General features: G+C 61.4%; 40 protein-coding genes and 2 pseudogenes. 28 read left to right on the top strand and 14 right to left on the bottom strand.

All coding sequences use genetic code 11. The features are described from left to right. Window positions 1-26 precede the first annotated feature (26 nt). The 5 genes and pseudogenes from AC6LJW_RS22710 to AC6LJW_RS22690 all read left to right on the top strand — a co-directional run. Entirely contained in the window at window positions 27-10,454 is a 10,428-nt protein-coding gene (locus AC6LJW_RS22710) for a hemagglutinin repeat-containing protein (RefSeq protein ID WP_498088310.1), read from the top strand. After that, on the top strand, window positions 10,451-10,888 hold the full coding sequence (locus tag AC6LJW_RS22705) for a hypothetical protein (protein ID WP_498088309.1): 438 nt from the start codon (window positions 10,451-10,453) through the stop codon (window positions 10,886-10,888). Before AC6LJW_RS22710 ends, AC6LJW_RS22705 begins: the two co-directional genes overlap by 4 nt. A 637-nt stretch (window positions 10,889-11,525) precedes the next feature. Beyond that, the gene (locus AC6LJW_RS22700) at window positions 11,526-11,981 is read left to right on the top strand and encodes a DUF4279 domain-containing protein (protein WP_498088308.1); all 456 of its coding nucleotides are present in this window, start codon (window positions 11,526-11,528) and stop codon (window positions 11,979-11,981) included. Between the two features lie 250 nt (window positions 11,982-12,231). Further along, window positions 12,232-12,435, top strand: coding sequence for a hypothetical protein (locus AC6LJW_RS22695; RefSeq protein ID WP_498088307.1), 204 nt, complete (start codon window positions 12,232-12,234; stop codon window positions 12,433-12,435). A 35-nt stretch (window positions 12,436-12,470) separates the two neighbouring features. Beyond that, window positions 12,471-12,622 (top strand): annotated as a pseudogene (locus tag AC6LJW_RS22690) (IS5/IS1182 family transposase); the annotation flags it as partial. 89 nt (window positions 12,623-12,711) lie between these two features. Here the strand turns inward: AC6LJW_RS22690 and AC6LJW_RS22685 are convergent. Further along, window positions 12,712-13,389, bottom strand: a pseudogene (locus tag AC6LJW_RS22685) (alpha-ketoglutarate-dependent dioxygenase AlkB). Between the two features lie 253 nt (window positions 13,390-13,642). On the opposite strand from AC6LJW_RS22685, the gene AC6LJW_RS22680 reads away from it, so the two are divergent. From AC6LJW_RS22680 to AC6LJW_RS22630, 11 genes are all read left to right on the top strand, one after another. Beyond that, on the top strand, window positions 13,643-14,143 hold the full coding sequence (locus AC6LJW_RS22680; protein WP_498088306.1) for a hypothetical protein: 501 nt from the start codon (window positions 13,643-13,645) through the stop codon (window positions 14,141-14,143). A gap of 27 nt (window positions 14,144-14,170) precedes the next feature. Continuing rightward, window positions 14,171-14,545, top strand: coding sequence for a hypothetical protein (locus AC6LJW_RS22675; RefSeq protein WP_156395117.1), 375 nt, complete (start codon window positions 14,171-14,173; stop codon window positions 14,543-14,545). Between the two features lie 464 nt (window positions 14,546-15,009). Continuing rightward, a complete protein-coding gene (locus tag AC6LJW_RS22670; protein WP_498088305.1) occupies window positions 15,010-15,687 on the top strand; it encodes a hypothetical protein in 678 nt (225 codons plus the stop codon). Between the two features lie 8 nt (window positions 15,688-15,695). Continuing rightward, a complete protein-coding gene (locus tag AC6LJW_RS22665) occupies window positions 15,696-16,064 on the top strand; it encodes a hypothetical protein (RefSeq protein WP_082578852.1) in 369 nt (122 codons plus the stop codon). Window positions 16,065-16,105: 41 nt separating this feature from the next. Further along, on the top strand, window positions 16,106-19,324 hold the full coding sequence (locus AC6LJW_RS22660; RefSeq protein ID WP_498088304.1) for a hemagglutinin repeat-containing protein: 3,219 nt from the start codon (window positions 16,106-16,108) through the stop codon (window positions 19,322-19,324). Continuing rightward, window positions 19,321-19,761: a hypothetical protein gene (locus AC6LJW_RS22655; RefSeq protein WP_156395113.1), complete on the top strand. Its 441-nt coding sequence runs from the start codon at window positions 19,321-19,323 to the stop codon at window positions 19,759-19,761. Before AC6LJW_RS22660 ends, AC6LJW_RS22655 begins: the two co-directional genes overlap by 4 nt. A 132-nt stretch (window positions 19,762-19,893) precedes the next feature. Next, window positions 19,894-20,340 (top strand): hypothetical protein, encoded by a 447-nt coding sequence (locus AC6LJW_RS22650; RefSeq protein ID WP_498088303.1) that lies wholly within the window; start codon window positions 19,894-19,896, stop codon window positions 20,338-20,340. Between the two features lie 253 nt (window positions 20,341-20,593). Then, the gene (locus tag AC6LJW_RS22645; RefSeq protein WP_498088302.1) at window positions 20,594-21,061 is read left to right on the top strand and encodes a hemagglutinin repeat-containing protein; all 468 of its coding nucleotides are present in this window, start codon (window positions 20,594-20,596) and stop codon (window positions 21,059-21,061) included. Window positions 21,062-22,136: 1,075 nt separating this feature from the next. Then, window positions 22,137-22,262 carry a MafI2 family immunity protein gene (locus AC6LJW_RS22640; protein ID WP_498088301.1) on the top strand — a complete coding sequence of 42 codons (126 nt, stop codon included), beginning with the start codon at window positions 22,137-22,139 and terminating at the stop codon, window positions 22,260-22,262. Between the two features lie 198 nt (window positions 22,263-22,460). Beyond that, complete coding sequence (locus AC6LJW_RS22635) at window positions 22,461-22,940, top strand: pentapeptide repeat-containing protein (RefSeq protein WP_498088300.1); 480 nt, start codon at window positions 22,461-22,463, stop codon at window positions 22,938-22,940. A gap of 500 nt (window positions 22,941-23,440) precedes the next feature. Continuing rightward, a complete protein-coding gene (locus AC6LJW_RS22630; protein WP_427986554.1) occupies window positions 23,441-23,722 on the top strand; it encodes a hypothetical protein in 282 nt (93 codons plus the stop codon). Between the two features lie 154 nt (window positions 23,723-23,876). Here the strand turns inward: AC6LJW_RS22630 and AC6LJW_RS22625 are convergent, their stop codons facing one another. Beyond that, window positions 23,877-25,538, bottom strand: a complete 1,662-nt coding sequence (locus tag AC6LJW_RS22625; RefSeq protein WP_498088299.1) for an ABC-F family ATP-binding cassette domain-containing protein — start codon at window positions 25,536-25,538, stop codon at window positions 23,877-23,879. 326 nt (window positions 25,539-25,864) lie between these two features. Continuing rightward, the gene (locus AC6LJW_RS22620; RefSeq protein ID WP_234015665.1) at window positions 25,865-26,338 is read right to left on the bottom strand and encodes an Lrp/AsnC family transcriptional regulator; all 474 of its coding nucleotides are present in this window, start codon (window positions 26,336-26,338) and stop codon (window positions 25,865-25,867) included. Window positions 26,339-26,446: 108 nt separating this feature from the next. On the opposite strand from AC6LJW_RS22620, the gene AC6LJW_RS22615 reads away from it, so the two are divergent. Further along, complete coding sequence (locus tag AC6LJW_RS22615; RefSeq protein ID WP_056562843.1) at window positions 26,447-27,937, top strand: aminotransferase class V-fold PLP-dependent enzyme; 1,491 nt, start codon at window positions 26,447-26,449, stop codon at window positions 27,935-27,937. A 77-nt stretch (window positions 27,938-28,014) separates the two neighbouring features. On the opposite strand, the gene AC6LJW_RS22610 is transcribed toward AC6LJW_RS22615, so the two are convergent. After that, complete coding sequence (locus AC6LJW_RS22610; protein WP_498088298.1) at window positions 28,015-28,383, bottom strand: hypothetical protein; 369 nt, start codon at window positions 28,381-28,383, stop codon at window positions 28,015-28,017. Between the two features lie 33 nt (window positions 28,384-28,416). Here AC6LJW_RS22610 and AC6LJW_RS22605 point away from each other — a divergent pair, with 33 nt between their 5' ends. The 3 genes from AC6LJW_RS22605 (at window position 28,417) to AC6LJW_RS22595 (ending at window position 30,781) form a co-directional block, all read left to right on the top strand. After that, window positions 28,417-28,953, top strand: coding sequence for a hypothetical protein (locus AC6LJW_RS22605; protein ID WP_498088297.1), 537 nt, complete (start codon window positions 28,417-28,419; stop codon window positions 28,951-28,953). 256 nt (window positions 28,954-29,209) lie between these two features. Further along, window positions 29,210-30,439, top strand: coding sequence for a formamidase (gene fmdA / locus AC6LJW_RS22600; RefSeq protein WP_056562834.1), 1,230 nt, complete (start codon window positions 29,210-29,212; stop codon window positions 30,437-30,439). Between the two features lie 9 nt (window positions 30,440-30,448). Then, window positions 30,449-30,781 carry an FmdB family zinc ribbon protein gene (locus AC6LJW_RS22595; protein ID WP_498088296.1) on the top strand — a complete coding sequence of 111 codons (333 nt, stop codon included), beginning with the start codon at window positions 30,449-30,451 and terminating at the stop codon, window positions 30,779-30,781. 60 nt (window positions 30,782-30,841) lie between these two features. Here AC6LJW_RS22595 and AC6LJW_RS22590 read toward each other — a convergent pair whose 3' ends face one another. Continuing rightward, window positions 30,842-31,591, bottom strand: coding sequence for an ABC transporter substrate-binding protein (locus AC6LJW_RS22590; RefSeq protein ID WP_427986559.1), 750 nt, complete (start codon window positions 31,589-31,591; stop codon window positions 30,842-30,844). A gap of 81 nt (window positions 31,592-31,672) precedes the next feature. Next, window positions 31,673-32,098, bottom strand: coding sequence for a copper resistance protein NlpE (locus AC6LJW_RS22585; RefSeq protein ID WP_056566734.1), 426 nt, complete (start codon window positions 32,096-32,098; stop codon window positions 31,673-31,675). A gap of 255 nt (window positions 32,099-32,353) precedes the next feature. Between AC6LJW_RS22585 and AC6LJW_RS22580 the strand changes: the two genes are divergently transcribed. The 7 genes from AC6LJW_RS22580 to AC6LJW_RS22550 all read left to right on the top strand — a co-directional run bounded on the left by AC6LJW_RS22580 (window position 32,354) and on the right by AC6LJW_RS22550 (window position 36,433). Then, entirely contained in the window at window positions 32,354-32,833 is a 480-nt protein-coding gene (locus AC6LJW_RS22580; RefSeq protein WP_056562825.1) for an OsmC family protein, read from the top strand. Window positions 32,834-32,842: 9 nt separating this feature from the next. After that, the gene (locus AC6LJW_RS22575) at window positions 32,843-33,388 is read left to right on the top strand and encodes a cysteine hydrolase family protein (protein ID WP_498088295.1); all 546 of its coding nucleotides are present in this window, start codon (window positions 32,843-32,845) and stop codon (window positions 33,386-33,388) included. 8 nt (window positions 33,389-33,396) lie between these two features. Continuing rightward, the gene (locus AC6LJW_RS22570; RefSeq protein WP_056566731.1) at window positions 33,397-33,621 is read left to right on the top strand and encodes a DUF3820 family protein; all 225 of its coding nucleotides are present in this window, start codon (window positions 33,397-33,399) and stop codon (window positions 33,619-33,621) included. 139 nt (window positions 33,622-33,760) lie between these two features. After that, window positions 33,761-34,084, top strand: coding sequence for a hypothetical protein (locus AC6LJW_RS22565; RefSeq protein WP_498088294.1), 324 nt, complete (start codon window positions 33,761-33,763; stop codon window positions 34,082-34,084). Between the two features lie 72 nt (window positions 34,085-34,156). Further along, window positions 34,157-35,410, top strand: a complete 1,254-nt coding sequence (locus tag AC6LJW_RS22560; protein WP_105239547.1) for an Hsp70 family protein — start codon at window positions 34,157-34,159, stop codon at window positions 35,408-35,410. Between the two features lie 85 nt (window positions 35,411-35,495). After that, window positions 35,496-36,083 carry an NUDIX domain-containing protein gene (locus AC6LJW_RS22555; protein ID WP_056562813.1) on the top strand — a complete coding sequence of 196 codons (588 nt, stop codon included), beginning with the start codon at window positions 35,496-35,498 and terminating at the stop codon, window positions 36,081-36,083. 17 nt (window positions 36,084-36,100) lie between these two features. Then, window positions 36,101-36,433 carry a 2Fe-2S iron-sulfur cluster-binding protein gene (locus AC6LJW_RS22550; RefSeq protein ID WP_498088293.1) on the top strand — a complete coding sequence of 111 codons (333 nt, stop codon included), beginning with the start codon at window positions 36,101-36,103 and terminating at the stop codon, window positions 36,431-36,433. On the opposite strand, the gene AC6LJW_RS22545 is transcribed toward AC6LJW_RS22550, so the two are convergent. The 7 genes from AC6LJW_RS22545 to AC6LJW_RS22515 all read right to left on the bottom strand — a co-directional run bounded on the left by AC6LJW_RS22545 (window position 36,414) and on the right by AC6LJW_RS22515 (window position 40,918). Further along, a complete protein-coding gene (locus tag AC6LJW_RS22545) occupies window positions 36,414-36,878 on the bottom strand; it encodes a hypothetical protein (RefSeq protein ID WP_498088292.1) in 465 nt (154 codons plus the stop codon). The genes AC6LJW_RS22550 and AC6LJW_RS22545 overlap by 20 nt on opposite strands. Next, the gene (locus AC6LJW_RS22540; protein ID WP_498088291.1) at window positions 36,835-37,530 is read right to left on the bottom strand and encodes a DUF899 domain-containing protein; all 696 of its coding nucleotides are present in this window, start codon (window positions 37,528-37,530) and stop codon (window positions 36,835-36,837) included. The genes AC6LJW_RS22545 and AC6LJW_RS22540 overlap by 44 nt, the downstream gene beginning before the upstream one ends. 79 nt (window positions 37,531-37,609) lie before the next feature. Continuing rightward, a complete protein-coding gene (locus AC6LJW_RS22535) occupies window positions 37,610-38,059 on the bottom strand; it encodes an SRPBCC family protein (RefSeq protein WP_427986563.1) in 450 nt (149 codons plus the stop codon). Next, window positions 37,960-38,397: an ArsR/SmtB family transcription factor gene (locus AC6LJW_RS22530; protein WP_498088290.1), complete on the bottom strand. Its 438-nt coding sequence runs from the start codon at window positions 38,395-38,397 to the stop codon at window positions 37,960-37,962. The genes AC6LJW_RS22535 and AC6LJW_RS22530 overlap by 100 nt, the downstream gene beginning before the upstream one ends. A gap of 76 nt (window positions 38,398-38,473) precedes the next feature. Next, window positions 38,474-39,643, bottom strand: a complete 1,170-nt coding sequence (locus AC6LJW_RS22525; protein ID WP_498088289.1) for a hypothetical protein — start codon at window positions 39,641-39,643, stop codon at window positions 38,474-38,476. Window positions 39,644-39,657: 14 nt separating this feature from the next. Beyond that, window positions 39,658-40,386, bottom strand: coding sequence for a fumarate/nitrate reduction transcriptional regulator Fnr (gene fnr, locus AC6LJW_RS22520; RefSeq protein WP_056324138.1), 729 nt, complete (start codon window positions 40,384-40,386; stop codon window positions 39,658-39,660). Window positions 40,387-40,483: 97 nt separating this feature from the next. After that, the gene (locus AC6LJW_RS22515; protein ID WP_056562795.1) at window positions 40,484-40,918 is read right to left on the bottom strand and encodes a gamma-glutamylcyclotransferase family protein; all 435 of its coding nucleotides are present in this window, start codon (window positions 40,916-40,918) and stop codon (window positions 40,484-40,486) included. A 138-nt stretch (window positions 40,919-41,056) separates the two neighbouring features. On the opposite strand from AC6LJW_RS22515, the gene clpB reads away from it, so the two are divergent. Beyond that, entirely contained in the window at window positions 41,057-43,663 is a 2,607-nt protein-coding gene (gene clpB, locus AC6LJW_RS22510) for an ATP-dependent chaperone ClpB (protein ID WP_056562793.1), read from the top strand. A gap of 101 nt (window positions 43,664-43,764) precedes the next feature. On the opposite strand, the gene AC6LJW_RS22505 is transcribed toward clpB, so the two are convergent. Beyond that, on the bottom strand, window positions 43,765-45,315 hold a 1,551-nt coding region (locus AC6LJW_RS22505; protein WP_498088287.1), incomplete at its 5' end, for a CehA/McbA family metallohydrolase domain-containing protein.

The raw sequence follows: 45,315 nt of genomic DNA, 5'->3' as shown, positions 1-45,315 counted from the left end.
CGGTTGATGTGAATGCGGCGGGCGACGTGAAGGTGGCCGCGCAAGGGGCATTGCAGACGCAGGGTGCGCTGCGTGTCGCGGCGGGGCAGGATCTGTCGCTGGGCGGTTCGCTGCTGATGGGCGGGCAGGACGTGGGGGTTGAGTCCGGGCGCACCATGCGGATCGGTGGTGAGGCGCCTGCGGCCGGGGGCGGAGCTGGCACGGGCGGCTCCACCGGTTCGGCTTCGGGCGGCGCCGGCGCGGGGTCGTCGGCGGGCGGTTCAAACGCTGGCAACGGCGGCGCAGCGGGCGCGGCAGGCGGGGCATCCAATGCCACCGGCCCGGCGCAGGCCGGCTCGGCATCCAGCGGTCTGGTCACCGCCAAGGGCGCCATTGCATTGAAGGCAGGCCGCGATGTCGTGCTGCCCGGCCAGGTCACCGCCGCGGGCGCGTTGCACGCGCAGGCAGCCGGCGATCTGACCGCCGGCGCGACCGCGCAACTGCAATCGGGCGGAGCCGCCCAAATCCGTGCGGGAGCGGATCTGAACCTGGGCGGCCTCGTCGGCGCACGCGGCGACGTGTCGCTGATGGCAGGGCGCGACGCACGCGTGACGGGCAAGGGATCGTCTACTGGTCGCATCGCCATCGACGCCGCGCGCGACCTGCGCATGGAAGCGCCCGCACAGTGGGACGCCGAAGGCTCGGTTGGCGCGAAGGCGGGCGGAGACCTCGCGCTGGCCGGCACGCTGCGCGCCAACGGCGACACCACGCTCACGGCGGGCAAGAAGTTGGCCGTGGACGGCACGGTCTCGGCCGCGTCCGGCGGCATGAAACTCTCCGCGGGCGGCGACGTATCCATCGGTTCGAAGGCCCAGGTGGCGGCGGCCGGCAACGTTGGCCTGACCGCCGGCGGCGACCTGCAAAGCATGGGCAAGGTCACGTCCCTGAAAGACTTGTCGCTGCAGGCGGCACGCAATATCCAGCTCGACGGCGCAACCCTCGCCACCGGCAATCTGCAGGTGCAGGCGGGCGAAACCCTGACGGCGACTTCCGCTTCGCGCATTCAAGCAGACGGGTCGGCCACAATCGCTGCCGGCGACGCATCGCTCGCCGGCGCCGTCATCGCAGGGCAGTCCGCGCAGATCAATTCCCAAGGCAACCTGCGCGTGGACGGCACCGTGCTGGCCGACGCCGGTACATTGAAAGCCGTCAGTGGCGGCGACATGACGCTCGGCAAGGACAGCGTCCTGCAGTCCGCGCAGCAACTCCACGGACAGGCTGGCGGCAAGCTGATCGCAAACGGCACCGTGTCTGGAGAAACCGACATCCAGCTTTCCGCTGGAACCGACGCCCAACTGAACGGCAAGACGGTCGCCAACGGCACGCTTCGCGCCGACGCGGGCGGCGACCTGACGGTGGGTCAGGACGGACTGGCGCAGGGCAGCGCGAATCTGCATCTGGGCGCGGGCCAGGACCTGCGCGTCGCGGGCACGGCCGGCACCGCGCAATCCGCGGCGGGCGCAGGCGGCTTGCTGCGGGCCGAGGCGGGCCGCGATCTCGTTGTGACCGGTATCGTCACGGCGGGGACCCCCGCTAGTCTCGCGGCCATGCGCGACCTGGGCGTTGACGGCACCGTCGCGGCGCTGGCGGGTAGCCTGACGGCCGACGCGGGCAAGCAGTTGCGCGTCGGCACAAGTGGCCGCATGCAGGCCGCGCAGGACTTGACTGCTCAATCTGGCGGCGACCTCGTGTCCGACGGCGCCATCGTCGCGGGCGGCGGCCTGACGCTCGCGGCGACCGGCGATGCGCGCCTGGGCGGCACCGCCGCCGCGCTGGGCGAGGCCGGCGCGGGAAACCTGCTGCTCACCGGCCGCGATGTGACCGTCAAGCAAGGCGGGCAGGTGCAGGCCGCAGGAACCTTCACAGCGCAAGCCCAACGTGACCTCGCCGCTGCGGGCGCACTGGCTTCGGTCGGCGACATGATGCTGGCCGCCGCGCGCGATTCGCGCGTGGACGGTACGGCCGCCAGCGACGCGAACCTCACGCTCACCGGCCGCAACGTCGCCGTCGGCGCGGCAGGCTTGGCGCAAGCCGCCGGCACGCTCACGTCCACCGCCCAAGGCACATTGCTTGCCGCCGGCAGCATGCTGGCCGGCGTCGCGCAGACGCTCACCGCCGGCGACGACATGACCATCAACGGCACCGTCGCCGCCTTGCAAGGCGACCTGACACTCAACACACTGCGCGGCGACCTCGTGATGGGGACCGCGTCGAACCAACAGGCAGGCGCAGCATTGAGCGCCACCGCGGGCGGCGCCTTGAAGGCGATGGGTTCCGCAGCCGCCGGCCAGGGAATGACGCTGCGCGCAGGCACCGACGCCACGCTCGGCGGCATCGCCGCCACCCAGGCCGGCAACGTCACCGTCGACGCCAACGGCGCGCTGGCCACAACGGCCGACGGCCGCATCCAGTCCGCCGCCAACATCGACCTTCAATCCAGAGGCCTGCTGCACAACGCAGGCGTCGTGTCGGCGGCGGGCGCCGCCAACCTGGTGTCAGACACCGGCCTGAACAACGCCGGCTCCATTCTCGCGGGTGGCGACGTCAACGCCACGGCGCTCGGCGCGCTCACCAACACCGGCCGCGTCATCGCTGGCGTCGGCGAAGACGGCACGCTCAGCCTGCCCGGCAGCGTCAAACTCACTGCCGCCTTCATCACCCACCCCGGCATCAGCGCGGCCGGCAAGGACCTGACGCTGACGGCAGGCGGCATGGACCTGTCCAGCGGCAACCTGTCATCCATCGGCAAGCTCGCGCTCACCTCGCCGGGAGACATCACCACGCGCAACGCGGTGCTGCACGGCGGCAGCCTCGACATCGACGCCGTCAACCTGCGCAACCAAGGCGGCAAGCTGACGTCCGCGGGCGACGCCACCCTGAAACTCGGCGGTGAACTCGACAACACCAACGGACTGATCGCCGCTGCCGGTGACACCCGCATCGACGCCGCGCGTATCGGCAATGCCCGCGGAACGCTGGCAGGTTCGGACGTGACACTGGTTGCCAGCGGCGCCGTCAACAATCAAGGCGGCCTGATCCAGGCCGACGACACCCTGACCCTGAACGCCGCCAGCCTGGACAACAGCGCCACGCTGACCGCAACCGGAGCGCCGCCCAAAGGCGTGCTCGCCAAAACGGCCACCATCGTGGCCGGCGGCATCAACAACCAGGCCGGCTCCATCAGCGCCAGCCAGGACCTGACCCTCGACACCGGCGAACTCGACAACACCGGCGGCGAAATCGCCGCCCAGCGTTACGCGACGGTCAAGGCAGCGGTGCTGAAGAACGCCCAGGGCAAGGTGTTGGCGGGCGAACGCCTTGCCGTCACGATCCAGGCGCTGCAAGGCCTGGGCCTGCTGCAATCCGCGCAGGATCTCTCGTTCACCTACGCCGGTTCGCTCAACCAGACCGGCGACATCGCCGCGGGTCGCGACCTGACGATGTCGGTGGGCGGCAACATGGACAACAGCGCCACCGTCAGTGCAGGGCGCGACCTGTCCATCACGGCCAACTCGCTCAACAACCAGGCCAGCGGCGAACTGCTGGCCGGGCGCAACAACACCATCAATGTCACCAACGGCCTGATCAACTCGGGCCTCATCGACGGCGGCGCGACCAACATCAACGCGGGTCGCGTAGACAACTTCGGCCGCATTTATGGCAACACCATCGCCATCCGCGCGGGGGAACTGGTCAATGGATCGGGGCCGAGCGGCGGCGCGGTGATCGCGTCGCGTGGTGATCTGGATATCGGCGTCGGGTCGCTGGTGAACCGCGAGCATGGGTTGATCTATGCCGGCGCGGATCTGCGCATCGGCAGCGCGCTGGATGCGAATGGCAAGGCGGTCGGACAGGCTGCGTCGCTCGTGAATGCGTCGGCCACGATTGAGGCGGCGGGCAATGCCGTGATTTCCGCGGCTTCGCTGCAGAACATCAACACGAATTACGCCAGCGAAGTGGTGCCGGTGTTGACTGTGCCGAAGTTGTACGTGACGCCTGCAGGCTCCACGGAAATGTACGACATGGAATCCAACTGGTTCTGCGTCAAAGACCGCCCAAGGTGCGAAAAGGGCATCGACCTTCTGGAAAACGACTCCCAGCACGGGTTCTTGCTTCCGTCCGACACTTATCCCGCGTCTCGATACGGGCCTCCCTTCGATTACGCGCCTTGGTACACGGGCATTACGGATGATGAGGGCCCCATCGCACGGGCGGAGGTACCGCGCAGAATTCTTTGTTCGATTACGAATGACATCGAACTTTGTACGCCCGAAACTCGGTTTGGGGACAATTGGGTGTACCCGCCGGTAACACACCCGTACGGTACCAATGAGCGAGTCTGGGCCGTTTTCGGTGTGACGCCGCCCGTTGGCCCGGAGCCACAGTGGGTGCCGCGAGACCCTCCATGTCGCGCGAACGATGGCGCATGCAATGCCTCGGAAAGAGTTCGCCGGCAGGCCTACGAAGAAGCGCACTACGCTTATAAGGTGCCGTTCGACGAGCTGGATGCTCGTATAGCGGCGTTCAATCTGGATTTCCAGAATCGCATGAGGTACACCCTCACGATCTACGACGTCCAGGAAACCGTCACCGAAACCCGCACCATCTCATCGGATCCTGGAAAGATCCTGTCCGGCGGCGCCATGACGCTCGTCGGGACCGTCACCAACGATAAGAGCCAGATCGCGGCTGGCGGCACGCTGTCTGTAAGCGGGCCGGCCATCAACAACATCGGAGCGGGAGGCGAGCGCGTGGTGACGCGTGTTGGCCGCGCCATCTTGTCCCAGCCGAGCGGCAGAAAGCGCAAGGAACACATTGAGGACTACAACCGCACCCTTGCCGCCGAATCTATCGAGATGCCTGTCGGCACCTCCGGCGGAAATGCGTCGGTCTCACTTAGCGGCGCGGCGCCCGGCGCCAACGGCGCCACCGCAACCGGCCCGGTCCTGATCGCCAGCCTCGGCTTGCCCGGCGGCAACGTCGTGCGCACCGTCTCCAACCCGGCCACGATCCCCGACAGCCAACTCTTCGCCGTCAACGGCACGCCCGACGCACCCTACGTCGTCGCCACCGACCCGCGCTTCATCGGCAATCGCGAGTCCGTCTCCAGCGATTACCTGTTCGGTATTCTGCAACAGCCCGGCGCACCCGTCGGCAACGCGGGCGCATCCGGCGCCATTAAAACGGGCCTGGGCAACACCCCCGGCGGCCTGAACGCTCTGATCCCCGCCGGTGCCAAATTCCTGACCCCGTCCGGTCAACCCCGCCGCCTGGGCGACGGCTTCTACGAACAAAAACTCGTCGCCGACCAGATCCTGGCCACCACCGGCCAACGCTTCCTCGAAGGCTTCGGCGACAACGACAGCCAGTACAAGCAACTGCTCGCCAACGGCGCGCAATTCGCTTTGGATAACGGCCTCAAACTCGGCGCCACGCTCACCGAAGCCCAGCAACGCCAGCTCACCACCGACCTCGTCTGGCTGGTCGAACAGACCGTAACGCTGCCCGACGGCACCACCGAGACCGTGCTGGTCCCGCAGGTTTACCTCCTGGTGCGCGAAGGCGATCTGAAGGGCGACGGCACCCTCATGGCCGGCCGCGACGTCAAACTCGCCGCCGACGGCGACATCACCAACAGCGGCACCATCGGCTCCCGCGACGCCACCGTCATGACTGCGGCCAACATCGTCAACCAGGCTGGCGGCCTGATCCAGGGCGGCATCGTTGATCTGGCTGCACGCGAGGACTTGATCAATCTGGTGTCGCTGATCAAGGGCGACAACGTGGCATTGTCAGCCGGCCGCGACATCGCGCTCACTTCCACCTCTGGGTCGGAAAACAATGGCGCCACCTGGGGCTCGTACGTCTCCGGGGTGTCCCGAGTGGACGCCGGCAACCTCAGCATGCAGGCCGGTCGTGACATCGACCTCACGGCGGCTCAAGTCACGGCCACGGAAGACGCGCGCCTGCAAGCAGGCCGCGACATCAACCTGGCCACGCTGCAGGAAAGCCATGGTGAATCCCTCGTCCGCAACAAGAAGAACCGGCACGACCTGAGCACCAGTTCGGAAGTCGGTTCGTCCATTGCGGCGGATGGAAATCTTACGTTGGTCGCGGGGCGGGACGTGAACGCGCGTGCGGCAGACGTCGCAGCGGGTGAGCAGTTGGCCGTCGCCGCAGGCCGCGATATCAACGTCGGTGCGGGAGAGGCCTCGGCCTCCGCACGTGATGAGATGTATTACAAGACCCGGGGCTTTCTCTCCAGCAAGAGCACACACACGGTAGATTCGCAGGCGTGGACACAGGCGCAGGGATCAACGTTCAGCGGCGACTCGGCGGTGTTTCAGGCGGGCAGGGACTTTTCGCTTAATGCCTCGCAAGTCCTCACCAGTAATGACCTGGTCGTCGACGCCGGCCGCGATCTGTCGGTAACGGCTGGGACGAACACCTATGGGGAGAGCCATTACGAGCGGGTAAAGAAAAGCGGCTTCTCAACCGGTGGACTCGGTATTTCGTACAAGAGCAGTGACGCCAAATCCCTGCAGACCGTGGACGGGATGACGCAAAGCGACGCGCGGAGTCTATTGGGCGCGACGGGCGGCAACGTCATCATCACCGGAGGGCGGGATGTCCTGATCGCAGGCAGCGATGTGGTAGCGGGCAAGGCCGCAGGCGACACCAAGGGCAACACCGGCAACATCGATATCCAGGGAGGAAACGTCGCCATCGTCGCGGGGCGCGACGTCGAGAAGACTCACAGCGAATACTCCCTCAAGGAAAGCGGCTTTGGCGTGGCCGTCGTCGGGACGGTGGTGGACACCGTCAAGAATCTATCCAACGCCGGCTCCGTCAAATCCAAAGGTCACGAGCTTGCTCACAGCGGGGCCACGACGCCCGGCGTGTCGTTCTCGTACAGCAGCAGCAAGAGCAGTGGATCATTCGACTCGCATAGCCAGGTCAGCAGCGGCTCGTCCTTGAGCGCAGCCGGCGACATCGTGGTGCGCGCGACCGGCAGCGGCGTACGCGACGCCTCCGGACGAGCGCAGGATGGCGACGTCGTGATCTCCGGGTCTAGCCTGCGCGCCCAGGGCGGTGTCGTACTCGATGCCCAACGCGACATCGCCGTTGTTGGCTCAGACAACCGCCAGACCCAGACCAGCGAAGAGTCCAGTAAGAGCACCAGCTTCTCGTTTGGAAGCATGAGCCTGGGAGACATCGGTCGGGCTGTTGACGGTGGTCCCAACGCCAGCGGCGTCAAGATGTTCCCCTACGGCAGTCAATCGGCGCAATCCGATGAGCTGTCTTCGGGCACGTGGCAAACGTCGTCGCTCATCACGGGCAACACAGTCCACCTGAACAGCCGTGACGGCGACATACGCATCGCCGGATCCGCCATCGACGCCATTAACAACGTGGGCCTTTTGGCTAATCGCGGATCGATCGTCATCGACACGGGCAGCGCGACGCGCGACCACAGCAGCAGCTACAGCAATAAGACGGTGGGTGATCTGGGGCGTGAGGGCAGCGGCTTTTCCGTGGGGGTACGCAGCAGTAGCGGCAGCCTGAATGAGCGCAGCAGCACGCCGAGCGCAGCCGGCAGCACCGTCACCAGCCATCTGGGTGATGTCTCGATTGTCGCCATGGACGACGTACTGGTGCGTGGAAGCGATATCCGTGCAGGCCGCGACCTCCTCATGGCCGGCCAGTCAGTCGCCATCGAAGGCAGTTACGACACCAGCGTCTATCGCCAGTTCCAGGAGACCAGCCAGATCGGCGTAACGATCAGCGCTAGCAACCCTGTTGTCAGCGCCGTGCAAAGCACCAACCGCATGCGCGAGGCGGCCCAGGAGACCAACAATGGCCGCCTGCAGGCCATCGCAGCCGTGGCGGCCGGTTTGGCCGCCAAGAATGCCTATGACGCGGTGGCGAAAGATCCCGCCAAGGTCGGCGGGATCAACATCAACGTCGACTTCGGTGCCAGCAGCGCCAGCCAGACCAGCAGCGGCCAAAGCAGTACCGCAAGCGGCGCGGCCATTTCCGCTGGCCGCGACATGACGATCATCGCCGCCGGCAAGGGCGATCAGTCTGACATCATCGTGTCCGGGTCTGACCTTGCCGCGGGCCGCAATATGGTGCTGGATGCGCAAGGCGACATCCTGCTTACCGCTCAACAGAACACCGCCAGCCAAAGGACCGACGGCAAAAGCACAAGCGCCAGCATTGGTGTGGGCTTTTCGATCGGGGGAACCCAAAACGGCGTCAGCATCAACCTGGGCGCGGGTGGCAGCAAGAACAAGAGCAATGGCGAGGATGTGACGTGGAACAACACGCACGTGCAGGCCGGCAACGTACTGACCATGAACTCCGGCGGCGACACGGTTCTGCGCGGCGCGCAAGCGACCGGCGACCGGATTCTGGCCACGGTGGGCGGTGACCTCGTTATCGAAAGCCTGCAGGACATCAGCAACTACACGGCGCGCGACCGCAGCGTGGGCGTGCAGGTAAGCCTGTGCATCCCTCCCATCTGCTACGGCGCCAGCTCGGTCAGCGGCAACTATGGCAACACCAAGATCAACAGCGAATACGCCAGCGTCACGGAGCAGTCAGGTCTGTGGGCGGGCGACGGCGGCTTCCAGCTCGATGTCGCCGAAAATACCGGCCTGATTGGTGGCGTCATTGCCAGCAGCGACAAAGCGGTCGCTGATGGCAAGAACGTCCTGATCACCGGCACCCTCACCAGCCGCGATGTTGAAAACCGCGCCAGCTACGAAGGCCAGTCCATTCAGCTGGGCGGCGGCGTGAGCTTTGGCGGCGACAAGGAAGGTGGCAAAGACAAGAGCAACATCGGCACCGATGGCAAGGGCGAGGTCGCTGGCGGAACCAAGGCCACGCCGAATTCAAACCTGCCCAGTTCGAACGGCGTGAGCATGGGTGTGCCGGTGGTGGCGGGAGCCAGCGGAGAAGCTAGTTCCACCACGCTCAGTGGGATCAGCGGCGGCACGATTGTCATCCGAGACGAAGCTGGGCAGAAAGCGCTGACGGGGCAGACGGTGGCCGAAGTGATCGCGGGGTTGAACCGAGACACCAAGGACACGCTGAACAGTCTGGATCCGATATTTGATGAGAAGGAGATTCGGGCGGGGTTTGAGATCGTTGGGGAAGCTAGCCGGCAGGTTGGGCAGTTCTTGGCGAATCGGGCGGCTGAAAAGCAGGCAGCCGAGAAGGCCATCTCCGAAGCAATGAAGAGCGGCAAGGCAAACGACGCTGCCCACATCGCCGCGCTTATGGACCAGTTGCAGGATGCACAAGACTGGAGCGTTGGTGGCAAGTATGGGCTGATCTTGTTGGCATTGTCGGGAGCGAGCAGTGCAAATGTGACGGGCTCGACCAGCGCATTCGTGCAGTCGGCTGCAGTCAATTATCTCCAGGGTATGGCGGCATTACAGGCGAAACAGATCGCCGATTTGTTGGGCACGGGAAAAGAGGCGGAAGCTGCGCGTGCGGCACTTCACAGTATCTTGGGATGTGCGGGTGCGGCAGGAAAGGGGGAAGCCTGCGCATCTGGCGCATTGGGCGCCGGAGCGGGCAGCATCCTGAACAGTCTCATGGGGGCGGCGGAGGGGCTCACGCCCGAGCAAGTTGAAGCTCGGCGCAATTTGGTCACTAGTTTGGTGGGAGGCATAGCGACTGCAGCGGGCATGGATGCGGCAGCAGCCAGTACGGCCGCCACGCTGGAGACTTCGCAGAACTGGGCGCAACTTGCGGTTCCCGCTGCGAGCGCGGCTGCCACTAAATGTGCGACAACTCCGAGCTGCCAGCGAGCCGTAACATTTGTGTCCGACAAGACGTTAAATGTGCTGATACAGACGAAGGATGGGGTTACGTATGTGGCCTCCGCTGTGGCGACAGGAGTCACTTCCAGTGCTTTGTGGGCGTGGGCGTCAAATGTAGTGGGCGATGTCGCCGGAAAGGACTCCGCGCTGCCGGGCAAGCCCGGCGATTTGGTACAGGTGACTGTTCCGCCGCCTTCGATTCCGGATGAAGGAAAGTATGGCCCTGAAATCCCGGTTGTACCGGCATGGCCGGCACAACCGGCTGTAATCCCCGGGCGGGATGGAGTGGAAGAGGGTGGACAACTGATCAATACGCCCAACGATGGTCCTATCATAATCGAGCCGATCTTTAGCGTCGGCAAAGAACTACAGCAGAAAGCACAGGACTTAGGGTACGGGCAGAAAATTTCTGCCCAAAAAGCGCCGTTTAATTCACACGGGCAACCGGTTTTTTGGAACGGGAAAAATTATATTACGCCTGATGTAGATGGCCATAATGTCTCGGAGGGCTGGAAGATGTTTGATCGGCGCGGTAATCGAGTTGGTACCTATGACAAAGAACTGAATTGGGTGAAAAAATGAGTTTCGGAATTTTTCTCGAGCATGAGGTTTCGACAGAGTTTGGGGGGGCTGTCCTGAAAGGCAAGGTAAAAATCAATAAGTACTCAGAAGATTTTTTTGCCTCGGCTGATTTCTGGTCTAGAGATGAATATTTGGAAAATTGGAAGAGATCTTTAGCTGAAGGCTTGTTCGGCGGTGAACGTTGCGCGTTAATTACATCAATGCACGATCCGGCCTCGTCAAATTTTGTATTCTACTGGGCCATTTATTTTGAGAAGGATGTTGCATATGTGCAAAATAATGTATTGTTTTTGAGCGACCTGTCCGAAGATTTTGATCCAAACGCCATCAATAGGTATGTGGCTGCTCGGTTAGAAGTCAACGAGGATGGAGTAGCTATTTCTCAGTGGACGGTAAGTCGCAGATCTGTGTTAGATTTTTATAACATTCTTTGAAGCAAAGAAAGTGAGTTTGGCGTGCTCTGGATTCCGGAGTGGCGCTCCGGAATGAGGTGGGTATACACACTACAAATTCTTAACTTACCTCGATATGCTTATAAAGTGTGAATTTTGGAGATAAATTTCAGAGTAATTAGCTAAAATCTACACCGCTTCATGCATCTTTGAATGTGTTGAATATGGTGAGAAGAGCGTGGCTTGCGACGTATTTTGTGGCCATGCTTGCGAATATGGTGTCTCGATAAATGATAAGGATTATTTCTAGGGCCCCAATTGCCTTTGGAGGTCTATCTACAAGATGCGGGCCCGGCCAGTTCATTCAGGCCGCGGCCGTCAATTATTCGAAAACCCTGGGTGCCGCAAAAGTAAAGGAATTGAGCAGTGCGCTAGGCGTAGAAGGGTCTTTGTGCCATGCGTGCGTTGCACGAAGCACCGGGCTGCGCTGGGGCCGCTACTAAGCTCGCATCACTTGGTGCCGGCGCGCTCTCGGGCGTAGTGCTGAGCAAGCTGCTGGAAAGCATGGACGGCGCCAACGGGAAGGATCTGTCTCCTGATGAAGCGCAATCGCGCGTCAACCTGATTAGCAGCATTGTTGTGGGCATGAGGTTATAGGAAACATTGGGGATTATTTGCCATGAATCTACAAACGAGGATTACCCCAGTTGCCCCCGACTACGAAAGTTGCGCCGAGTGTTATGCCCGGTTGATGATTTATCCTGGCGGGCGGCATCCGGATGTGATAACAGATATTCTCCATATTCAACCCACGTCGGTTAATGTTGTCGGTGATGTGATTACCAACTCCCGAGGTCGGACAAGGCAAATTAAGAATTCGGGATGGTTCTTGTCAACAGAAGGTCTTGTCCTATCAAAGGATATTAGGCAGCACATAGATTGGTTGGTAAAAATAATATATCCACGCCACCATGCGTTAAAAGAAATTCAAAACATGGATGAGATGAAAATAACGCTCAAATGCGTCTGGTTTTCGTTGTTGGGGCATAGTGGCCCAGTACTATGGCCGGAGCAAATGAGAGCGCTCGCAGAGTTAGACTTAGAGTGCTCATTCGATATTTACTTTGTAAATTAATAGGGGCTATTGCAAATCACCTTATCTCCTGGGCAAGGCGCGGGGATGGCGCTTCCTATAATCTGCTCGGTGTGGTTGAGTTTGTGGATGTCCGACAATACCGCCCCTCCTCGTAAGTACCCTTGTCCGGTAGGCATCGGCGGCAAAAGGCTCGGCGTACGGGTTAGCCGACGCGTATCGCTTACAGCGGGCTTAAGTTGTCACCCAACCTACTAAAAATCATGTTCCCTGTGCGGACGAGGATGTGAATGTGACAATCGTTCGGGAGGGTTTTGTTGTGTCTGGCGAGTATTCTGGCTGGAAGATTTTTATTGCTGATGACCGAGATGGTGACACAGGTGGTTGTTATATTTACCTGAAGAAAAGTGATGTTGAGGGGTTCGATTACTGGTTCGAAAATAAGACCGGACTTCAAACCCAGCTAGCTGATTTTGAAGTGAGATGGATGGATTAAGTTGGGTCGGTAAAACGCATGATCGTCGGGAGAAGAAGCGGCGTAGCGCCATCGAACCGACGATCGGACACATTGAGGGTGGCGGCAAGTTCGGCCGGAACCGGCTCACGGGCGCCGGCAGATGCGGTCCATGTCGTTTTGTATGGCGCGGGCCTAAGGCATCCGCCTGCTGCTGCGCCGGTTGCGGTTTTCTTTGAGACTTGTTTCTGGTGAGTTGGGCGTGCGGATTTACCGCAAGAGCGGTGTCCGCGATCCGATAGCCACCGGATCACACGTTTATGCTGATCGGAACTCTGGGAATTTCGGTATTAAGGATAGAACCCAACCCGCCTTGCGAATCCTGAAGTTGATGCGCAGACTGCACAGCTGCGGATGCGGCAGCTCCTTCAGCGGCATTACGCCTTGAAACCGCAGGCGGTCCACTCCGCCCCACACAACGACGTCGCCATGAAACCGCTGCATCCGCTCTGCGCTATCGGAGCGGTCGTCTCCCCTGAACAGAGACATCGTCGGCATGCCCAACGACACGGATATGATGGGGGCGCCAAAATCGCGTTCGTTGCCGTCCTGGTGCAGCGACAGACGCGCGCCGGGTTCGCTGCGGTTGACCAGGCACGCATCCGGCGCGGAGTTCGGAACGTAGGCTTCCCGCGCCGCGTCCTGCGCCCATTGCCTGAGGGCTTGCGGCATTGCCGGCCAGGGCTGCCGGGACACGGGATCGATGCGGCTGTAGCGTTAGTCACGGGCGTCCGTCGACCAACCCAGCTCGCCGCAATTGGTCAATGCGACCGACCTCGCGTAGCTGCCGGGCGTCTCCAAGTGTCGCAACGACGCCTGCGCTGTCAAGTTGTCCACGCCGGCCAGCAGTGCGTCCACGGTCGGCAGTGCAATGCCGCTTCGCACCATCGCCAGGGCAACGGAATAATCGCCCTTTGGACGGAACTTCGACGACATCGCCGTTGCCGGCGGAGCAGGGGTTAGAGCTGATATATGACGAAGGTCGAGATCACTCAGATCCAACGAGTGAGGCGGGGCGCCTGACGGGCCAGCAACGCGAGTCTTCGGTAGCCAAAATCGTTAGTGCATCGGTCTCCGGTGAACCGGATCTTCGGCCAACCGAATTGTTGATTTTGGAAGGCCCATTGAGGTTGGTGGACGGATCGGGCAATCTGTTCCCAGAGCTCAGATTCACTATCGGAAAATTCCCGTGGTGCCTGGTCGGCCCGTTGAGCCAATCGCGGTGCCGGGACAGGAGAATAATGGGCCCATAGGCGAGACTACTATCAACTCCCCTCTGCCGGATGATGAGGGGCCGGTTTTAATTTATAGCCAGGGCTTGCCGCCAGGAAAACTATCCGATGTGCCGATTTATAATCCGTCCGGGGCAGCGCGCGCGGCCGAGCATAGTGGAAACTGGTCCAGTGGATCGCTGAAAGAAACAGTGCGTAACGTGGCGGGCGAAAATCCAAAAGTAGAATATACAACCTCCGGAAAAACTGTTTTCATAAATGCAATGACAGGCGCTTCAGTGGTCTTGGATAATGCAGGTAATTATTATCGTGTGCAGAATTCGGCTGGGCAGTATTTGGATCAGAATAGCAATGCCATTCCGCACAATGTTCCGTTGGTTGGAGTAGATAAAACTACGCAGACCGGTATTCCATCAGGTGTGAGGAATGGTTTGACTCATTTTAAAAATTCTGATTAAGTGAAATAGGTGGTGACGCACATGAGGATGCAACGATCGTTCTTCTGGGTGGAAGGTTGTGACGCGAAATTGACGCTCTCCGGATTGGTTTCCGAATGGCTGTTCTCGTCAGGATTCTGGAAAAATATTAATGCCATCCAAGGCACTATTTTTGATCAGTATGAAGAAGACGAAGTTGATGTTTCTACACTGGAGGTGGTGATCTGTGCTCTCGAAAAGCATATCTCAGTCCTTCGTGCTCTCCCTGCAAAGAATGTGGAATTTGTAAGTGGCTGGACAGAGGGCCGCGTAGCTATACAGTCTTGTGTGTCTAAAGACGTTGCATTGTCAGAGTTGATCGATCTTCGAGCTTTTTTGATTAAGGCTGTCGCCAATAAATCAAAGATGATTTTCTCGCTTTAAGGCAGAGGGATGCGGCGAGCGGCGACGGGTGAGCAGCGTCCGCATTGGAGGCGGTTGAAATGAATAGTTTGTTGACAACGGCGGAAGCCTTTCGCGCAATGCTGATATTCGTGGATCGCTACTACAAGAGGGGTGGTCGCCAAAGCGAAGATATCGCCACTCTTTTGAGCGGTATCTCGCCCACTATATGGGCCGACGGAAACTCTAATGATGAGCCTCGGCAAGCAGTGGAAATTGTGCCGCTGGTGCCATGGGAGCTGCGGCGAGTTCAGTGCTTGCCAAACTGATAAGCACGGCTACGGGAGATGAACTGTCGTCGGAGGAACGAGAAGCACGAGGAAACTTGATTGCCAGTATTGTGGCTGGTATGTCCGCAGCAACGTCGGTGGACTCCTCCGCGAGCACTATTGCTGCGGTGACTGAGTTGACGAATAACGCGCTCACTCTGTCCGAACTGAAGCTGTTTGAAGCAGAAGCTTCTGCCTGCGAAGCAATCGGCAATTGTGATCAGGTGCAGCAAAAATTTCGCGATCTCAGCATTAGAGACTCGGGAAGTCATGATCGCTGTATGTGCCGCCGATCCGACCGCCTGCAGGGAACGTTTTGGCGAGTTTGTTGAGCAGTCCGCCGAGTATCGCAAGCAGCTAGATAGCTTGCTCGGCATGGATCTTCCTACTAATCTCAAGGACGACCTCGGCATATATTTCCTGCAGAACGCCGAAGCCGCTAGCATAGTTATTAATACTGAAATCGCCGTTGATCTACAAAAGCGATACGGTGTGAGTCCGGAGGTGGCCGAGAGGGCTATCCTGTTGGGTAGTATGGTTGCTGGCGCAATTAGAAGTCCCAAAGGATTTGGTAATCTTTTTGAGGCTGGTCGAACCCCTAAAGCTAGCGAACTGAAACAGTATGCGGAATCTCAAGGCTGGCGACCCTCCCAAACCGAGGGAGGACCTCTCAAATACATTGACGAAAACGGAATCTCTCGTATGACAATTAAGCAAGGCAGTTCGCGCGCGCCAGGTAGTGCTGATCCGCATGTTGAGCTCAGAGACGCAGCTGGCCAAAGAACAGATGCTTACGGAAATCAGGTAACTAGAAAAAGCCCGGGGAATCACACTTCAATTGATTATGATCTATAAGATGAATTATGAACTATTATAAAATTTCGTCGCTCTCCCATATTTATCTCGAAGATAGCTACGTGTTGGCTATTAACGAGGGGGCAAATTCACTCGCCTTCGAGTTGGAGGTTGTTCTTACTGAAAAGCACTCGAAGTATGAGAAGCCCCGGGCTGGAGAGTATTATTGCTATCGAAGGGCTTCATTACGATTTTCAAATTTTGAATCTCTTGAGTGGATCGAGAGGCGTTTTTTTGGTTTCTCAGACGCGTCTGGTGAGATTGATTATGGGAATATAGATAGCTTTAATTTTGGGGGGGGCTGGTTTTTGCTATCAGGAGATTGGGGTAAGGTGAAAATAAAGGGGGGGGGTGTAGAATTGATTTTCGGTGATTAGGTTGTTCAGAAGGTGCAAGGTGCGGTCGGTTTGGAATTAAAGTGAGGTCATGCACCAGCTCGGAAGTCGGTTCGTCCATTGCGGCGGATGGCAACCTTACGCTGATTGCCGGGCAGGACGTCAATGCGCGTGCCGCGGACGTGACGGCGGGCGATCAGCTGGCCGTGGGTGCTGGACGAGATATCAACCTGATGGCGGGCGTGCAGACCGGCTCGGCGTACGACGAGACCCACTACAAGACCAAAGGGTTCATGTCGTCAAAGACGACGCATACCAAAACGGCCAGTGAATTTGAGCTCGCTCAGGCCTCTAACTTCATGGGCGACACGGTTGCGCTGATGGCCGGCCGGGACCTGACCGTCCAAGGCTCCAACGTCGTCGGAGATAACGACGTGTTGCTCGCGGCAAATCGGGATATCACGATCGCCGCGGCCGCGGAGTCATACAAGGACTATCAATACGAAAAGGTCACGAAATCCGGCCTTGGCGGTGGCGGTGGCTTCAATATCGGCTACAGCAAGCAAGCCAGGACCGATTGGATGAAGGGAGAGAGCGGCGGTTTCTCCGCGAGTACGGTAGGAAGCGTCGGCGGCAACGTGACCATCGATGCGGGACGCGACGTCGGAGTGTTCGCCAGCAGCGTGCTGGCGCAGGATGGCGATATCTCAATCGCCGGCCGGAACGTGGCCATCGTTGCAGGCGTGGGCGAAGCTCGCCAGCACGAATATCACGAGTTCAAGCAATCGGGAATCACCATCGGCGTGGCCGGCGGCATGCTGGGTGCAGCCCAACAGATCCATGGCACGCTCCAACAGGCTGGAGAAGCCAAGAGCGGGCGTCTTGCTGCGGTCAAGGTTGGGCAGGCAGCGTACCAGGCAGTACAAGCCGACAGGATGATGGACGCTGCGAAGGGCGCGGAGGCCACCACCGCGCAGAAGGAAGCCGCAAGCGCGCAGATCCAAATCAGCGTGGGCTCCAGCAAATCCGTCAGCGAGACAAAACGCAGCCAGGAAACCGCATTTGGGTCGTCCATCATGGCCGGCGGCAACGTTTCGATCGTTGCGTTAGGCGAGAAGGGTGTCGCCGGCTCCGGCAATCTGTCGATCGTAGGAAGCGATGTCACCGGCAAGAACGTTCTGCTGGCGGCGACCAACGACCTGCACCTTCTTAGCCAATCGCAAACTTCGACAGAAACCTCAACCAACAAGAACAGCGGCTGGAAGGTCGGCATCGGTATCGGCGTGTCGGACAGCGGCAGCGGCGGTGGTATCAACATCTTCGCCAGCGGCTACGCCGGAAAGGGTAACGCCAACGGTAACGGCACCACGTACCAAGAGTCGCAGATCAGCGCTCGCGACCATTTGACCCTGATCTCAGGTCGGGACACCGTCCTGATGGGCGCCCAAGCCCGCGCAGACAGCATCCACGCGGACATCGGCCGCAACCTGACGATAGCAAGCCAGCAGGACACGGACCGCTACAACGCCAAGCAAAGCCAGGTCAATGCGGGGGGCAGCTTCAGCTTCGGCTCCATGACGGGTAGCGCATACATTGGCGCCAGTATCGGCAAGACCAAGTCCAACTACGACAGCGTTATCGAGCAGTCAGGCCTGTACGCGGGCAGCGGCGGCTTTGATATCTACGTCGGCAAGCACACGCAACTGGACGGGGCGGTAATCGCCAGCGATGCGGAGGCGTCAAAAAACATACTGTCTACCGAGACGTTCGGCTTTACCAATCTTGAGAACAAAGCGACATACAAGTCCACGACGGCTGGCGTGAACCTGGGAATGTCCGGCGCTTTCGACATCGCAAACAAAGGCGGTGCCAATGGAATTGGTCCGTCGGGATTGAGCTTTGGCCAAACGAGCGGCAGCGATTCGGGCACCACCTACGCCGCCGTTGCACCGGGCACGATTGACGTTCGTTCAGATAAAGAGATGGGTCGCGATAGCACGGCGGGCCTGAGCCGAGACACCGCAGGCGCGAATGGCAGCATCGGGCAGATCTTCGACAAGGACAAGGTGCGCGAGCAACTTGAATTCCAGCAGGCGTTTGGTCAGTTGGGGATGCAGATTGCGGGGGATGTGCTGAAGGATCTGAAAAAGGATGACCCGGATCTTTGGGGGGAGGGAAAACCTGGCGCGATTGCGCTCCATGCCGCGGTTGCAGGAATTGGCGCAGCGTTGGGGGGCGGGAATGTTGCAGGAGCAATGGCAGGGACGGTTGCAGGCGATATAGCCACCAGCTTGATGCGCGAACAAGTTGAACTCGCCGTCGCTGGTTTGTCGGGGGCGATGAAGGGTCAGGTCACAAACGTGCTATTGAATGTCATCGCAAGCGCTGCCGGCGCCGCCGTCGGTGGGCGCAGCGGGGCGGGCGGAGCGGCCGTCGCGGATATGTTTAATCGGCAACTTCATCCTGAAGAGAAAAGCTTGGCACAACGGGTTGCAGCAGATGCGAGAATGAAAGGAATAACAAATGCTGATGGGTCGGATATCTCGGCGGATCAAATTGAATCCGCATTGCGTGCAGCTAACAATTCGTCATACGGAGAGTCTGCAAGTAGTGGAATAGTAGTACCTCTGGATCACACGACGTCATCAGCAAATTTGTTTGACAGTACTGGAATGTCACTCCAGGGAGACGGGGGCGGCAGATATTGGCTTGTACAAAGCTCGGGCGCCATGTCAAATCCAAATGATACTTTGCGCCAGTTGATCTTGGCTAACACCGGAAATGATTCATCTCCATATAGTTGGTCAGCTCCGCCCCCGGGTCAGTTGGTTGTGTTTCCCCAAAAGTATGATTCACTTGGGTCATTCTCTCCAGGATGGAATACGGGAGATTTCTCGGCCGGAATTCCACGCTCGGACTATAGAAATAATCCAAATTTCATATTTCAGGGAGCGTTTCACTTGCCGGCTTCTCCTGGAGTGGGTGCAGGATACGCCGCATCCTGGAACAAAGGATCTTTTGACTTGAAGCCAGACTATATGGTGGGTGGTGTTTTTGATATTGGTCTTAGCGCGGGAATTTATGGGGACCCTCAGTACTCCGGCCCGATTGTATTCAATTTTGGTGCAGGGGCATTTTCCATGCAGGTGACGCCAAGTAACCCCATGGCATGGGACGAAAAGTCATGGTACGTGCCTTCTAGATATGTGAATGGAGTGGGGGTGGGAGTTGGTGTGGGAAAAGTGCTACCGATAAATGTTACGGTTGATCCGACCTATAGATCTGGCGGAGGAGAAAAGTGAAGGCATATCGTTTCGAGGTCGGTCAAGAATATGCAATTTTGATAGGTTTCGGGCTATTGGTTCTGGCGCTTTCGATTTTGTGGTTTGTGCCTGGTCGCAGGAGGAAGGTGGAAAAAGGGCGTTCTGAACGCCTGAGTGTCCGCGTTACGACTGTGTGCAGGAAAGGGGTGCTCTATTCCACAGAGATCCTTACAAGATTGACTGTATATAATGACCGACTTGTGTGGTGTTTTTTTACACTAAATGAGTTCGAGTTTAAATATGTAAAAGTGCGCCCTTACCAGATCGGTTCGCCGTTATTGCGGCTTTCCGTTCATGGCATTTCGGTTAAGGTGTGGGGGATGCCCGGCAGCTTGAAGAGATTGTTTGAACTGTTGGAATTAGAAACCCGAAAGTCTGCCCGAAAAGGCAGGCCGCGTTTTGGTCCAAAGCCCTGAATCAATCTTTCCAAAATGAAAGCCATATTTAGGTGTTTTTTATCCCATTTTTATCGAAATATGGTGGGGAACACGTATGGCTAATGGTGGGATGGTTTAATTGGAATGTGTTGTTGAGGTGCTGGGGTTGCAATGGTTGATGCATCGAAGTCTTTTGCAGTGATTTCTCTATTCGCTCTTTCCGGTTGCACATTCATCATGGGTTCGCCGCCTGCAGCTTTAACCTCGAATCCGGCGCCGGAAGAGAAAATCAGCCCAGTTTTGGTTTATACATCTGATTGCGATTTCAAAAAGGAAATCGATGGGATTGGCATATTGGGTGCGAGAACAGCATATCCAGCTGCTTATGCAGGCGAGGCGGTGTGCACAGCGTTGAACAACGAGCTTCCAAGCGCAATGGATGCGGCGGGAATCGCGGCGACGATTAGGACCCGCAAGCCGGACCCGAAAACGGCCAGGCCGAGCACACTGAAAGAAGACGCTGCGACTATCGGCGCAAAGTATGTTGTGGCCGTCGGAAAACCCAACGGATTCGCCGGATATCAACAGTACCCGCCCAGCGTTGGCGTCAACATTTGACTGTACGACGCAGAGACCGGGGAGTATCGGGGCCTTGCCGAAGACACATACCCGATATCGCTTCGCGAATTTTCCAATCGAGGTCCTTCTAAGGCAGCGCAGAACATTGCAGCTAGCATTGCGAACAAGTTGGCACAAACCATGCGAAAGCGGTGTACGGAAAAGTACCCGTATCAGTGCGAAAAGTTTGGGGAGATGCGCTTTGCTGAGCCCAGGGATGCGTACGGTAAGTAATGCGACAATCTAGTGCCGTTTGGCCGCCAAGAATGCCTACGACGCGGTGGCGAAAGACCCATCCAAAGTCGGCGGCGTCAATATCAACATCGACGTTGGCGTCAGCAGCTCCAGCCAGACCAGCAGCGGCCAAAGCAGCACCGCAAGCGGCGCTGCCGTCTCTGCCGGCCGCGACCTGACCATCATTGCTGGGGGCAAGGGCGATCAGTCCGACATCATCGTGTCCGGATCTGACCTTGCCGCGGGCCGCAACATTGTGCTGGATGCGCAAGGCGACATCCTGCTTACCGCTCAACAGAACACCGCCAGCCAAAAGACCGACGGCAAAAGCAGCAGCGCCAGCATTGGTGTGGGCTTTTCGATCGGAGGAACCCAGGCCTTGGAAAACCCCAGCTGGCCTAGACTATGGACAAGGGTCGGTTCAAGGAAACAGAGTTTTGCATGTTTTAGAGCATGCGGAGCCGAACCCGGCCAAGACGACGCATAGCGTCTTTAGTATGGACAGAAAAGAAATATTAGGCGTTGTCGATGAAGCGTGGCTGAAGAAAGGTCGTCCCGTAGTAGGGGATCCGGGTGCATATGTTGTCCCGATGGGCCGACCGATTGGCACTTCGGGAGAAACGAGTATTAAAATTATTGTGCGGCCTGGGACCAATCAGGTAATTACCGCCTATCCTGTTAAGTAGAGAGGATTTATATGTTGTGTCCGAGGTGTGGGCAGGGAGATATTGTCAAGGCAAGGATTATAGCTGGCGACACTTGCTTGTTCGTATGTCAAGAGTGTGAGGCCTCATGGTTTTTATACGAAGATATTGGGGTTAAGGGCTTTGTCGACTTTGGGGCTTATATGGAAAGTTTAGGGCTGAAACCATTATGGAGTGAGGTCCAAATTTGGAGTATTTCCATGCTCAATAATAACGGGTTGAATTGCCGAGTCTGCGGCTATCGCTCAGAAGTTCCATCATGGGGTAACGACGGACTAACGCCACTCTACGATTTTTGCCCTTGCTGTGGCGTTGAGCATGGTTATCAAGATTCGACCAAACATGGTGCCTGCGCGTATAGGAACCATTGGATTTCCACTGGGGCCGAATGGGAAGATCCTGGATCTAAGCCTGACGGCTGGCTCCTGAGTGAGCAATTGGCTAATGTGCCCTCGTATTTTCGGTAGGTGGCCAGATTTGCCCGCTACGCTGTACATCCGCCGCACGAGTACGTAGGTGCGGCTGCCCGTCTGGGCAAGCTAAGAAATACAAAATGTAGGCGGCGTCAGTATCACGCGCAGCCTGAGCACCAGCAAAAATAGCAGTGCAACTGATTGCACAGCGTCGAGTGCGGTGGGAGCCACTGTTGCAACAGAAAGAACCTGACCATCGTGTTGCGAGTAGCGGGCAAGCACTCGGACTTTATCGTCGCGACTTAGACGCCGCCCCCGACAACAACGCGGTGCTTAAAGCCGAAGGCGACATCGTGCTGAGGCCGCTTGAAACGTCTTCGAGAAGAAGACCACCAAGTGGAGAGCGCATTGTTCGAATAAATCCTTCTGCTTTTGGAGAAAAATAATGAGAACTTCGCCTGATTGGTTGTTTTTGTGTGTTTGGCGTGCGCTGGTGGGTGAGATATATCCGGCAATAAGGGTAATCGCTCTTTCATTGTCGGATGATGCCGGCGATTCAGCGGTACGTTGATCGTTTGTTAGCGGGATAAAATCCTCCACCGATTAAAATGGATGGTGATGTAATTGTTGATGGTAATCACAGATATATCGCGTCCCGTCTTTTAGGTCGCGATGTTCAGGTGACAGCGGGCGTTCTGCCTAGCTCGATGAAAGGGAACGTTAAGTCGGTATCCCAAATAAAAGTCGATTATACCGATTGGGAGAATGAATGATTATCCTAATGTATCAGACCGGTGAGGTATTGGAATTAGACCTCGATACTTTGGTGGGCGCGAATTTCGAAGGAAGAAAGTTTCATAGAATAATTTTTGACGGAAAGGTTCTTAATGATTGCAACTTTTCCAATGGGTTACTGAGAAATGCTGCATTTGTGGGTGCTGAACTTTCCCGCGCAAAATTTCGAGGGGCTCAATTGATTAATGCGTACTTTAGGGGCGCGAACTTGAAAGATTGTGAGTTAGAAGGCGCTGTGCTGGTTGGGGCTGATTTCACATCCGCTGATCTGACAGGGGCAGATCTTTCAAGTGCAGATGTTCGCTTCTGCAGTTTTAAAGGGGCTATTGTAAAAGGGGCGAATTTAGATGTCCTGAATTCGACAAGTGTGGACTGGGAGGATGCAATATACGATTCGGAAACGATATGGCCGTTTGGCTTCGACCCAGGCGCCTTCGGGCTTGTAAGCGCGTAGCTTTGAGTTTCAAGGATCAAGAAGTTCTTTATGTTAATTCTTCAAGTTAAAGAGCCTCTAATCGGGGAATTGGTTTGTTGCATCCAATTTTCCTATGCGGAGTACGATTGCTGGTTCGAACATGAAGCTGGAATTCAAGCCCGACTAGACGATTTTGAGGTGACGTGGACGCGGATGTCGACAAAGTTCGCTCGTTGATCAGAGCGTCCGAACCAGATGCGCGCGAGCGTGATCACACGGTTTTTCGGGAACCGCCGTTCACGGAATTGTCGATGAAGTATCCTGAAATTTCCCCGTCTCAGATAAAGCAGGATTAATCGAAGTCGTCGAACTACTTGTTCCGAGCCGTCTTTTGCGAATGAGGTGCTCTCTCACTTTTTTCGAAAGCGGAGCGTCGCGATGGTCGATCCTATTCTGGCTATAGGCATCCAATCAATATCTTCATCTCGCCCCGTATTTACGAAAGTTGGCAGACTAGTTAAAGGATTTCGACTTGGCTGTTGAAGTCAATATTGATCAGAGATGGTAGTTTCAAGCCATTTTTCCGTTTTGTCTTTGTGATTGCTGGTGTCGGTGTCATTTTTCTCGATTTGAATGTATGGCACACAGGCTGGCTGCACATGATCGGGTTTGCGGTGGGCGGGATAGGGGGATTTGCCGCTCGGGCGCATCAGTTGGGTATTAAGCCGTTCGAGCCTCCTCCCTATCCAGCCGGATGGTTGAAGAATCGTAGGGCGGTCAAAGACGTCGGTGTGGGCGATCCCGATAAACCAGATCTGTAGTCAAACGTACTGCAAAGGAAGTCGCACAAGGCGACCTCGTTTCATACGCTCTCGCCTGAGCAATTCTTTTCGTACCACTCGTAGTAGCTGAATCGTTCCACTTCCAATTGAGGGTGTGGCGTCTGTTCTAACGGATCCGTCATCGGCCAATGCGTCATTCCGCAGTCACCCGCCAGCCGTGGATCTCCCAAACCATCTCATGCGTAGGCGCAATCCCCTCCAGAAACGCCTCATCATGCGACACCACCACCATCGCCCCGGGATACGCTCGCAGCGCCTCCTCCATCGCCTCCGCCGACTCAATATCCAGATGATTCGTCGGCTCATCCAGCAGTAGCAACTGCGCAGGCGTTTTCCGCCACAACGCGCACGCCAGCGCCGCCTTAAGGCGCTCCCCGCCGCTCAATGTCCCGGCGGGCGCATTGACCTGCTCTGGCCCCAGGCCCAGCAATGCCAGCCGACTGCGGAGTTCGCCTTCCGATAACGTGGCGCCCAGCGCATGCAGCGTCTCCAGCAGGGATTTATCTTCTGGAATGACGGACGCCCGCTGATCCAGCATGGCAGTCGGCACGCGGACATCGCATACGCCTTCGTGAGGAACCAACTCTCCGGCCAGCATCGACAGCAACGTACTCTTGCCACAGCCGTTCGGCCCGCGAATGGCCAAGCGGAACGGGCCCGACAGCGTCATCGTCAGCGCACACCCGTCTTCTGGAAACGGCGGTTTGGCATTTTCCAGATGCAGAACGCGGCGACCCTGCGGCACCGCAGTTTCGGGCAGGGCCAGCGCGATGCCGGCCGATTGATCGACCTGTGCGGCGGCCTGCCTTACTGCGTCGTCCAATGCGGCAACGGTGTCCTGCCGCCGCACGTTCTCACGGCCCGCATGGGCTTGGGCATTCGCCTTCTTCATACCCAGCAGGATCGGCGCCTGGTTTGCATCCCGAGCCTTGCGGTCATCGCGAGCGTTGCGTTGTTGTTGAGCGTCGTGCTGTTGGCGCAGTGCGCGCAGGGTGGTGGTGCGTTCGTTGCGGGCGTGTGCCAGGGACGCTTCGTGCGCGGCGTTCAGGCGGTCCCGATTGACGCGGTAGGCGGTGTAGTTGCCAGCATGGGCTGTGAGGGTGCCCCGATCCAATTCGACGATGCTCGACATCGCATCGAGCAGGGATCTGTCATGGCTGACGACCACCAGACCGCCGCGCCAGGCCGCAATCTGATCCATGAGCCAGCGGCGGGCGCCTGCGTCCAGGTGATTGCTGGGTTCGTCCAGCAGCAGGGCGTCGGGGTTCTGCATCAGCGCGCCGGCGAGTGCAACGCGCGTGAGTTCGCCGCCACTGGCGATTGAGGCAGGATGGTCGGGCTGCCACGTGGGTAATCCGGCGTCGGCGAGCATGCGAGTCCAATCGTCGCGAATGCGCCAATGGCCGTCGGCCAGATCGAAGTCTAACTGGCGAGTGCTGCCGGCTTCGATGTGGGACAAGGCCCGCAAAATCGGCGCAATGCCGGCGATGTCGGCCAACGTGGCGCCGGCGCTTTGCGGTTGTTCTTGAGGCACGTAGGCGATGCTGCCGTGGCGGACGATGCGGCCGGTTTGCGTGGTCAGGTCACCGTACGCCAGGCGCAGCAGCATGGACTTGCCCGCACCGTTGCGGCCGATGAGGCCATGGCGGGTGCTGCCGTCAAAGTTGTGGCTGACGTCGTTGAGCAGGATGCGTCCATCCGGCAGCGCATGGCTGACGTGACGCAGGCTGAGGAAAGGCGCCGAGGATTGCGGCTGGGGATGCGCCGGTGCGGGCGCGCGGGAAGTCTGGGCCATGTGAAGCTCTCCGGAATCGATAAGACGCGTTGCGCGCAGCGCAAGCGGTGATCTGGGGGAGGGCTTAGAGGGTCATGGCCGGACGGGTCTCCGCGATGTGGGAATGAGGTGAATTCGAACAACGCGCCGCGGGAAAGTTCCGGGGCGCATCGTGCGCAGTGTATTTCAAATGGCGGCCGATGACTGGACCACGTGATTGCCTCCAGCGGGCTGCCGGCGCCCGAAACACGACGCGATTATCGATAAGTGACCGGCAACCATTACACCGCGCCGCCTTTTCGGCGCGCAGCCGACGACAGCGCCATCGCTTCTACCGCGCAGCGTCCTCAATCTTCCAGCATCCGCAGATCCGGCGGCCGGTTCTCAATGATCGCTTCCATGCTGAAGAACCCCGTCACGGTGGACAGCTCAAAATCCGTAATCAGCTTCTGATAGAACCGGTCGTATCCCACCATGCCGCGGCAGACAACCTTGATCAGGTAGTCCCAATCGCCGCCGATGCGATAGAACTCCGTCACCTCCGGCAGGCGCTCGACGTGCTGGCGGAATCCATCGGCCCAGGCCTTGGCGTGGTGACTGGTGCGGATCATGACGAAGACGGTGAGGTCCAGGCCCAGCGCGACCAGACTGACTTCAGCACGCGTGCCGCGGATGATGCCGCAGGCGTTCAATCGTTGAAGCCTGCGCCAGCACGCGTTCTGCGACAGGCCGACCCTATCGGCAAGCTCGCGCTGCGACAGCGCGCCGTCTTTTTGCAGGCAAGAGATGATACTCAGATCAAGCTTGTCGATTTTTTCCATGGATTCGATCATATGACCCGTTTTCATGAACTTATGGCAAAAAAACGGTGATGTTTCATCAAGGCATCCATCGTATGATATTTGCGTACTTTTCGGATCCCTCTCGCCATGAATATGCCTTTCGCCGAGGCGCCCGTCCGCGTCTCGGCTTCGCCGTTGCAGCAGTTTCAAGACAGCCTGAAGACTTCCGATATCGCGGCGGCGCTTGCCGACGGGCTTATCGGCAAGGATGCCTGCATTGACGGGCCTTTCGGTTCCAAGCCTCTGGTCTATGCGGATTACGTCGCGTCGGGCAGGGCGCTGATGCAGGTGGAGCGCTTTGTGCTTGAACAGGTGCTGCCGTATTACGCCAATTCGCACACCGAGGCGTCGTTTTGCGGCGGCTTTATTACGCGGCTGCGGCGCGAGGCGCGCGCTGCCATCGGGCGTTGTTGTGGCGCCGGCGATGAGCATGCGGTGATTTTCTCGGGGTCGGGCGCGACGGCGGGTATCAACCGGCTCGTGAATCTGTTCGGCGTGAAGGCGGCAGTGGCTGCCGGTCGCAAGGTCCGGGTCATCATCGGGCCGTACGAGCATCATTCGAACATCCTGCCGTGGCGCGAATGCGGCGCTGAGATCGTCGAACTGGCAGAAAGCCCGGAAGGCGGGCCGGACCTGGCGCAGTTGGCGCAGGCGCTGCAGGCGCCGGAAAACGCGCTGGTCGTCTGCGCGCTGTCGGCGGCGTCGAACGTGACGGGCATCGTGGCGGATGTCGCCGGCATTACGCGGCTTGTGAAGGCGGCCGGCGCGAAGATGCTGTGGGACTATGCGGGCGGCGCGCCGTACCTGCCTATCCTGATGTCGCCCGCGAGCGATGCGCAGATCGACGCCATCGTGTTTTCCCCGCACAAGTTCATCGGCGGCCCGGGAGCTTCGGGCGTGCTGATCGTGCGCCGCGATGCGGTGCTGGACACGACGCCGACCTGGCCGGGCGGCGGCACGGTGAAGTTTGTGTCGCCGGTGGGCCATGATTACAGCGGCAGTCTGGAGTCGCGCGAAGAGGCGGGTACGCCAAACGTGGTGGGCGACATCCGCGCCGCGCTGGTGGTGCTGGTGAAGGAAGCGTTGGGGGCGGCATTCATGCAGGAGCGCCATGCGCACTTCGTGCAGCGCGCGCTTGCGGCCTGGAAGGGTGCGGAGCGTCTGGAACTGCTGGGTTCGCTGACGGCGAACCGCCTGCCGATCTTTTCGTTTCGGGTGCGCGATGGCAAGGGCGGATTCGTGCATCAGCAGCTGGTGACGCGCATGCTGAGCGATCGCTTCGGCATACAGGCACGCGGCGGATGCGCTTGCGCGGGGCCCTATGTGCACCGTCTGCTGGATATTGACGAGACGCAGTCGTTGCAGATGCGGCAGGCCATTCTGGACGGCCGCGAGATCGAGAAGCCGGGCTTTGTGCGGTTGAACTTCAGCGCGCTGCTGTCGGACGCGAAGGCGGATTTCATTCTGGAGTCGGTGCTCGCGCTGGCGGCAGACGCGCCGGAGTACGAGTCCCTCTATGGCTTTGATCCCAGCCGCGCGATTTTCTTTCCGCGCGATGGTCAGAAGCAGGCGGCATAAGAACGACGCCGTTGTTGACCTAGATTGCGGCCGCTCTAGCGGCTGCAATTGAAATATCTGACTTGAAGGCGGCCCTCTCAGTCCTTCATTTGCAGGCCGCAGGTCCGGATCCACGAGGCCTTCATGCCGGTGAGATCGTCGGACGCGCCCGTCAGTGTGCGCGTGACCTGATCCGAAAACTGCACGCCATTGCGGCGGCACGCCTCGAAGTCGTCGCTCAAGGCAAAGCGCGCGTCCAGCAGGTCCAGGCGGCCCTGGCATAGCTCTCGATTCAGTTCCAGGTTATTGGCGGCCTCGCGCGTGCGTTGGGCGTCCTGCGCCTGTTTGATGCGTACCAGCTCGGCATCGACGCGCGCGACACAGCCGTCGTCGGCAATTGCGGGCGCGCTGGTGCACGCGGCGATGATGAGAAGAGCGGCGAGGGACGGGCGGTGCAAGACGGCCATGCGGGAGAACCTTCGTGGAGCGCGAGGAATGGCTTGCATCATAACTGCTGGTTAAAGTTTCCCGCCCTTGCGGCCGTTAACGCCATTACAGCGTTTATCGGCCATCAGGGGGCCAGCACCATGTTCAATATCATTTCCATTGTCCTGACGATCGTTGCGGTGATCGCCTGGGCTGTGCATCGCCAGCAGAAGCGCCACAAGGCATTGTTGGCGAAGTTTCGCGAACACAATCAGCGGTTGGGCACGGCGTTTCCGGAAGACAGTGTCGACAGCGAATTGATTCTGAGCGACAAGGACAAGAAGGTCGTCATCGCGTTCGACCCGCAAAGCCAGAAACTGTGCATGGTGGATGGCGCGAAGGACCCGGGCGAAGTCCTGGACTTTTCATACATCCGCAAGTGGCAACTCAAATGGACTGAAAAGTCGGGCAGCGGAAACCTGTCGTTCCTGAACGTGCATTTCGACTTTTCCACCAACGACCTGAAGCGGCCATTGATCCGCATTCCTGTTGCTGGCAAGGGTTATGGCGACACTTGGAATAGCCGGCTGGGGATTCTTCTGCAGGGCTGAAGCGAGATCGGCGAGTCCCATACGACGCGTTGCGCGTATGGGACCCTGCCTACGGCGTAATACTCGGCGCGCTGCGCAATGCAGTTGCGGCACAGGCATCAGTCACTGTGCAAAAAGCCAGTTTACCGCTGTCTAAAACTGTCCTACCGTCCCTGACAGATCAATGGCTTTCGAAGCCTTGTTTCGCGCTTCTTTTTAGACAGCCAGCGGTCACCCCTTCTGTTTTATCAACGCTTTACGACGGAGATGAAAGAGAATGACCAATACGCTTATCAGTGTCGATCTGGAGCAATCCCCCTACGAAAACAAGCAGATCCACAACCGCTGGCATCCGGATATTCCGATGGCGGTGTGGGTGAAGCCCGGGGACGATTTCATTTTGGAAACTTATGACTGGACGGGCGGCGCGATCAAGAATGACGACAGCGCCGACGACGTGCGGGACGTGGATTTGTCGACCGTGCATTTTCTGTCCGGACCGGTAGGGGTGGAAGGTGCGGAGCCGGGTGATCTGTTGGTGGTGGACCTGCTGGATATCGGCGCCAAGCCGGACAGCCTGTGGGGGTTCAACGGATTTTTCAGCCGCAACAATGGCGGCGGCTTTCTGACCGATCATTTTCCGCACGCGCAGAAATCCATTTGGGATTTTCACGGCATGTTTACGTCGTCGCGGCACATTCCCGGCGTCAATTTCGCGGGGTTGATCCATCCGGGGCTGATCGGCTGCCTGCCGGACAGGAAGCTGCTGGACGAATGGAACCGGCGCGAGCAGGCGCTGATCGATACGAATCCGGATCGCGTGCCGCCGCTGGCCAATCCGCCCGCGCCCAAGACCGCGCATATGGGGGCGTTGCAGGGCGCCGACCGCGATCGTGCGGCGGGCGAGGGGGCGCGCACGGTTCCGCCGCGCGAGCATGGCGGCAATTGCGACATCAAGGATCTCTCGCGCGGGGCGCGGGTGTTTTTTCCGGTGTATGTGCAGGGCGGCGGGCTGTCGGTGGGCGATCTGCATTTTTCGCAGGGCGACGGCGAGATCACGTTTTGCGGCGCAATCGAGATGGCCGGTTGGGTGCACATGCGCGTGTCGCTGATCAAGGGCGGCATGGACAAGTATGCGATCCGCAATCCGATCTTCAAGCCCAGTCCGATCACGCCGGCCTATAAGGACTTTCTGATTTTCGAGGGTATTTCTGTCGACGAAGCCGGCAAGCAGCATTATCTGGACGTGAATGTGGCCTATCGGCAGGCCTGCCTGAACGCCATCGAATACCTGAAGAAGTTCGGCTATTCGGGCGCGCAGGCTTATTCGCTGCTGGGGTGCGCGCCAGTGCAGGGGCACATCAGCGGCGTGGTGGACATTCCCAATTCGTGCGCCACGCTCTGGTTGCCCACCGAGATCTTCGACTTCGATATCCAGCCGTCCGCGAGCGGGCCCGTCAAGCACATCAAGGGCGACGTCGACATGCCGCTGTCGCGCGATCTTTAGGAGGCGAAGATGCCGATGTATGACTATGCATGCGCGGATTGCGGGGAATTTGCCGCATTGCGGCCGTTGGCGCAGTGGCGGGATCCGGCCGATTGCCCGCAGTGCGGGGCGCAGTCGGGCCGCATCGTGGGCGGTGCGCCGGCGGTGTCGGCACTGTCGTCGGCCATGAACCGGGCGCACGCGGCGAACGAGCGCAGCGCCAATGAGCCGCGCAGCACGCGCGCGGGGCATGGGATGAACTGCGGGTGCTGCGGCAGTGCGCGCTCGCGGGGCCGAACGCGCACGTCGCGAGACGGCGCAAAGTCATTCGCGGGCGCAAGGCCCTGGATGATCAGCCACTAGCCCGATCGCTGCCGGCCGGGCCGCTGTTTAAAGACGCCCGGCCGCGCGGTGTTTCGGCGCCTATGCCTGCGCCGCCGCTTCCAGCGGCGCCACGGCGGCGCCCTGGATCTTGTGGCGCGTCAGCGCCTCGGCGACGAAGCCGGATTTCTTCATGGCCTCGACGTAGGCGGACAGGTACGCGCTGGCCTTGTCGCCTCGGCTTTTGGGCACGCCCATCGCCTGGCGGATCAGCATGAAGTGTCCGTCCAATAGGCGCAATCCGCCCAGACGCTGCGCGTCGGCTTCGAGCTGTTGCTTGACGCCCGCGGCGACCTCCATGTTTTCTTGCACGAAGGTGTCGACGACGGCGGGCGAGGTGGGGGCGCGGAAAATCTCGGCCTGCTTGAGTTCTCGGGTCAGGTACAAGTCATAGGCGCTGCCCTTGCCGACCACGACGCGCTGGCCGGGGCGGTCGACCTCGTCCATGCGGGCGATGGGCGAGTCCTGGCGCACCAGATAGGCGCCTTCGATGACGACATACGGCGCGGTGAAGGCGATCTGCTCGCCACGCAGCGGGTCGATCGCGAAAAAGCCCACGTCGGCCTGTTCGGCGGCGACGGCGTTGACGGATTCACCGGCGGATTTGAAGACCACGAGTTCCAGCTTCACGTCGAGCCGGCGCGCGAGTTCGGTGGCCAGGTCCACCGACACGCCGCCGGGCTGGCCGGTGGCGGGATCGGTGTTGGCGAGGATGGGATTGCCCAGGTTGATGGACGCGCGCAGCACGCCCGTCGGGGCGAAGGCAGACAGCATTTCGTGATCGGTCTTCATGGCTTCCTTGCTGGATGAGGCGCGCCGCCGGGCGCGGTTGATGCCAGAGGATAGCCCTAAAGCCGGCGGCCGCGCGATGGCTTATTGCACGCGGCGCAGCACGTAATGCGCCGCGAGCGGGCCGGTGGGACGCGTGCCGTCGCGGTAGAGCATCGTTACCTGGTTCTCGCCGACAAAGTAACGCTGGCTATCGCCCGCGGCATCCAGCCGGATCGTGCTGCCGTCGGACTCCCAGCTGAAGGTGCCCGACACGATCTCGGGCTGCGGCTGGCGGTCCAGGTACTGCGTCAGCTTTTCGTAGCGGCCATCCTTCATCAGCGTCAGGCGAGCGCGGATGCCGGGGCAGTCGGCGCAGGGCAGGGTGCCTTCGTAGCTGCCGGGCCAGTCGAGGGAGTCGCGGGAGGTGTGGTGGTCCACCGGCACGGAGCGGGCGGTGATGGGCTTTGACGGGGCGCAGCCGGCGAGCAGCGCAAGACTCAGGGTGCAGGTCAGGGTGGTTTTCATCATCATGGCGAGCTCCTGTGTGACGGACTGGCTAATTGACGGGCAGACGGACAGATGGCCAGACGCGTCTTCACGATACGGACAGTAACTGGCCCATGCTGAAACGGGATGTAAGACCAATGCGTGTCATAAACGTCCAACCGGCGGGGCTGGGCGTGCGCTAAGCTCGGCCTTCCTTGCGCGTGAGGCGGCATTGGTCGGCCGGCGCGACGACATGGCAACCAGGCAACAGGACAACCCGGCTACAGGACCCAAGGCATGAAAGGCGAACACCATTACCGCGTCACCGTCGAATGGACCGGCAATACCGGCGCCGGCACGGCCGGTTACGCGGCCTATTCCCGCGATCACGTCATTCAGGCCGCGGGCAAGCCCGACGTGCCGGGATCGTCGGACCCCGCGTTTCGTGGCGATGCTGCCCGCTGGAATCCCGAAGACATGCTGGTGGCCTCGCTGTCGGCCTGCCACAAGCTCTGGTATCTGCACCTGTGCGCGGTCGAAGGCGTGACCGTGCAGGCCTATCGGGATGAGGCCGACGGCGTCATGGTTGAAGACCGCGAACGGGGTGGCGCATTTGCTTCGGTGACACTGCGGCCCCACGTCACCATTGGCGCCGGCGACAATGCCGCGCTGGCGGAACAGCTGCACGAACGCGCGCACCATTTCTGCTTCATTGCCAATTCGGTGAATTTTCCGGTACGGTGCGAGCCGCGCATTGTGATTCAGCCAACCCCCTGACGCCATTCCATGACATCCGCCCTGATCGTGATCGACGTACAACGCGCGTTGTTCGAAACCTCGCCGCCGCCGTTCGAGGCCGCGCAGGTGCTGGCCCGCATCAACGCGCTGGCCGAGCGCGCCCGTGCCGCCGGTGCGCCGGTCATTTATGTCCAGCACGAAAGCCACGGGTCCGGCCTGGCGCACGGCGAACCCGGATGGGATCTGGATACGCGCCTTGCTCCGGCCGCGAACGACAGCCGGGTTCGCAAGACAACGCCGGATTCGTTTCTCCGCACCGATTTGGCGCAGGTGCTGGCTGACCGTGGCGTCACGCATCTCGTGGTATGCGGATACGCCACCGAGTTCTGCGTGGACACGACCGTGCGGCGTGCGGCGGGGCTGGGTCTGGCGGTCACGCTGGCGGCCGATGCGCACACCACGCACGACAAGCCGCATGCGGACGGCGGGCAAATCCGGGCGCATCACAATGCCACGCTGCCGGCCATTTCCAGCTTTGGCGTGAAGATCTCCGCCGTGCCGTCCGCCGAGCTGTTTGCGGGTGGCGCGCGCTGATGAATGTGATGGATCCCGAATTGCTGTCCCTGCTGGTGACGCGCGACATGCCCTTTGGCAAGTACAAGGGCAGGCTGATCGCCGACCTGCCGGGGCCGTATCTGGCGTGGTTCGCGCGCAAGGGCTTTCCGCCCGGCGAGCTGGGGCGCTTGCTGGCGTTGATGCATGAACTGGACCACAACGGGTTGTCGTCGCTGCTGGAGCCGTTGCGCAAAACCCGCCGCGCGTCCTAGCGGTCAGGCCGGATACCCCAGGAAACAACTGGCCCGCCCCGTGTAGCGCTTTGGCACCAAGCCCGCGCGCCGCCGGGGATACGATAAATCGGCACGCCTTGGCCCCTGGCTCGGCGTCGACTTATCAAGAGAGGTCGCCATGAACAAACACCACGTATCCGCCTTCTTGCTTGCCGCCTTGTGCGCAGTGGGCGCCGCCCAGGCCCAGAACGTCATGCCTGGCGCCGCACAGGAAATGCAGTTTCCCTCGGCCAAGGGCAGCCTGTCGCCGCCGTCGACGCTGCGCATGACGGTGACGCCCGAGGCCCCCCCACCCCCCGAGATCCGCGACACGCCGCAAAGCCAGGCCGAGTACCAGCGCTGCCGCCGGGTGTCGGACCGTGCGGCCGTGTCCAACGTGCAGATGCAGGCCGGCGTGGAGCAATGCCTGCGCGAGCTGGAGCAGCGCCGCCAGCAGCAATAGGCGCCGGAATTTGGGGCCGGAGCGAGAGCGGGTACACTTGTGCGCCGTTTTGCTCTAAGCGCCCGAATTCCCATGATTTCCACCGCCTGCGGCGTCGACTTCGGCACCTCCAATTCCACTGTCGGCTGGAGCCGTCCCGACCAACATGCGCTCCTGGCGCTCGAGGACGGCAAGACCACCTTGCCGTCGGCCATCTTCTTCCACGACGAAGACGCCGAGGTCAGCTATGGCCGCGCGGCCATCTCCGACTACCTGGCCGGTTACGACGGGCGCCTGATGCGCTCGATGAAAAGCCTGTTGGGCAGCTCGCTGATCGACGGCTCGACGGAAGTGCAGGGCCGCTCCATCCCGTTTCGCGTGCTGCTGACGCGCTTTATCGCCGAATTGAAGGCGCGCGCCGAGACGGCCGCCGGACGCGGCTTTACCCGCGCCGTGCTGGGTCGTCCGGTGTTTTTCGTGGACGACCATCCTGCGTCTGACCAGACGGCGCAGGACACGCTGGAAGAGATCGCGCGCAGCGTGGGGTTTACCGACATCGAGTTCCAGTTCGAGCCGATGGCCGCCGCTTTTCACTACGAGTCGCAGATCAGCCGCGAGGAGCTGGTGCTGGTGATCGACATCGGCGGGGGTACGTCGGACTTTTCGCTGATCCGGCTGGGCCCGGACCGCGCGGCCAAGCCGGACCGCCGCGACGACATCCTGGCGTATGGCGGCGTGCACATCGGCGGGGTGGATTTCGACAAGCAATTGAGCCTGGCGCACGTGATGCCGCTGCTGGGACTGGGCAGCCAATTGCGCAGCGGCAAGGATGTGCCGTCGACGCAATACGGCAACCTGGCCTGCTGGCACACCATCAACCAGGCTTATACGCGCAAGGCGGCCGAGCATTTTGCCTACATCCGCGCCGAGGCCGGTGATCGTCAGAAGATCGACCTGCTGCTGAACCTGGTGAAGGAGCGTGCGGGCCACTGGGTGGCGGTGCAGGTGGAAGAAGCCAAGATCGCGCTGTCCGAGGCGCCCGCCGCGCGTATCGACCTGTCGCGCGTCGCGCCGGACCTGGGCGTCGAGGTGACGCGCCCGTCATTCGACGCGAGCGTGGAGCGCTTGATCGACAAGGTCGAAACCACCGTGGGCCAATTGCTGCGAGACGCCGGCGTGTCGACGGCGGATGTGGACACCGTGTTTTTCACGGGCGGCTCCAGCCGCGTGCCGCGCCTGCGCGAAAGCGTGTCCCGGCTGGTGCCCGAGGCGCGCAGCGTGGAAGGCGACCTGTTCGGCAGCATCGGCGCGGGTCTTGCACTGGACGCCGCGCGCAAGTTCGGCTGACCGGCCGCCGGCGGCGCGATGGTAAGCTGCCAGGCGTGCCGGCAACGGCCCGCCGCCCCTTCCAGTCCCTGATCCAGACGTCCTCATGACCCGACCCGCCGATACCCATCTCGTCGAAACGCTGCTTAAAAGCGAGGCGCCGTACGACGGCAGCTTCCTGAAGATTCGCCGCGACACCGTCAGCCTGCCCAACGGCCACACGGGCATCCGCGAATACGTGGTGCACCCGGGCGCAGTGGTGGTGATTCCGCTGCTCGACGACGGCACCGTCCTGCTCGAGCGCCAGTTCCGGTATCCCATCGGCCGCGTGATGACGGAGTTTCCGGCGGGCAAGCTGGATCCGGGCGAGGACCCGCTGGTGTGCGCCAAGCGCGAATTGCTGGAGGAAACGGGCTATACCGCCCGCCAGTGGGCCCACGCGGGCGCCTTGCACCTGGCCATCGCCTACTCCACCGAAATCATTCACATCTTCTTTGCGCGCGGCCTGCGGGCCGGCGAGCGTCAGCTTGATCAGGACGAATTCCTGGACGTCATCAGCAAGCGCCCGGAGGATGTGCTTGCGGCTTGCAGCCAGGGCGAGGTTACCGACGCCAAGACGCTGACCTGCGTGCTGTGGATGCAGAACGTGCTGTCCGGCGCCTGGAAGCTGGACTGGCAGGACAACGTCGCCTGAGGGCGTGCCTGACGCCGATGTGCTCGCACCCGGTTCTTGTCCAGCCCTCGGGCCTGCGCTTTGACGCGCCGGCTGGCACGTCCGTGCTGCTGGCAGCGCAGGCGGCGGGCATCAAGCTGCCCAGTTCGTGCCGCAATGGCACCTGCCGCGCCTGCATGTGCCTGATGATCGAGGGATCGGTCGTGTACGGCATCGAATGGCCCGGCCTGTCGCGCGACGAAAAGGAAGAGGGTTGGATCCTGCCCTGCGTGGCGCAGGCGACGTCGGCGCTGGAAATCCAGGCGCCCGGCGCCGCGTTGATCGAGACGGCGCCGGCCGCCGTTCGCCCGCTTACCGGCGCCAGGCGCTGACCGCGCCAAGAGGCAACAGGGCCACGGCCATCCCCGCGGCCATCCCCATCACCATTCCGAAAAAGGGCGCGGCGCCCAGCGCCTGCGCCGTCTGGACGCCAAGGCGCGCGCCCAGCACCATGCCGATGGCCATGAGGACCAGGCAGAGCACGCGGCTTGCCAGGGGCGTGTTGCCGCCTTGCGGCCCGGGCCAGGGCATCAGCGCCGCCAGCGCCATCGCGGCAGAGCTGGCCGGCATCAGCACCACGTGCCGCCACGCCAATTGCGCCAGCGTTCCCGGCGCGCCGCATTCGCTGGCCAGCAGCGCCGCGGGTGTGCGCCACGTGTCCACCAGCAGTCCGGCGCCCATGGCCGCCAGGCAGGCCAGCCACAGGCCCGCCATGCCCGCCGAGGACGGCGGCTTAGCCGTGGCAGGCGTGGCGCGCGGCGTCGCCGTATCGGTCATGGTGGCGCACCCAGTCGCGCACGTCGAAATACGGGCCGTTCTCGTTGCGGCCCAGCGGCGCGATGTCGAGGTAGTTGTAGGCTCCCGCCAGGCGCTCCACGCCGCGTTCGAAGGCCGAGTAGGTGTGGAAGATCTCGCCGTCGGGATCACGGAAGAACGCGCTGGCTCCCGGGCGTTCCTCGACCGCGCCGTCCGCCTGCGGCACGGACGCTTCGAAGTCGAAATTGAAGTCGCTACCCGCTGACGAGTACCAGTCAAACTGCCAGCCCATGCGGGCCTGGAAGGCGGCCAGTTGGGCATACGGCGCGCGCGAGACGGCCACGACCGTCACGTCGTGGTGCCGCAGGTGCATGAGTGCGCTGTCCAGGTGGTCGGCCAGGAGCGAGCAGCCCACGCATCCGTCCTCCCAGTCCGGACTGAACATGAAGTGATAGACGATGAGCTGGCGCCTGCCGTGAAACAGGGCATCCAGGCCGTGCATGCCGTGCGCGCCTTCGAAGGTGTAGGCCTTGTCCATCCGGACCCACGGAAGCGCCATGCGGTCGCGGACCAGGGCGTCTGAAGCGTGGGTCAGTTCCTTCTCGCGCCGCAGCAGCGCCTCGCGCGCAACAGTCCATTCATGGCGGGATACGACGGGATGATCGGTTTGCATTGTGCGTCTCCTTTGCGAGCCGGGCCCTATGACCCGGGGGCAATGACAGATCGGGGGTACAGATTCAACTGCGGCAGGTTCAGGCCTTGCCGGCCAGATGATCCGCCAGCCGATCCATGGCGCCGGACCAGCCGTCCTCGTGGCCGTCTCGGGTGGCCTCGTCGACGAACGGCGTCTGCAGGAAGGCAAGCTCGGTGCCCCCGTCCGCCGAGGTGAAGTCCAACGTGATCAGTGAGGTTTCCTGCGGCGTGTCGCGCCACGCCCAGGTGAACACCAGCCGGCGATGTAGCGCGACTTCCTGGTAGCGGCCGCTGGCGTGGTGTTCCCCGCCGTCTGCGGTGATGAAGCCGACCTGATAGTCGCCGCCCACGCGCACGTCGGTCTCGGCCAGCAGCACGCGTTGCGTGCCTGCAGGGCCGAACCAGCGCATCAGCGCTTGCGGGTCGGTCCAGGCTCGCCAGACGCGTTCGACTGGGGCGTCGAAGCGTCGCTGGAGCCGCAATTCGAGGGGGGAGATTCGGTTTTCCATGGATGGATTTCCTCTTCGTGATAGAGATATCGCGCCAGCGAATCCAGCTGCCCGGTCCAGAACCGTTCGTACCGCGCCAGCCAGCCGGCGGCGGCGCGCATGGGTTCGGGAGACAGCGTGCAGCTCACCACCCGCCCGTCCTTGGCGCGCGCGATCAGGCCGGCGTCTTCCAGCACCCGCAAATGCTTCATGAAGGCGGGCAGGGACATGGCGTGAGGCCGCGCCAGCGTGCTGACCGAGGCCGAGCCCTGTTCCAGGTCCGCCAGTACCCGGCGGCGTGTGCCATCCGCCAGCGCGGAGAAGATGGCATCGAGAGCGTCATCATTTAACTTAACCATAAGGTTAAGTTTTAGGCCTACCGCAAACCCGTGTCAAGCCGGATGGCTTGGGAATTTCCCTAGGGATGAGGCGGGCTTATTTGCCGCGCGGCTTGATGATGTCGCAGGCCGCGGCAGTGCTGCTGGCCCGGGCGTCGCTGCCCAGCAGCGCCCGCACGCCGCAGATTGACCCGAACATGCGCTTGCCGTCGTGGCCGACGCCGCCGACCTCGAAGGCGGTGTGACGCAGGGGGACGGGCTTGGCGCCGCGGGTAGCCAGCACGTGTTCGTACTGGACATAGCCCGTGCCGCGCGCCAGCCGCGTGGCGCCCTGGGCTTCGGCGCCGCAGGCCTTGTCCAGCAGCCGGTGCTCGGGGTTGTTGTCCGCGCCGCCCAGCAGGTAGACCACATCGCGCGACGCGTACCGCACGAAAAGGCGGGAATCATCGGATTCGCGGGCGTAGGCGGGCAGCTTGTCGGTGCCGTACTTGTACTGGTTGTAGGTGGGGCAGATGCCGCGCTCGTACGGCGCGTAACCCTTGCCGTCCGCGCGTGGCCGCTCGTTGGTCAGGTACAGATAGGAAGACGGGTTGGCGACGACGTAGCGCATGGCCAGGCCGTCGCGGCGCAGCACCCCGTCCACGTTGTTCAGCACCGCATACCGATGCACCAGTTGCGCGCCGGCCGAATGACCGGCCAGTACGAGACCGGTAAGAGCTGGCAGGCGCTTGCGGTCGTTCAGGCTGCGCAGCAGGTCGTCCAGGACCTGAAACGAAGTGACGGGCGCAGGCCGGCCGGTGGCCTGGACGCTTTCCTGGCCGTCTTCCCAGCTGGCCTTGCGCCAGGCCGCCATACCCGAGAAACCCGAGTCGATCGACCCGGAAAACCGCGGGGCAAGAACCAGCGTGTCGCTCGCGCGCCCGGGATCGGCGGCCACCAGCGCGGCGGCGGTTTCGTAGTAGTTGTCGGCGTCGCGCTTGACGCCGTGGATGACGATGAGCACCTGCTTGATGCCGCGCAGGTCGTCCTTGGCCAGATCCCGGTTGGCGTAGACCGGCATCTTGTACCGGTGACCGGGCCGGCCCAGTTCAACGGCCTGCCAGCGCAGCGGCGCCGCGCGCTTGGGCGCGGGCGTGGCTTCGTCGTAGTCGTAGGGGTCGGGCAGCGGCGTTTGCGCGCGCGCGGCGCCGCACGCGAGCATGGCGACGACGGCAAGCGATGCCGCCAGCGCGGTGCGGGACAGGGAAGTGGCAGGCGGGCGTCGCATGGCGCGGCGACCGCTCAGCAGCTTTCGTGTCCCAGCAGTTGCTTGAGCGCGGGCAGGTCCAGGATGCGGACTTCGCGCTGGTTGATCTTGATGAGGCCGTCGCGGGCAAATCGCGAGAACAGACGGCTGACCGTTTCCAGCGTCAGGCCCAGGTAGTTGCCGATTTCTTCGCGGCTCATGCGCAGTACGAACTCGGTGGACGAATAGCCCAGCGAGGCATAGCGCTGCGACAGGTTCAAGAGGAACGCGGCCAGGCGCTGTTCCGACCGCATGGACCCCAGCGAGGCCAGCATTTGGTGCGAGCGGGTGATCTCGCGGCTCATGAGGCGGCGGAACTGCTGTTGCAGCGACGGCAGGTGCGACGCGACGCGATCGACTTCGTTCAGGCGGATGACGCAGACCTCGGAGTCTTCGAGCGCCACGGCGGCCGACACGTGCTTGCCGTCCAGCATGCCGTCCATGCCGACGATTTCGCCGGGCAGATGAAAGCCGGTGATCTGGATCTGGCCGGTGGCGTCTTCAAGCTGCGTCTTCAGGCTGCCGAAGCGCACGCCATAGACGGCGTCGAGCGGATGATCCAGCGAATAGAGCGTCTTGCCTTTTTCCACGCGGACGCGCTCTTTAACCAGTTCGTCCAGCTTTTCGACTTCGGCGGCTGCCATGCCCACGGGAACGCAGACGTGACCCAGCATGCACGTGGAACAGTGGGCGGCATCAGGGGCAATGGGGACCCGTTTTTGCATACGATGACCTTTAGAGTGCCCATTGCGCGGCGGGCGCCGGAACGGGTGTGAAGCACGAGACAGGCGTCTATTGTAGTCCGTTGTTACTACGGGTGTCTTACCGGGCGTCCTGCTTTGTTCTGGAAAGGCGGTGAGCGATCCAGTCGTCCCCCGCAATATCGACCGCCGCGGCCCGCAGCGCGGGGTCGATCGGATAGTACGCGCAGGGCAGAAGACCCGTCGCGCCGGGGCCTTCCAGGCGGGCGGAAACCGTCCGGCGTACGAAGCAGCCGGGCTTGCCGGGCTCGTATTCCTCGATCTCGTCCATCAGGGCAATCAGCGCCGGATCCACCCGGTAGACATCGCCGCGTACGCGCCGTCCGTCGTCCACGGGGATCAGGCCGGGCCAGTCGCCGAAATCGACCAGCATGCCAGGCACGCTGGCCGGTCCGACGTGGCTGGCGGCCGGCAAGCCGCGCGCCTCGGCGGCGCGGGCAAGATCGTTGATTTCGCCGGCCCGTAGGGTGCCGTACACAAAAACGTATATGCTCATTGCTCTGTTTGCTGGTGCACGTCGAAGAAAACCATGAGGGCCGCCGGGTGTTGAAATTGTCCCATCCGGCCACATATTCAGGTTATCGAGCCAGCCGGCACGGATCGGTCAGGCTCCCCACAAGCCAATACGACCATTATGCGATTCGACAAACTGACGACCAAGTTCCAACAAGCGCTGGCGGACGCGCAAAGTCTCGCCGCCCGCAACGACCATCCCTACATCGAACCCGTCCACGTGCTGTCCGCCCTGCTGTCGGATGCTGACAGCGGCGCAGGCAGTCTGCTGGCGCGTGCCGGCGTGGCGGTCAACCGCCTGGGCCCGGCGCTGGAGTCCGCCCTGAAGGGGCTGCCGCAGGTGCAGGGCGAAGACAACGTCCAGGTGGGCCGCGACCTGCAGGGCGTGCTGACCCGCACCGACAAGGAAGCCGCCCGCCGCGGCGACACCTACATCGCCAGCGAACTCTTTCTGCTTGCACTGGCCGACGACAAGGGTGAGGCCGGCCGCATCCTGCGCGATGCGGGCCTGCAGAAAAAGGCCCTTGAAGCCGCGATCGACGCCGTGCGCGGCGGCGAGAACGTCTCGGGCGCGGAAGGCGAGGCCAACCGCGAAGCCCTTTCCAAATACACGCTGGACCTGACCGAGCGCGCCCGGCAGGGCAAGCTGGATCCGGTCATCGGCCGCGACGACGAAATTCGCCGCACCATCCAGATCCTGCAGCGCCGCACCAAGAACAACCCCGTGCTGATCGGCGAACCCGGCGTCGGCAAGACCGCCATCGTCGAAGGCCTGGCGCAGCGCATCGTCAACGACGAAGTGCCGGAAAGCCTGCGCGGCAAGCGCGTGCTGTCGCTGGATCTGGCGGCGCTGCTGGCGGGCGCCAAGTTCCGCGGCGAATTCGAGGAACGCCTGAAGGCCGTGCTGAAAGAGCTGGGCCAGGACGACGGCCGCAACATCGTGTTCATCGACGAGCTGCACACCATGGTGGGCGCGGGCAAGGCCGAAGGCGCGATGGACGCGGGCAACATGCTCAAGCCGGCGCTTGCGCGCGGCGAGTTGCACTGCATTGGCGCCACCACGCTCGACGAATACCGCAAGTACATCGAGAAGGACGCGGCGCTTGAGCGGCGCTTCCAGAAGGTGCTGGTCGACGAGCCCGATGTGGAATCCACCATCGCCATCCTGCGCGGCCTGCAGGAACGCTACGAAATCCACCACGGCGTCGAGATCACCGACCCGGCCATCGTCGCGGCCGCCGAGCTGTCGCACCGCTACATTACCGACCGCTTCCTGCCCGACAAAGCCATCGACCTGATCGACGAGGCCGGTGCGCGCATCCGCATGGAGATCGACTCCAAGCCGGAAGTGATGGACAAGCTGGACCGCCGCATCATCCAGCTCAAGATCGAGCGCGAGGCCGTCAAGAAGGAAACGGACGACGCGTCCAAGCGCCGCCTGGGCGTCATCGAGGACGAGCTGCAGAAGCTGCAGCGTGAATACAACGACTTCGAGGAAATCTGGAAGGCCGAGAAGGCCGCGGTGCAAGGCACGCAAGCCATCAAGGAAGAGATCGACAGCGTGCGCGCCGAAATGGCCGAACTGCAGCGCAAGGGCCAATTCGACAAGCTGGCCGAGCTGCAGTACGGCAAGCTGCCGGACCTTGAAGCGCGCCTGAAGGCCGCCGAGGTGGGCGCCGCCGAGGCCGCCGAAAACGCCGAAGGCGACGAGTCGCGTCCGCGCCTCTTGCGCACGCGTGTCGGCGCCGAGGAAATCGCGGAAGTCGTGTCGCGCGCCACGGGCATTCCCGTGTCGAAGATGATGCAGGGCGAGCGCGAGAAGTTGCTGCACATGGAAGAGTTCCTGCACAAGCGCGTGGTGGGCCAGGACGAGGCCGTGCGCCTGGTGTCCGACGCCATCCGCCGTTCGCGTGCGGGTCTTGCGGATCCGGCCCGCCCGTATGGCTCGTTCCTGTTCCTGGGCCCCACCGGCGTGGGCAAGACCGAGCTGACGCGCGCGCTTGCCGAGTTTCTGTTCGATTCTGAGGAGCACATGATCCGCATCGACATGAGCGAGTTCATGGAGAAGCATTCGGTGGCGCGGCTGATCGGCGCGCCGCCGGGATACGTGGGCTACGAAGAGGGCGGCTACTTGACCGAGGCCGTGCGGCGCAAGCCCTACAGCGTGGTGCTGCTCGATGAAGTCGAAAAGGCGCACCCGGACGTGTTCAACGTGCTGCTGCAAGTGCTGGACGACGGCCGCCTGACCGATGGCCAGGGCCGCACGGTGGACTTCCGCAATACCGTGATCGTCATGACGTCGAACCTGGGTTCGCACCATATCCAGACGCTGGCTGGCCAGCCGTACGACGTGGTCAAGGAAGTGGTGTGGGATGAACTCAAGCAGACGCTGCGGCCTGAGTTCCTGAACCGCATCGACGAAGTCGTGGTGTTCCATGGCCTGGAAGCGCAGCACATCGAGTCCATCGCCCGCATCCAGCTTCGCCGTCTGGGCGAACGCCTGGAAAAGCAGGAGATGCGGCTGGAGGTCACGGAACCGGCGCTGGCGGAACTGGCCCGCTCCGGCTTCGATCCGGTGTTTGGCGCACGGCCCTTGAAGCGTGCGATCCAGCAGCAGATCGAGAACCCGGTGGCGCGCCTGATCCTGGAAGGTAGGTTCGGCCCGCGCGACGTGGTGCCGGTGGACTGGCAGGACGGCCAGTTCGTCTTCACCCGCACGTTGCAGTGATCGCGCTGCAATAAGCAAAATGCCCGGCATAAATCTGCCGGGCATTTTTTTTGTCCACGCCATGGCGCCGATAACCTCGGCGCCGGCGCGGGCCAGTCAGATTAGTTCGCGACCGTCACGAACACCGGGTTCGAGTAGAACCACAGGTCGTTGTAGTTGCGGGCGTTGATGGCGTTGAAGCGCGCCGCGTTGTCGGCAAAATCGACCTTGGCATCCGGCAGCGGTTCGCCCGCTGCGGTTTCGCCGGCCACGTCCACGCCCAGATTGGTGCCGCGCAAGCGCAGGTACTGGCTCTTGTCGGCGGTGATCGTGGTCGTGATGACGTTGTAGCCGTCCTCGTCCACCTTCCAGTCGGCCTTGGTGAAGCGGGCCAGCACGCGCGTCGAGGGGTTGGTGTCGACGTCGTATTCCGGGGTGCCGGACTTGGCGCGCTCGGTCACGTCGCCCACGATCAGGTCCACGTGGTTCACGGTGGGCTTGACGTAGGTGGGGTTGCCGCTTTCGATCGGGTACTCGTAGTTGTTGCGCTCGGGGCTGCGGAAGCGGATGGTGACCTGGACCTCTTCACCCTTTGCCGCCTTGAGTTCACCGCCCATGTGCACGGCGCCGGTCGCGCCCTTGGCCTGGAAATCCAGCGCGTCGATCAGGTCGCCGAAGACGCCGAACATGCGGCCGCTCTTCAGGCCGGCCACCACGGCCGCCATGTCGTCGCCGTCCTTCCAGACGTGCGTCTTGGAGTACTCGCCGGGCGCGTAGCCGCTGCTGTACAGACCCTGGCTCGTGCGGAAGTGGTAGTCCGAATCGGCCACGTTCCAGATGCGGCGGCCTTCGCCCAGCAGCGCGTCCCACGTGCCGCCCAGATGCGCGACCAGGTAGTCGGCGCCGCCATAGGTGCGGTTGGGCAGGAAGGGGGTGGTGTAGGCGGTGGCGTAGCCGCCACGGTCCGGCTCCATCTGGTTGCCGACCATGCCTTCGATGGCGAAGAAAACGTTCGGGGCCAGGTCGTTCATCTCGCGCAGCTGGCCGATGGTGTACTTGCCCGCGTAGCGCGACGGGTGGTTCAGCAGCATGTAGCTGTCGGGGTACTTGTCGCGCAGCCACTTCAGCGCGGCCAGCGAGTCGGCGTGCGTGGTGTAGGCGCGCGTTTCGCCGGACAGGCGCGAGACCAGCAGCGGGTCGAACAGGTTGGGGTCGCGGTTGGTGAACAGGTATTCGAACTCGGCCACGGCCTCCAGCGACTTGGGCGACTGCGGATCGTTGTAGCCGATGCCGATGTTCACGTGGTCATGCGTGGGCATGTCCCATTCGAACGACGAGAAGATGATCTTGCCGGCGTAGCGGCCCGCGGCCTGCGCCTGCTTGATGTAGGGCACTTCGTACTGCGCCATGCCTTGCGAGAACGGAATCGATCCGCCGGGCAGGTTGACGCCGGTATGGTCGCGGGCGGACAGGCGCAAATGGTTCGAGATGGCGGCCCAGTCCAGCTTGTAGCGGTCGAACGCCTGGTCCAGCGCGCTTTCCAGGCTGACCTGCGCGTCGTCCGACTGGAACGTGTGCACGTGCAGATCGCCCGTGGACCACGCGCCCGTCTCGACCGGCTTGGGTTGCTCTGTGGGCGGGGTGGGGTCAGTCACGACGGGCGGCGTCGGCGC

The sequence above is a fragment of the Achromobacter sp. 1012554356 genome (assembly GCF_059760815.1).
Note: the sequence above shows the minus strand (reverse complement) of the source record. Positions and strands in the feature narration are given on the sequence as shown.

Coding starts and splice junctions, on each gene's coding strand:
- AC6LJW_RS22700 (WP_498088308.1), top strand. CDS start 11,526: ATGAATCTACAAACGAGGATTACCCCAGTTGCCCCCGACTACGAAAGT.
- AC6LJW_RS22665 (WP_082578852.1), top strand. CDS start 15,696: ATGAACTATTATAAAATTTCGTCGCTCTCCCATATTTATCTCGAAGAT.
- AC6LJW_RS22590 (WP_427986559.1), bottom strand. CDS start 31,591: ATGAAGACCGATCACGAAATGCTGTCTGCCTTCGCCCCGACGGGCGTG.
- AC6LJW_RS22675 (WP_156395117.1), top strand. CDS start 14,171: ATGCAACGATCGTTCTTCTGGGTGGAAGGTTGTGACGCGAAATTGACG.
- fnr (WP_056324138.1), bottom strand. CDS start 40,386: ATGCAAAAACGGGTCCCCATTGCCCCTGATGCCGCCCACTGTTCCACG.
- AC6LJW_RS22640 (WP_498088301.1), top strand. CDS start 22,137: ATGAGAACTTCGCCTGATTGGTTGTTTTTGTGTGTTTGGCGTGCGCTG.
- AC6LJW_RS22580 (WP_056562825.1), top strand. CDS start 32,354: ATGAAAGGCGAACACCATTACCGCGTCACCGTCGAATGGACCGGCAAT.
- fmdA (WP_056562834.1), top strand. CDS start 29,210: ATGACCAATACGCTTATCAGTGTCGATCTGGAGCAATCCCCCTACGAA.
- AC6LJW_RS22530 (WP_498088290.1), bottom strand. CDS start 38,397: ATGGTTAAGTTAAATGATGACGCTCTCGATGCCATCTTCTCCGCGCTG.
- AC6LJW_RS22515 (WP_056562795.1), bottom strand. CDS start 40,918: ATGAGCATATACGTTTTTGTGTACGGCACCCTACGGGCCGGCGAAATC.
- AC6LJW_RS22545 (WP_498088292.1), bottom strand. CDS start 36,878: ATGACCGATACGGCGACGCCGCGCGCCACGCCTGCCACGGCTAAGCCG.
- AC6LJW_RS22635 (WP_498088300.1), top strand. CDS start 22,461: ATGATTATCCTAATGTATCAGACCGGTGAGGTATTGGAATTAGACCTC.
- AC6LJW_RS22565 (WP_498088294.1), top strand. CDS start 33,761: ATGAACAAACACCACGTATCCGCCTTCTTGCTTGCCGCCTTGTGCGCA.
- AC6LJW_RS22615 (WP_056562843.1), top strand. CDS start 26,447: ATGAATATGCCTTTCGCCGAGGCGCCCGTCCGCGTCTCGGCTTCGCCG.
- AC6LJW_RS22570 (WP_056566731.1), top strand. CDS start 33,397: ATGGATCCCGAATTGCTGTCCCTGCTGGTGACGCGCGACATGCCCTTT.
- AC6LJW_RS22650 (WP_498088303.1), top strand. CDS start 19,894: ATGGTTGATGCATCGAAGTCTTTTGCAGTGATTTCTCTATTCGCTCTT.
- AC6LJW_RS22555 (WP_056562813.1), top strand. CDS start 35,496: ATGACCCGACCCGCCGATACCCATCTCGTCGAAACGCTGCTTAAAAGC.
- AC6LJW_RS22540 (WP_498088291.1), bottom strand. CDS start 37,530: ATGCAAACCGATCATCCCGTCGTATCCCGCCATGAATGGACTGTTGCG.
- AC6LJW_RS22560 (WP_105239547.1), top strand. CDS start 34,157: ATGATTTCCACCGCCTGCGGCGTCGACTTCGGCACCTCCAATTCCACT.
- AC6LJW_RS22535 (WP_427986563.1), bottom strand. CDS start 38,059: ATGGAAAACCGAATCTCCCCCCTCGAATTGCGGCTCCAGCGACGCTTC.
- AC6LJW_RS22620 (WP_234015665.1), bottom strand. CDS start 26,338: ATGGAAAAAATCGACAAGCTTGATCTGAGTATCATCTCTTGCCTGCAA.
- AC6LJW_RS22585 (WP_056566734.1), bottom strand. CDS start 32,098: ATGATGAAAACCACCCTGACCTGCACCCTGAGTCTTGCGCTGCTCGCC.
- AC6LJW_RS22595 (WP_498088296.1), top strand. CDS start 30,449: ATGCCGATGTATGACTATGCATGCGCGGATTGCGGGGAATTTGCCGCA.
- AC6LJW_RS22550 (WP_498088293.1), top strand. CDS start 36,101: ATGTGCTCGCACCCGGTTCTTGTCCAGCCCTCGGGCCTGCGCTTTGAC.
- AC6LJW_RS22610 (WP_498088298.1), bottom strand. CDS start 28,383: ATGGCCGTCTTGCACCGCCCGTCCCTCGCCGCTCTTCTCATCATCGCC.
- AC6LJW_RS22705 (WP_498088309.1), top strand. CDS start 10,451: ATGAGTTTCGGAATTTTTCTCGAGCATGAGGTTTCGACAGAGTTTGGG.
- clpB (WP_056562793.1), top strand. CDS start 41,057: ATGCGATTCGACAAACTGACGACCAAGTTCCAACAAGCGCTGGCGGAC.
- AC6LJW_RS22575 (WP_498088295.1), top strand. CDS start 32,843: ATGACATCCGCCCTGATCGTGATCGACGTACAACGCGCGTTGTTCGAA.
- AC6LJW_RS22625 (WP_498088299.1), bottom strand. CDS start 25,538: ATGGCCCAGACTTCCCGCGCGCCCGCACCGGCGCATCCCCAGCCGCAA.
- AC6LJW_RS22525 (WP_498088289.1), bottom strand. CDS start 39,643: ATGCGACGCCCGCCTGCCACTTCCCTGTCCCGCACCGCGCTGGCGGCA.